Origin of the sequence: Curtobacterium sp. 1544 (assembly GCF_040544915.1) — a bacterium.
Taxonomy (GTDB): domain Bacteria; phylum Actinomycetota; class Actinomycetes; order Actinomycetales; family Microbacteriaceae; genus Curtobacterium; species Curtobacterium pusillum_C.
The window spans coordinates 1-57,671 of the sequence record NZ_JBEPKX010000025.1; the positions used below are offsets into that span (position 1 = coordinate 1).

At 72.6% G+C, this 57,671-nt stretch carries 50 protein-coding genes; 25 read left to right on the plus strand and 25 right to left on the minus strand.

Annotation, left to right across the window (positions count from 1 at the left end; all coding sequences use genetic code 11):
- Positions 1–207: 207 nt before the first annotated feature.
- From ABIC61_RS13715 to ABIC61_RS13725, 3 genes are all read right to left on the minus strand, one after another.
- Positions 208–831, minus strand: coding sequence for a dihydrofolate reductase family protein (locus ABIC61_RS13715; RefSeq protein WP_354030347.1), 624 nt, complete (start codon positions 829–831; stop codon positions 208–210).
- Positions 832–947: 116 nt separating this feature from the next.
- Complete coding sequence (locus tag ABIC61_RS13720; RefSeq protein ID WP_354030386.1) at positions 948–2,057, minus strand: alkaline phosphatase family protein; 1,110 nt, start codon at positions 2,055–2,057, stop codon at positions 948–950.
- The gene (locus tag ABIC61_RS13725; protein WP_354030390.1) at positions 2,054–2,290 is read right to left on the minus strand and encodes a hypothetical protein; all 237 of its coding nucleotides are present in this window, start codon (positions 2,288–2,290) and stop codon (positions 2,054–2,056) included. Before ABIC61_RS13725 ends, ABIC61_RS13720 begins: the two co-directional genes overlap by 4 nt.
- A 308-nt stretch (positions 2,291–2,598) precedes the next feature.
- Between ABIC61_RS13725 and ABIC61_RS13730 the strand changes: the two genes are divergently transcribed.
- Complete coding sequence (locus ABIC61_RS13730) at positions 2,599–3,498, plus strand: EamA family transporter (RefSeq protein WP_354030348.1); 900 nt, start codon at positions 2,599–2,601, stop codon at positions 3,496–3,498.
- Positions 3,499–3,847: 349 nt separating this feature from the next.
- Here the strand turns inward: ABIC61_RS13730 and ABIC61_RS13735 are convergent, their stop codons facing one another.
- The gene (locus ABIC61_RS13735; RefSeq protein WP_354030349.1) at positions 3,848–4,342 is read right to left on the minus strand and encodes a tetratricopeptide repeat protein; all 495 of its coding nucleotides are present in this window, start codon (positions 4,340–4,342) and stop codon (positions 3,848–3,850) included.
- A gap of 233 nt (positions 4,343–4,575) precedes the next feature.
- On the opposite strand from ABIC61_RS13735, the gene ABIC61_RS13740 reads away from it, so the two are divergent.
- From ABIC61_RS13740 to ABIC61_RS13750, 3 genes are all read left to right on the plus strand, one after another.
- A complete protein-coding gene (locus ABIC61_RS13740; RefSeq protein ID WP_354030350.1) occupies positions 4,576–5,502 on the plus strand; it encodes a carbohydrate ABC transporter permease in 927 nt (308 codons plus the stop codon).
- Entirely contained in the window at positions 5,495–6,427 is a 933-nt protein-coding gene (locus ABIC61_RS13745; protein ID WP_502908812.1) for a carbohydrate ABC transporter permease, read from the plus strand. The genes ABIC61_RS13740 and ABIC61_RS13745 overlap by 8 nt, the downstream gene beginning before the upstream one ends.
- A 64-nt stretch (positions 6,428–6,491) precedes the next feature.
- The gene (locus ABIC61_RS13750; protein WP_354030351.1) at positions 6,492–7,820 is read left to right on the plus strand and encodes an ABC transporter substrate-binding protein; all 1,329 of its coding nucleotides are present in this window, start codon (positions 6,492–6,494) and stop codon (positions 7,818–7,820) included.
- 56 nt (positions 7,821–7,876) lie between these two features.
- Here the strand turns inward: ABIC61_RS13750 and ABIC61_RS13755 are convergent, their stop codons facing one another.
- Positions 7,877–9,775 carry a DUF6807 family protein gene (locus tag ABIC61_RS13755; protein ID WP_354030352.1) on the minus strand — a complete coding sequence of 633 codons (1,899 nt, stop codon included), beginning with the start codon at positions 9,773–9,775 and terminating at the stop codon, positions 7,877–7,879.
- 59 nt (positions 9,776–9,834) lie between these two features.
- On the opposite strand from ABIC61_RS13755, the gene ABIC61_RS13760 reads away from it, so the two are divergent.
- The 4 genes from ABIC61_RS13760 to ABIC61_RS13775 all read left to right on the plus strand — a co-directional run bounded on the left by ABIC61_RS13760 (position 9,835) and on the right by ABIC61_RS13775 (position 14,672).
- A complete protein-coding gene (locus ABIC61_RS13760; protein ID WP_354030353.1) occupies positions 9,835–11,037 on the plus strand; it encodes a LacI family DNA-binding transcriptional regulator in 1,203 nt (400 codons plus the stop codon).
- 271 nt (positions 11,038–11,308) lie between these two features.
- Positions 11,309–12,556 (plus strand): Gfo/Idh/MocA family protein, encoded by a 1,248-nt coding sequence (locus tag ABIC61_RS13765; RefSeq protein ID WP_354030388.1) that lies wholly within the window; start codon positions 11,309–11,311, stop codon positions 12,554–12,556.
- A complete protein-coding gene (locus ABIC61_RS13770; protein ID WP_354030354.1) occupies positions 12,553–13,764 on the plus strand; it encodes a DUF993 family protein in 1,212 nt (403 codons plus the stop codon). Before ABIC61_RS13765 ends, ABIC61_RS13770 begins: the two co-directional genes overlap by 4 nt.
- Positions 13,761–14,672 carry a sugar phosphate isomerase/epimerase family protein gene (locus ABIC61_RS13775; RefSeq protein ID WP_502908813.1) on the plus strand — a complete coding sequence of 304 codons (912 nt, stop codon included), beginning with the start codon at positions 13,761–13,763 and terminating at the stop codon, positions 14,670–14,672. Before ABIC61_RS13770 ends, ABIC61_RS13775 begins: the two co-directional genes overlap by 4 nt.
- A 141-nt stretch (positions 14,673–14,813) precedes the next feature.
- Here ABIC61_RS13775 and ABIC61_RS13780 read toward each other — a convergent pair whose 3' ends face one another.
- A complete protein-coding gene (locus ABIC61_RS13780) occupies positions 14,814–15,458 on the minus strand; it encodes a class I SAM-dependent methyltransferase (RefSeq protein WP_354030355.1) in 645 nt (214 codons plus the stop codon).
- Between the two features lie 330 nt (positions 15,459–15,788).
- On the opposite strand from ABIC61_RS13780, the gene ABIC61_RS13785 reads away from it, so the two are divergent.
- Entirely contained in the window at positions 15,789–19,583 is a 3,795-nt protein-coding gene (locus ABIC61_RS13785; protein ID WP_354030356.1) for an SGNH hydrolase domain-containing protein, read from the plus strand.
- Positions 19,584–19,741: 158 nt separating this feature from the next.
- Here the strand turns inward: ABIC61_RS13785 and ABIC61_RS13790 are convergent, their stop codons facing one another.
- Complete coding sequence (locus tag ABIC61_RS13790) at positions 19,742–20,482, minus strand: FadR/GntR family transcriptional regulator (protein ID WP_079238696.1); 741 nt, start codon at positions 20,480–20,482, stop codon at positions 19,742–19,744.
- 165 nt (positions 20,483–20,647) lie between these two features.
- On the opposite strand from ABIC61_RS13790, the gene ABIC61_RS13795 reads away from it, so the two are divergent.
- From ABIC61_RS13795 to ABIC61_RS13820, 6 genes are read left to right on the plus strand one after another with little or no spacing between them, the layout of a single operon-like run.
- Complete coding sequence (locus ABIC61_RS13795) at positions 20,648–22,021, plus strand: MFS transporter (protein WP_354030357.1); 1,374 nt, start codon at positions 20,648–20,650, stop codon at positions 22,019–22,021.
- On the plus strand, positions 22,018–23,736 hold the full coding sequence (locus ABIC61_RS13800) for a dihydroxyacetone kinase family protein (RefSeq protein ID WP_354030358.1): 1,719 nt from the start codon (positions 22,018–22,020) through the stop codon (positions 23,734–23,736). The genes ABIC61_RS13795 and ABIC61_RS13800 overlap by 4 nt, the downstream gene beginning before the upstream one ends.
- A gap of 10 nt (positions 23,737–23,746) precedes the next feature.
- Positions 23,747–24,235: a ribose-5-phosphate isomerase gene (locus ABIC61_RS13805; RefSeq protein WP_354030359.1), complete on the plus strand. Its 489-nt coding sequence runs from the start codon at positions 23,747–23,749 to the stop codon at positions 24,233–24,235.
- On the plus strand, positions 24,232–25,023 hold the full coding sequence (locus ABIC61_RS13810) for a triose-phosphate isomerase family protein (protein WP_354030360.1): 792 nt from the start codon (positions 24,232–24,234) through the stop codon (positions 25,021–25,023). Before ABIC61_RS13805 ends, ABIC61_RS13810 begins: the two co-directional genes overlap by 4 nt.
- A complete protein-coding gene (locus ABIC61_RS13815) occupies positions 25,020–25,853 on the plus strand; it encodes a sugar phosphate isomerase/epimerase family protein (RefSeq protein WP_354030361.1) in 834 nt (277 codons plus the stop codon). The genes ABIC61_RS13810 and ABIC61_RS13815 overlap by 4 nt, the downstream gene beginning before the upstream one ends.
- A complete protein-coding gene (locus tag ABIC61_RS13820) occupies positions 25,850–26,767 on the plus strand; it encodes a phosphogluconate dehydrogenase C-terminal domain-containing protein (RefSeq protein ID WP_354030362.1) in 918 nt (305 codons plus the stop codon). Before ABIC61_RS13815 ends, ABIC61_RS13820 begins: the two co-directional genes overlap by 4 nt.
- Here the strand turns inward: ABIC61_RS13820 and ABIC61_RS13825 are convergent.
- Positions 26,757–28,355, minus strand: coding sequence for a D-apionate lactonase family protein (locus ABIC61_RS13825; RefSeq protein ID WP_354030363.1), 1,599 nt, complete (start codon positions 28,353–28,355; stop codon positions 26,757–26,759). The two genes, ABIC61_RS13820 and ABIC61_RS13825, sit on opposite strands and share 11 nt — an antisense overlap.
- An 82-nt stretch (positions 28,356–28,437) precedes the next feature.
- Here ABIC61_RS13825 and ABIC61_RS13830 point away from each other — a divergent pair, with 82 nt between their 5' ends.
- Complete coding sequence (locus ABIC61_RS13830) at positions 28,438–29,196, plus strand: SDR family NAD(P)-dependent oxidoreductase (protein ID WP_354030364.1); 759 nt, start codon at positions 28,438–28,440, stop codon at positions 29,194–29,196.
- Between the two features lie 318 nt (positions 29,197–29,514).
- Here the strand turns inward: ABIC61_RS13830 and ABIC61_RS13835 are convergent, their stop codons facing one another.
- Entirely contained in the window at positions 29,515–30,471 is a 957-nt protein-coding gene (locus ABIC61_RS13835; RefSeq protein ID WP_354030365.1) for a DUF1648 domain-containing protein, read from the minus strand.
- The gene (locus tag ABIC61_RS13840; protein ID WP_144754420.1) at positions 30,468–30,818 is read right to left on the minus strand and encodes a GntR family transcriptional regulator; all 351 of its coding nucleotides are present in this window, start codon (positions 30,816–30,818) and stop codon (positions 30,468–30,470) included. Before ABIC61_RS13840 ends, ABIC61_RS13835 begins: the two co-directional genes overlap by 4 nt.
- A 225-nt stretch (positions 30,819–31,043) precedes the next feature.
- Here ABIC61_RS13840 and ABIC61_RS13845 point away from each other — a divergent pair, with 225 nt between their 5' ends.
- From ABIC61_RS13845 to ABIC61_RS13855, 3 genes are all read left to right on the plus strand, one after another.
- Entirely contained in the window at positions 31,044–31,232 is a 189-nt protein-coding gene (locus ABIC61_RS13845) for a hypothetical protein (RefSeq protein ID WP_144754417.1), read from the plus strand.
- On the plus strand, positions 31,229–32,356 hold the full coding sequence (locus ABIC61_RS13850) for an AraC family transcriptional regulator (RefSeq protein ID WP_354030366.1): 1,128 nt from the start codon (positions 31,229–31,231) through the stop codon (positions 32,354–32,356). Before ABIC61_RS13845 ends, ABIC61_RS13850 begins: the two co-directional genes overlap by 4 nt.
- Positions 32,357–32,456: 100 nt before the next feature.
- Positions 32,457–33,332 carry an alpha/beta fold hydrolase gene (locus tag ABIC61_RS13855; protein WP_354030367.1) on the plus strand — a complete coding sequence of 292 codons (876 nt, stop codon included), beginning with the start codon at positions 32,457–32,459 and terminating at the stop codon, positions 33,330–33,332.
- Positions 33,333–33,337: 5 nt separating this feature from the next.
- Here ABIC61_RS13855 and ABIC61_RS13860 read toward each other — a convergent pair whose 3' ends face one another.
- Positions 33,338–34,336, minus strand: a complete 999-nt coding sequence (locus ABIC61_RS13860) for a LacI family DNA-binding transcriptional regulator (RefSeq protein WP_354030368.1) — start codon at positions 34,334–34,336, stop codon at positions 33,338–33,340.
- A gap of 156 nt (positions 34,337–34,492) precedes the next feature.
- Between ABIC61_RS13860 and ABIC61_RS13865 the strand changes: the two genes are divergently transcribed.
- From ABIC61_RS13865 to ABIC61_RS13875, 3 genes are read left to right on the plus strand one after another with little or no spacing between them, the layout of a single operon-like run.
- Positions 34,493–35,242, plus strand: a complete 750-nt coding sequence (locus ABIC61_RS13865) for a glutamine amidotransferase (protein ID WP_354030369.1) — start codon at positions 34,493–34,495, stop codon at positions 35,240–35,242.
- Entirely contained in the window at positions 35,224–35,901 is a 678-nt protein-coding gene (locus tag ABIC61_RS13870; protein WP_354030370.1) for a TenA family protein, read from the plus strand. The genes ABIC61_RS13865 and ABIC61_RS13870 overlap by 19 nt, the downstream gene beginning before the upstream one ends.
- Positions 35,901–37,091 carry a M28 family metallopeptidase gene (locus ABIC61_RS13875; RefSeq protein ID WP_354030371.1) on the plus strand — a complete coding sequence of 397 codons (1,191 nt, stop codon included), beginning with the start codon at positions 35,901–35,903 and terminating at the stop codon, positions 37,089–37,091. The genes ABIC61_RS13870 and ABIC61_RS13875 overlap by 1 nt, the downstream gene beginning before the upstream one ends.
- A gap of 59 nt (positions 37,092–37,150) precedes the next feature.
- Here the strand turns inward: ABIC61_RS13875 and ABIC61_RS13880 are convergent, their stop codons facing one another.
- From ABIC61_RS13880 to pdxR, 14 genes are all read right to left on the minus strand, one after another.
- Complete coding sequence (locus ABIC61_RS13880) at positions 37,151–38,005, minus strand: Fic family protein (protein ID WP_354030372.1); 855 nt, start codon at positions 38,003–38,005, stop codon at positions 37,151–37,153.
- Positions 38,002–38,751 (minus strand): helix-turn-helix domain-containing protein, encoded by a 750-nt coding sequence (locus ABIC61_RS13885; protein WP_354030373.1) that lies wholly within the window; start codon positions 38,749–38,751, stop codon positions 38,002–38,004. The genes ABIC61_RS13880 and ABIC61_RS13885 overlap by 4 nt, the downstream gene beginning before the upstream one ends.
- A gap of 41 nt (positions 38,752–38,792) precedes the next feature.
- On the minus strand, positions 38,793–40,535 hold the full coding sequence (gene atzF, locus ABIC61_RS13890) for an allophanate hydrolase (protein WP_354030374.1): 1,743 nt from the start codon (positions 40,533–40,535) through the stop codon (positions 38,793–38,795).
- The gene (locus ABIC61_RS13895) at positions 40,532–41,584 is read right to left on the minus strand and encodes a M20 family metallopeptidase (protein WP_354030375.1); all 1,053 of its coding nucleotides are present in this window, start codon (positions 41,582–41,584) and stop codon (positions 40,532–40,534) included. The genes atzF and ABIC61_RS13895 overlap by 4 nt, the downstream gene beginning before the upstream one ends.
- Positions 41,574–42,368: a DeoR/GlpR family DNA-binding transcription regulator gene (locus tag ABIC61_RS13900; RefSeq protein WP_144754387.1), complete on the minus strand. Its 795-nt coding sequence runs from the start codon at positions 42,366–42,368 to the stop codon at positions 41,574–41,576. The genes ABIC61_RS13895 and ABIC61_RS13900 overlap by 11 nt, the downstream gene beginning before the upstream one ends.
- 42 nt (positions 42,369–42,410) lie before the next feature.
- A complete protein-coding gene (locus ABIC61_RS13905; RefSeq protein ID WP_354030376.1) occupies positions 42,411–43,856 on the minus strand; it encodes an amidase in 1,446 nt (481 codons plus the stop codon).
- Positions 43,853–45,796 carry an amidase family protein gene (locus ABIC61_RS13910; RefSeq protein ID WP_354030377.1) on the minus strand — a complete coding sequence of 648 codons (1,944 nt, stop codon included), beginning with the start codon at positions 45,794–45,796 and terminating at the stop codon, positions 43,853–43,855. Before ABIC61_RS13910 ends, ABIC61_RS13905 begins: the two co-directional genes overlap by 4 nt.
- Positions 45,797–46,010: 214 nt before the next feature.
- Positions 46,011–47,027 (minus strand): substrate-binding domain-containing protein, encoded by a 1,017-nt coding sequence (locus ABIC61_RS13915; RefSeq protein ID WP_354030378.1) that lies wholly within the window; start codon positions 47,025–47,027, stop codon positions 46,011–46,013.
- 144 nt (positions 47,028–47,171) lie between these two features.
- Entirely contained in the window at positions 47,172–48,203 is a 1,032-nt protein-coding gene (locus ABIC61_RS13920) for an ABC transporter permease (protein ID WP_354030379.1), read from the minus strand.
- Entirely contained in the window at positions 48,200–48,952 is a 753-nt protein-coding gene (locus ABIC61_RS13925; RefSeq protein ID WP_354030380.1) for an ATP-binding cassette domain-containing protein, read from the minus strand. Before ABIC61_RS13925 ends, ABIC61_RS13920 begins: the two co-directional genes overlap by 4 nt.
- Positions 48,949–50,355 carry an aspartate aminotransferase family protein gene (locus ABIC61_RS13930; protein WP_354030381.1) on the minus strand — a complete coding sequence of 469 codons (1,407 nt, stop codon included), beginning with the start codon at positions 50,353–50,355 and terminating at the stop codon, positions 48,949–48,951. The genes ABIC61_RS13925 and ABIC61_RS13930 overlap by 4 nt, the downstream gene beginning before the upstream one ends.
- A 4-nt stretch (positions 50,356–50,359) precedes the next feature.
- The gene (locus tag ABIC61_RS13935; protein WP_354030382.1) at positions 50,360–51,310 is read right to left on the minus strand and encodes a phosphotransferase; all 951 of its coding nucleotides are present in this window, start codon (positions 51,308–51,310) and stop codon (positions 50,360–50,362) included.
- Entirely contained in the window at positions 51,303–52,688 is a 1,386-nt protein-coding gene (locus ABIC61_RS13940) for an ArgE/DapE family deacylase (RefSeq protein ID WP_354030383.1), read from the minus strand. The genes ABIC61_RS13935 and ABIC61_RS13940 overlap by 8 nt, the downstream gene beginning before the upstream one ends.
- 141 nt (positions 52,689–52,829) lie before the next feature.
- Positions 52,830–54,257, minus strand: coding sequence for a MocR-like pyridoxine biosynthesis transcription factor PdxR (gene pdxR, locus ABIC61_RS13945; RefSeq protein WP_354030384.1), 1,428 nt, complete (start codon positions 54,255–54,257; stop codon positions 52,830–52,832).
- A 22-nt stretch (positions 54,258–54,279) separates the two neighbouring features.
- On the opposite strand from pdxR, the gene ABIC61_RS13950 reads away from it, so the two are divergent.
- The 3 genes from ABIC61_RS13950 to rlmN all read left to right on the plus strand — a co-directional run bounded on the left by ABIC61_RS13950 (position 54,280) and on the right by rlmN (position 57,446).
- A complete protein-coding gene (locus tag ABIC61_RS13950; RefSeq protein WP_354030385.1) occupies positions 54,280–55,026 on the plus strand; it encodes a pyridoxamine 5'-phosphate oxidase family protein in 747 nt (248 codons plus the stop codon).
- Between the two features lie 204 nt (positions 55,027–55,230).
- Positions 55,231–56,172 carry a C40 family peptidase gene (locus ABIC61_RS13955; protein ID WP_144754356.1) on the plus strand — a complete coding sequence of 314 codons (942 nt, stop codon included), beginning with the start codon at positions 55,231–55,233 and terminating at the stop codon, positions 56,170–56,172.
- 41 nt (positions 56,173–56,213) lie between these two features.
- Complete coding sequence (rlmN, locus tag ABIC61_RS13960) at positions 56,214–57,446, plus strand: dual-specificity RNA methyltransferase RlmN (protein WP_144754353.1); 1,233 nt, start codon at positions 56,214–56,216, stop codon at positions 57,444–57,446.
- Positions 57,447–57,671: the final 225 nt, after the last annotated feature.

The following is a 57,671-nucleotide window of genomic DNA, read 5'->3' on the forward strand; positions in this document are numbered from 1 at the left end:
GGGGGGGGGTCCGCCGCCGGCCGGGCGTGGGTGGGGGGGGGGGGCCCCCCCCCCCCGGGGGGGCCCCCCCCGGGCCCTCCCCCCCCCCCGTGGGACGGGGGGGGGGGGGGGGCCCGGCGGCCCCCCCGCCTCCAGTCCGTCACGGGTCGCGCGTTGTCGACGGAGCAGCAATCGTCGGGTCGCGCGTCGGCACCCGACGATCGCTGCTCACTCGAGGTCAGCGCGCCGCCCCGCGTTCCGCAGGATCTCGTAGCGGTGCATCGTCACGCCGTTGTCGAAGCGGCGCTGCTCCAGCAGCTCGAGCTGCAGCGGCTCCCGGATCGCGTCGGCGGGGGAGTCGAACAGCGGCCGGCCGGCGCCGAGGACGGCCGGGTGCGTGAAGAGCAGGAGCTCGTCGAGGAGCCCGGCGGCGAGCAGCTGCGTGGCGACGTCCGCGCCGCCGACGCCGATGTCGCCCTCGGACTCCTGGCGCAGCTCGGCGAGCCGGGCGATCGCGTCGTCGCCGTAGATCGTCGTGTTGTGGTCGGCGGCCGTCCGGGAGCGTGAGACGAGGATCTTCGGCTGCTCGGTCCAGATCTCGCCGTACTCGCGGAGGTAGTCGGGCAGCGACTCGTCGGTCCGGGCGTCGGGCCAGAACGGGTCCATCATGTCGTGGATCACGCGACCCTCGACGCCCATCGTCATCGCCCTCGCCCGCTCGTTGAAGAAGCGGTGGAGCTGCTCGTCGATGCGGATCCAGTCCGGGCCGCCGAGGTCGTGGTGGTCCCCGGCCCGGGCTTCGATGAAGCCGTCGAGCGAGATGTTCATCCAGTACACGAACCGTGCGGGCATCGCTGACTCCTTCGTCGGGCCGGTCCGGCAGGTCGGGCCGGCCGGGCCGGTCGGGCAGGCCGGGCAGGTCGGGCCGGTCGGTGGCGTCGAGGGTACGCCACCGGCCGGCCGACGGGTCAGCGCACCTGCGGGTCGTCGATCGCCCAGTACCAGGCGTTGTCCGCGTCCGTCAGGGCCCACTGCACCCGGACCTGCTTCGCGCCGGCGGGGACGGTCACCGGCACCGAGGCGGTCTGCGCGATCTGGTCCGACCCGTACGAGGCGACCTGCCGGAAGGCACCGCCGTCGAACGAGACGAGCACGGTGGCTCGCTGCGTGCCGTCCTGCCGGTAGTGGTTGCCGAACGACACCGTCGCCGAGGTCTTGCCGGCCACCGAGTACGGCTGCGACGTGATGCGCGAGTCGAACGTCCCCGTGTGGGGCTTGTCCGCCCACTCGTCCGAGTCCGCGACGGCGAAGACCCCACGTTCGCGGACGTTGGTCTCGCGGGACTGGTCGCGCTGGGACTGCGTCCAGAACTCGTCGGTGGTCAGGCTCCAGCCCGCCCACTCCGTCACGCCGCCCGTGCCCATGCCGGTGTTGTCGACGCTCCACCCGGACGGCATGCTGTGCGTCCACCCGAGGGTCCCGGCGGGGATGCCGGTCTCGTCGACGCGTGGCCGCAGCACACCGACCATGGTGTCGAACGGGTCGGTCGAGACCGTCGCCAGCGGACGCCCGTCGAGGTCCGCCGGTCGTGCGACCCCGAACGTCGCGAGGACGTCGGCCGCGATGTCCACGTTCTTCGGCCGGATCGCCGGGGTCTGCTTCGCTATGCCGGGGCCGGTCTTCAGGATGAACGCCGACCGCTCCGCCGGGGTGCTGCCGCCGTGACCGCCTGCGTCGGTGTGCCCGTGGTCGGCGGTCACGATGAACGACCAGCGTTCGGACGAGTACGTGGGACGGGACTGCACGGCGGCGCGGAGCTGCCCGACGTAGCCGTCGACCTCGGCGATCGCGTCGAGGTACTGCTGCGACGCGGCGCCGTACGAGTGGCCGGCGTGGTCGACGTCGTCGAAGTGCACGAAGGACGCGTTGGGACCGGTGGTCCGCAGGGTCGAGACGGCCTTCGCCGCGGCGTCGGCGTCGCTCGACGCGGCGTACCGCTGGTCGACGGTCTGGACGAGCGGCGTGCCGACGGAGCCGTCGACGATGGGGTTCCAGCTGGCGTCCGCGTAGGTCGTCAGGGTACTGTTCGCCCGCTCGAGCCGGGTGAGGAAGTCGGGGCGTCGGCCGCGGCGATCCGGTCGAGCAGCGCGCCGTCGATGCCGATCACGACGACGTGCTCGGCGCTGGTGGCCGCGGCGGCGGTCGGCGTGGCCGGAGCGGGTGCCGCGGCGACGGCGGTGCCGCCGACGAGAGCGGTCGCGGCGACGGTGACCGCCGCGACGGCGAGGGGGATGGTCGTTCTGGTGCGCAAGGTCGAGGCCTTTCTCGAGGTCGGACGAGCCGCCAGACCATCGGGGCCGCGTGACGGCGGGCGTTCGGCCCGGCACCCCTCCGACGAACGCCCGGTGAACCGGCACCCGCACCTGTCCGGACAGGTTGGCGCTCGCCGCCCGACCGGTGTTACCGTGCCCTCGACAGCGCCTAGGGTTCCGGGACACACCGTCCGTCTGGTCCGAGCGGCGCCACGGCCCGCCGCCGAGTGCGGACCGTCATCTGAACGGACAAAAGCCTGGAGGACCTGGTCCCGACGCGCCGCGCGCCGGGCGGAAGGTCCTGCCCGTGTCGTCGTTCGCCGTCCTCCTCGTCCTCGCCGCCGCCGTGGCGCACGCCGCCTGGAACGTCATCGCCCACGGGGTGAGCCGGATCGGGATGCCGTTCCTGTGGCTCGGCGCCGTCTCGAGCGTCGTCGTGTGGATCGGGGTCGTGCCGTTCACCGGGGGCCTCGGCACCGGGACCGTGCCTGCGTTCCTGCTCGGCATCGTCGTCTCGGCGCTCCTGCACGTGGCGTACATGCTCGTGCTCCAGCGCGGGTACCGGGTCGGCCGGCTGTCCACGGTGTACGCGACGGCGCGGGGGACCGGGCCGACGATCAGCGTGGTGCTCGCGGTGACGCTGCTCGGGGAGCGGCCCTCGTGGCTGTCGCTCGTCGGCGGGCTGCTCGTCCTCGTCGGCGTCGTGGCCGTGGGCCTCGCCGACGCCGGGGCGGATCCCGGAGCCGTTGCCTCCGGTTCTGTTCCCGTGGTGGCCCGTCCACGCCGTCGCATCGACCCCGGCATCGTCGCCGGACTGCTCACCGGTGTGGCGATCGCGGCGTACACGATCTGGGACGCGCACTTCGTCCGCGGCGGAGCGGCACCGGTGGCGTTCATGGTCGGGTGCACCGCGGTGGAGGCGGTTCTGTTCGGCGCGCTCCTCGGCCGCCGACGTCGCGAACTCCTGCCCGTCCTCCGCGCGCACTGGGGCCGGGTGCTCGCGTTCGGGGTGCTCTCGCCGCTGTCCTACATCCTCGTGCTCGCCGCCATCACGATCGCGCCGGTCGCCCTCGTCGCGCCCATGCGTGAGGTCAGCGTCGTCCTCGTGAGCGTGTTCGGCGCGCTCGTGCTCCGGGAGGGTCGCGCGACGACGCGCATCGCGGCGTCGGTCGTGGTGCTCGCGGGGATCGCGCTGCTCGCGATCTGACGCGCGGTGCGCGTGCCGCGCCGCGCGCGGCGGGCGGCTCCGGCTCGCAGTGTGCGGGGTTCCGTGCGCGGTGCGAGCCGTGCGCGATGCCACGGTGCGCGGAACCTCGCACAGTGCGCCGTGCGTGCCCTGGTGGTGCGTGTGGTCGGTCTGGAGGCGCGTGGCGGCGCCGCGCCGTGCCTCCAGTCCGTAGTGTGCGAGGTTCCGTGCGCGGTGCGAGCCGTGCGCGGTCGTCGGCTCCCGACGCGCGGTTCCGCTGGGTGGGTGACCGGGTGACGGCCTGGAGGCGCGGGGCGGGGCCGCCACGTGCCTCCAGGCCGGTGGGTCGGTGCGTGCGTGCGTTCCGGCGCTACGCGCCGTCGGGCTCGGTGAGCGCGGCGGCGTAGGCGCGGACCGAGCGGTTGTAGCGGGGGAGGGTGGGCTCGACGGCCTCGATCGCGATGCGGAGCGCCTCGTCGTGTCGGCCGGCGCTGTGCAGGGCGAGTGCGAGGAACACCCGCGGGGCGGCGCCCGTCGACGGGTGGGCGGGTGCGTCCCGGAGCATCGCGATCGCCTCGTCGACGCGGTCCAGGTTCCGGAGCGTCGACGCGTGCTGCACCACGAGCCGCGCGGCGCGGTCGGGGTCGACCTGCGCGAGGCCTGCGGCGGTGGCAGCGGTGTAGTGGACGTCGGCCTCGGCCTCGTGGCCGGCGGAGTCGAGCGACCCGCCGAGTTCGAACGCACCGAGGGCGGGGTGCGGGGCGGCCTCGGCGAGCTCGCGCATGCGGTCGATGCGCGTGGTGTCGTCGATCGTGTCGTCCGCCCAGAGTGCTGCGACCCGGGCTTCCCAGTCGGTGGCGGTCATCCGGACACCGTAGCGGGGCGGCCCGCGTCTCGTCCCGGTCGCGGCGCGTGAGCCTCCCGCGGGAGCACCGGGACGGAAAGCGCTTCTTCCCAGTCGCCGCAGTGTGGAAAGCGCTTGCGGCAAAGTCTTGTACAACGTCGTAATCGCGGTTACGGTGGGCGGCGTTGGCCAGCAGGACCGTCAAGGGAGATGGATACCGTGAAGGACACGACGACATCGTCGCGGGGGATCGCATGAGCGCGATCGGGGAGCTCCGCGCGCTCCGCGGCTCAGGTGACCGCAGAGCGCAGAACAAGGACAACGTCGCAGCCGCGATCTTCCTCGCACCGTGGTTGATCGGGCTCGTCGCGATCACGCTCGGGCCGGTGCTCGCGTCGCTCTACCTGGCGTTCACCAACTACAACCTGCTGCAGACGCCGTCGTTCACCGGCACGGCGAACATCGAACGGATGCTGCAGGACTCCAACCTCGGGAGCTCGCTCACCGTCACGCTGGTGTACACCGTCATCTCGGTACCGCTGCAGTTGGCCGTCGCACTGGCGATCGCCGTGCTGCTCGATCGTGGGTTGCGGGGGCTGTCCTTCTACCGCTCCGTCCTCTACCTGCCCTCGCTCCTCGGCAGCAGCGTGGCGATCGCGGTGCTCTGGCGTCTGGTGTTCGGCGGCGACGGCCTGCTCAACGCGTTCCTCGCGATGTTCGGGATCACGGGGCCGTCCTGGATCGGGTCACCGAACACGGCGCTCGGCACGCTCATCCTGCTGCACGTCTGGACCTTCGGGGCGCCGATGGTGATCTTCCTCGCCGGTCTCCGGCAGATCCCGCGCATGTACTACGAGGCAGCCTCGACCGACGGTGCCGGGAGCTGGCGACAGTTTCGGTCGATCACGTTGCCGCTGCTCAGCCCGATCGTGTTCTTCAACCTCGTCCTCGGGATCATCGGCGCCTTCCAGTCCTTCACGCAGGCCTACGTGATCTCCAACGGTTCCGGCGGGCCGACGAACTCGACGCTCTTCATCACGCTCTACCTCTACCAGAAGGCGTTCGGCAGCCTGCAGATGGGCTACGCGTCAGCGATCGCGTGGCTCCTCCTGCTCATCGTCGGCGCCGCCACCGCGCTCAACTTCTGGGCCTCGAAGTACTGGGTCTTCTACGATGACTGATTCCACGACCGCACTCCGTCCGAACGAGTCCGCGACGCCCGCAGAGCCGCCCGTCGCCGGGACACCGCACCCGACGGCGCCGGGAGGCCGCACCGGCCGGCAACGACTGGTGAGCGTGGGCAAGCACACGCTGCTCATCGTGCTGAGCCTCGTCATGCTCTACCCCGTGCTGTGGATGGTGGTCAGCTCCCTCCGCCCCGACGGGCACATCTTCGACAACCCTGGACTCGTCCTCGACACGTTCGCGGCGAAGAACTACACGACCGGATGGAGCGCGTTGCAACGGCCGTTCGGCGTGTACCTGCTGAACTCCGCGGTCATCGTCGTCGGCGCGATCATCGGCAACCTCATCAGCTGCTCACTCGCCGCCTACGCGTTCGCCCGACTGAGCTTCCGGTACAAGCGGATCGCATTCGCAGCGATGCTCGTGACGATGATGCTCCCCATCCAGGTGCTGATCATCCCGCAGTACGTCATCTACTCGCAGCTCGGCTGGATCAACACGTTCCTGCCCCTCATCGTGCCGAAGTTCCTGGCCACCGACGGCTTCTTCGTGTTCCTGATGGTGCAGTTCATCCGCGGGATCCCCCGGGAGCTCGACGAAGCCGCGCGGATCGACGGCGCCGGGCACGCGCGGATCTTCTTCCAGCTCATCCTCCCGTTGATGAAGCCCGCCCTCGCGACCGCCGCGATCTTCACCTTCATCTGGACCTGGAACGACTTCTTCAGCCAGCTCGTGTTCGTCACCGAGCCGGACAAGTACACCGCGTCCGTCGCGTTGCGGCAGTTCATCGACCCGACCGGGCAGTCCGACTTCGGAGCGCTGTTCGCGATGAGCGTCGTGACCCTCGTGCCGGTGTTCCTCGCTTTCCTGTTCGGCCAGCGGTTCCTCCTCCGGGGCATCGCCACCACCGGAGGCAAGTGATCCGGCGTCAGCGACGACGCCGCCCTCGCCTCCACCTCCATCACGCACACACCTAAGGAATCTCATGAAGCACCAGCCAGCAGCACGGTTGCGAGCGAGGATCATCGGCGCCGTCGCGATCGCGGCAGCGTCGGCGCTCGCGGTCAGCGGATGCGCCACCGGCAACGGCGGCGGCGACGCCGAGTTGAGCAAGGACCCCGTCACGATCTCCCTCAACTGGTGGGGCGCCGGCGCGCGGGTCGAGTCCACGGAGGCCGCGGTGAAGCTCTTCGAGAAGGAGCACCCGAACATCACGGTCAAGATGCAGTCCACGGACTGGGGGAGCTACTGGGACAAGCTCGCGACGACGGTCGCCGGGGGCAACCCGCCGGACGTCATGCAGTTCGACCAGGTCTACGTCGCCTCGTACGCCCAGCGTGGAGCGATCGCCGACCTCGGCCAGTACGACAAGTTCCTCTCGACCTCGGACCTCACGAAGAACGTCCGTGCCACCGGCGAGTACCAGGGCAAGCTGTACGCCGTACCGATCGGCCTCAACTCGATCGGGGTCGCGATCAACAAGTCCGTGTTCGAGGAGTACGGCGTGCCGGTGCCCGACGAGTCCTGGACCTGGGACGACCTGAACGCCACGGCGAAGGAACTCACCGAGAAGTCGGACGGCAAGGTCAAGGGACTCGATCCGTTCGGTGGCGACACCCCCTCGCTGACCCTGTGGGCACGACAGCACGGCAACCAGCTGTTCGACAAGAACGGGAAGGTCGTGCTCAAGCAGTCCGTGCTCGCCGACTACTGGAAGTACGCGCTCGCGCAGATCAAGGACGGCGTGACCCCGAGCGCGTCGCAGCTGGCCGAGGGCACGAACGCGGCGCTGGACCAGTCCGACATCGCGACGGGCAAGGTCGGGATGACCTTCATCCCCTCGAACCTCAGCGCGTACCAGGCAGCTGCACCGTCGCAGAAGCTCGACATGCTGCCCTTCCCGGCGGCGAAGGACGCGGAGAAGGGCTGGCAGTACCTGAAGTCGTCGATGTACTGGTCGATCTCCAGCAAGTCGAAGCACCCCGCCGAGGCAGCCGAGCTCATCGACTTCCTGACGACGAACACGAAGGCCGGCACGCTGTTCGGCGCCGAACGCGGTCTGCCCGCCAACCCGGCGTTCCAGAAGGCGATCGCGCCGGACCTCAGCCCCTCCGACACGATCGTCATGGACTACATCAAGAAGGTCACCGCCGAGTCCGGCGAGCCGGCTCCGATCACCCCGGTCGGCGGGCAGGACGCCGACACCCTGCTCGCGCAGATCTGGCAGAACGTGCAGTTCGGCAAGACGACGCCCGAGGACGGTGCCGCGCAGTACATCTCGCAGCTGAAGAAGGCCCTCAGCGACGCAGGCTGACGGTCGGGGCGGGAACGGCAGGGCACACGCGCGTGCGCCCTGCCGTTCTGCGGTCGTCAGCGGCCGTCAGCGATCGTCGCGCGGAACGAGCGGACGAGGGGGATCCCCGGGCGGACGAGTGCCGGCTCGCTCCAGGCCAACGCGGACCCGATCGCCGGGTACTCCGCGGCACGGACGAACCACGGGTCGCGGTGGTCGAGCGCCTCGAGGCGGATCGTCGCGGGTGCGCCGTCGAACGCGGCCGACCACTCGACCCACGGCGCGACCGACCCGTGCACGGCGTCCTCGCCGATGGCGTCCGCCGTCCGCACGGCGATGTCCGCGCAGGCCGGGAAGCGCCAGAAGAACCCGCCGTAGCCGGCTCCGACGCGACCGTTGCTGCCCGGGCCGCCGAGGTGGACGACGGCGTCGCCGGGCGTCCGGAACGACGACGACCACGTCAGCTCCCACCCCTGTTCGACGGCACGCCAGGCGAGCGAACGGTCCTCGTGGAGTGCGACGGCTCGGTCGGGGCCGCGCCAGACGACCTCCTGCTGCAGCGAGTGTCCGTGCAGCTCGGCGTGCGGCACGTCGGCGCTGCCGTGGTCGGCTCGCCAGACGTAGCCCTGTCCGTGCACGTACGTCCGGCCGCCCCAGCAGTTCACCCCGTCGAGGTCCGGGATCGCGAAGCCGACACCGCAGTGCCAGTCGTGGTCCGGCGGGTGGTGGGCGCTCACCGTCGCGCCGCCGAGCGTCCGCACGGGGTGCAGGTACGGGCGCGGGGACGACGACGGGACGGTGCCCGCGCCGTCGAGCACCGTCGCGACCCGGGTGCCGTCGACGACGAGTTCCTGCAGGACTTCGTCACGGGCGGTGTGCGCCCACGGGGCACCGACCTCGGAGAACAGGGCGCGCTGCTCTGCGGCCCGGTCGACGATGGCCTCGACGTCCGCGACGAGGGGCCGGCGCTCGGGGCCGTCGCCCTCCCACGTCACCCAGGGGTGGTCGATCTGCACCGGCTCGGTCGTGCGGACGGCCTCGAGCACCTCGACGAAGGCACCGGTCGACCCCAGCGGCACAAGGAGCTCGACGCCACGCGACCGGTGCGCCAGCAGGTTCTCGAGCAGGTCCGTCCGTCCGAGGTCCCGTGTGAACCCGTCGACGGTGACCTCGTCGGTCGTGTAGCCGAGGACAGCCGTTCCCGTCGTGCCACGGACCCGCACGGAGGGCAGGACCTCGGCCGGCGCACACAGGGTGAGCGCCGCGGTCGCCTCGAGCCCGGCCGTCGTGGTGACCCGGACGGCCGAGGTGTCGTCGCCCTCGATCGCGTTCGCCCGGTACAGCTCGACCTCGACACGGGCGACCTGGTCGGCACTGCGGCAGTCGACCAGCGCCAGTGCGGTGGCCACGGCGTGCGCGAGCGGGTTGGTGACGACGCCGTCCAGGACGTCCACTCCGTCGACCCGTCGACGTCCGGCCCACGCGGAGCGGTCCCAGTACGCCTGGTTCCGGGTCCACGCGCCGACGGCGGCGGCGGAGCGGACGGCTCCGACGAGCTCTCCGGAGCGGAACGCCGGGATCGCGTGCGACCCGAGGCTCTGGAACCCGACCTGGACCACGCGACCGGTCCGGTGCGCGGCGTCGAGCAGGGTCGCGAGCGCGGCGCGCGTGGTCACCGGGGGCTTCTCGAGCAGGACGTCCGCGCCGGCCTCCAGGGCAGCGAGTGCCAGCGGCAGGTGCGCACCGATGGGAGCGGCGATGACCACGACGTCGACCGGGCCGAGATCCACAGCGGCGGCGACGTCGGCGACCACCGGGACACCGCCGTCCGTCTCGGCGCCGAGGGTCGGGTCGACGACCGCGGTGAGCTCGCACGCACCAGCGGCGACGAGTCGGTCGATGTTCGCTCGGTGGTGCTGGCCGAAGCCGCGCGCGCCGACGAGCACGACGGCCGGCACGCGCTTCGTGTGGTCCATGCCGGTCACGCTAGCAAGCGCTTTCCAGATCAGCCATCCCGCAGTGGTGGCTCCACGCTGTGACCGCGACGGGCGGGGCGGAGGCGAGCCGTGCCTCCAGTCCGCTCGGTATCCTCGCCACGGACCGCGTGGTGCGCGGACGGAACGGGAGGCGCGGCATGCCGGAGCGGAACAGCGTCACCTTGGCGGACGTGGCCAAGCGAGCGGGCGTGTCGCTCGCGACCGCCTCGCGCGCGCTCAACGGCAGTGCGCGGACGGTGCGCCAGGACTCGCTCGACCGGGTGCACGCGGCGGCGCTCGAGCTCCGCTACAGCGCCAACCTCCAGGCGCAGGCGGTCGCTCGCGGGACGACGACCACGCTCGCCCTCGTCGTCGGGGACATCGCCGACCCGTACTTCGCGGGGATCGCGGCCGGAGCCATCCGCGCCGCAGGCGAGGCGGGGCTCGTCGTGACGATCACCTCGACCGAGGGCGACCCAGCGCGTGAGGCCTCGGTGCTGGGCGTCGTCTCGGGGTTGCGGCCGCGGGCGGTCGTGCTCGCCCTGAGTCGACGGCTCGGTGCTTCCGACGAGGTCGCGGCTGCCGTGTCCGGGCTCGTCGCCGCGGGCGCGGGGGTCTCGGCGCTCGTGTCCGACCTGGTCGGTGCGGACCCGGTCGGTGCGGACCCGGTCGGTGCCGACCTCGTCGGTGCCGACCCGGACGCCGAGGGCGTGGAGGGTGTCCGAGGCGTGCAGCCCCTCGTGATCCGGAACCGCAGCGGTGCCGCCGCGCTCGCCGGGGCGCTCGTCGAACAGGGCCACGAGTCGTTCGCCCTGCTGGCGGGCGATCCGCAGCTCGTCACCGCTCGCGCCCGGGTGGACGGATTCGTGGCCGGGCTGGCGGCTCACGGCGTCGGGGTTCCGGACGGAGCGATCGTGCCGTCGGAGTTCTCGCGGGACGGCGGGTACCGGGCGATGTCGTCGCTGCTCGACGCTGCCGCCGCCGGTGGTCCTGCGTTGCCGCGGTGCGTGTTCGCCGTCACCGACCTGATGGCGGTCGGCGCGCTCGCGGCGATCCGGGACCGCGGGCTCGTGCCGGGGGCAGACGTCGGCGTGGCCGGGTTCGACGACGTCCGGATGCTGGCCGACGTCGTGCCGGCGCTGAGCACGGTGCGGTTGCCACTCGAGGAGATCGGGGCGCGGGCGGTGCGGCGGGCACTCGGGGTGGAGACCGACGGTGCCGTCGACGGCGAGGTCGTGCTGCGCGCGAGCACGGCGCGGTAGGCCGGGCCGGGTCGGGTCGGGGTGTCCTCGAGAGGACACAAAACGTCGCGCTCGGCGTCCGGCTGCGGCAGTTTGTGCGCTGTCAGTGGAGGTGAGCGGCGTGTTGTGCCCTCTCGGTGCGCGCCCGCGCCGAACGCACACGACCGAACACGCGCGTGCGGTCGGCGACACCCGTGGTGTACCGTGCCGGTAAGCGCTTTCCCGCACGACCGGGGAGCGGGCACAGCGAGCAAGGGAGCACGCGTTGACCACGCGCACCATCGGCATCATCATGAACGGCGTCACCGGGCGCATGGGCTACCGCCAGCACCTCGTCCGGTCGATCCTGGCCATCCGCGACGACGGCGGGCTCCCGCTCCAGGACGGTACGAGGCTGCAGGTCGAACCGATCCTCGTCGGCCGCAACGCCGCGAAGCTCGAGGAGATCGCCAGGCGCCACGGCATCGAGCACTGGACGACCGACCTCGACGCCGCTCTCGCCGACCCCCGCTGGGACGTCTTCGCCGACTTCGCCGTCACGAGCGCCCGTGCCGATGCCCTGCGGAAGGCGATCGCCGCCGGCAAGGCGGTCTACACCGAGAAGCCGACGGCCGAGACCTCCGCCGAGGCCCTCGAACTCGCCGGACTCGCAGCCGCGGCCGGTGTCCCGAACGGCGTCGTGCACGACAAGCTCTACCTGCCCGGCCTCCGCAAGCTCCGGCGCCTGATCGACTCCGGCTTCTTCGGGAAGGTCCTCAGCGTCCGTGGCGAGTTCGGCTACTGGGTGTTCGAGGGGGACTGGCAGACCGCGCAGCGGCCGAGCTGGAACTACCGCAAGCAGGACGGCGGCGGCATCGTCGTCGACATGTTCCCGCACTGGAACTACGTCCTCGAGCAGCTCTTCGGCCGCGTCGAGTCGGTGTACGCCCGCGCGGTCACCCACATCGAGGAGCGCACCGACGAGCAGGGCTCGGCGTACGAGGCCACTGCCGACGACGCGGCCTACGGCGTGTTCGACCTCGCGGGCGGCATCACGGCGCAGATCAACTCGAGCTGGGCGGTGCGCGTCGACCGTGACGAACTCGTCGAGTTCCAGGTCGACGGCACCGACGGCAGCGCGGTCGCCGGGCTGTTCGGCTGCCGGATCCAGCCGCGGACGGCGACACCGAAGCCGGTGTGGAACCCGGACCTCAAGGACGAGCGGGACTACCGCGGGCAGTGGCTCGAGGTCCCCGACAACGAGGAGTTCGGCAACGGCTTCCGGGCGCAGTGGGAGGACTTCCTGCGCGACCTCGTCGCCGGTCGCCCGCACCCGTACGACCTGCTGTCCGGTGCCCGTGGCGTGGCGCTCGCGGAGGCCGGTCTGCGGTCGAGCGCCGAGGGCCGACGCATCGACCTGCCGGAGCTGGCGCTGCCCACCGGGGCCGAGCCGCGCCTCCAGGCCGACAGCGCCGACAGCGCCGACAGCGCCGTCAGCGCCGTCGGCGCGGAACGCACCGACACGGCGGACCGCACCGAGACCGTCGGGGCACGCGCATGAGCACGCTGACCCTCCTCGCACCCGACGGCACGACCAGCCGGGTCGACCTGCGCGAGCCGGCCGTGACGGCTGCGGAGAGGCCGACCGCCCCGCTCACCGAGCGCGTGGTCTACGCCGCAGCCCACGTCGTCCCGCGCGCCGCCGCCGACAACACGCCGGGCGCCCCGGCCGACCTCGACTGGGACGCCACCCTGGCGTTCCGACACCACCTCTGGTCGTGGGGTCTGGGTGTGGCGGACGCGATGGACACCGCGCAGCGGAACATGGGGCTCGACCCGGCCGCCACCCGCGAGCTCATCACGCGCAGCGCTCGCGAGGCGCAGTCCGTCGGCGGCCGGATCGTCGTCGGGGTGAACACCGACGATCTGCCGGACGAGACAGCCGCCGAACCGGAGATCGTCGACGCCTACGTCCGGCAGCTGCACCACGCCGAGGACGCCGGCGCCGGGGTCGTGCTCATGGCGAGCCGGCACCTGGCCCGCCTCGCTGACGGCGATCCCGCCACCTACCGCCGCGTGTACCGCGCGGTCATCGAGCGCGCGGGTGCCCCGGTCGTCCTGCACTGGCTGGGGGAGGCGTTCGACCCCGCCCTCGCCGGCTACTTCGGCGGCCTGCAGGGCCCCGACACCGTGCTCGACATCACGGGCGACGCCGGGTCGAAGGTCGCCGGCATCAAGATGAGCCTGCTCGACGCCCGTGCCGAGGTCTCCCTCCGATCCCAGCTGCCCGCCGGCGTCCGGATGTTCACGGGCGACGACTTCCACTACGTGGACCTCATCGCCGGGACCGACCGGACGCACTCCGATGCCCTGCTCGGGGCGTTCGCCGCGGTCGCGCCGATCGCGTCGGCCGCCGTCCGGGCCCTCCCCGACGAGGCGGCGTACCGCGCCCTCCTCGGGCCGACCGAGGCCCTGTCCCGCCACGTCTTCAGCGCCCCGACCTGGCACTACAAGACCGGCATCGCGTTCCTCGCGTGGCTGAACGGCCACCAGCCAGCCTTCGCCATGGTCGGCGGCCAGCACGCCGGCCGCTCACTGCCGCACCTGTCCGAGACGGTGCGGCTCGCGAACGCCTGCGGCGCGCTCGAGGACCCGTCGCTCGCCGCGTCGCGCTGGCACGACCTGCTCGCGCTGGCAGGGGTGCCGGTGTCTGCCGGGAGGCGCGGCTCGGCACCCGCCGACCGCCCGCTCTCCGGGGCGGTCGCGTGAGTACGCCCACGGTCCGTGCCACGCGGGACGGGGCGGTCCCGGGCACCGGACTTCCGCACCCGCGGCTGTCGATCAACCAGGCGACGATCAAGTACGCCTCGCTGCGGGATGCCCTGCACACCGTCCGCGCCGCCGGTGTCCAGGCGATCGGCACGTGGCGGGAGCCCGTCGCCGAGGTCGGGCTGACCGAGGCCGTGCGGATGGTCGCCGACTCCGGGCTCCGGGTGTCGTCGCACTGCCGCGGCGGCTTCTTCACCCTCCCGCCGGGCGCCGAACGGCTGCGGGCGCTCGACGACAACCGCCGGGCGATCGACGAGACCGCGGCGTTGGCGGGCGCCGGGGCTGATGGTTCCGCCGCCGTGCTCGTGCTCGTCGCCGGGGGACTGCCCGAGGGGTCCCGCGATCTGGTCGGTGCCCGCGGTCGTGTCGCGGACGCCCTCGCCGACCTCGTCCCGCACGCGCTCGACGCCGGCGTGCAGCTCGCCGTCGAACCGCTGCACCCGATGTACGCCGCCGACCGGGCCGTCGTGTCGACCCTCGCGCAGGCGCTCGACCTCGCGGCGCCGTTCCCGGCAGCGGCCGTCGGGGTCGTCGTGGACACGTTCCACGTCTGGTGGGACCCGGCACTCTCGGCCTCGGTGGCCCGCGCGGGCGCTGCGGGTCGGATCGCGAGCTACCAGGTCTGCGACTGGACGACGCCGATCGCCGCCGACCCGCTCCTGTCGCGGGGCGTGATGGGGGACGGGCACATCGACTTCGGGCCGGTGACCGCTGCCGTGACCGCGGCGGGCTACACCGGCGACGTCGAGGTGGAGATCTTCAACCAGGCCGTGTGGGACGCCCCGGCGGCGGAGGTCGTCGCCCGGGTCGTCCGGGCGTTCGCGTCCGAGGTGCCCCTGCCCCGCTGAGGTCCGCCGACCTCGCACCGTGCGAGGTCACGCGCAGTGTGCGAGGTTCCGCTCGTCGTGCGAGGCGCGGGGCATCGCACGGTGCGCGGAACCTCGCACACTGGCGAAGCGCCGGCCGGCCGCGCCTCGCACGGTACGGGGTCAGGTGCGCCGGGCGAGCACCACGCTGTCGAGCACCTCGTGCGGCGCACCCTCGGGCGTGGTCGCCGTGCGCGGGCGGAGCTCGGCGGCGAGGACATCCCACCCGTCGTCGAGGTCGAGGGCTGTCAGGTCCTCCTCCGGCGTCGGGAACCGGTACGTCCGCAGCTCCTCGGGCAGGTCGCCGTGCGGCGGTGCGGCGTGGGCCGTCACGAGCAGGTGCCCGCCCGACCCCACGAACCCGGCGGCCCGGCGCAGGATCGCCGCCCGCGGGATCTGCACCGGCCACGACTGCAGGAACGAGGCCGTCACCAGGTCGAAGCGTGCCGCGGTGTCCCACGAGTCGAGGTCCGCTGCGACGAACGCCGTCCGGTCTTCCACGCCCGCGGCGACGGCCGCTCGGGAGCCGCGCGCGATCGCCGTCACGGACAGGTCCACCCCGGTCGCGTCCCACCCCTGCTGGGCGAGCCACACCACGTCGCCGCCCTCCCCGCACCCGAGGTCGAGCGCGCGCCCCGTCGGCAGCGAGGACGCGACGTCGGCGAGCACCGCGTTCACCCGGCCCGACCAGATGCCGTCGCGCTCGGCGTAACGGGCCTCCCACCAGGCGCGGGCGGTCGTGTCGGTCGACTCCTGGTGCGTGTGCATGGCGTCACTCCACCGCATCCCGCGCGCGCTGGACAAGAACCGTTGCCGATCCGGCAACGCCCGGGCCCGACGGGGTGAACGGCAGGGTGAGCCGGGGGACACGTCCCGATCGCCAGCGCGCTGCCGATCGGCTCCTCGGCCGCACGACATGAGGGGGACGGGTGTCCCCCGTTCGAGGGGCACACTGCCAGGTGCGCGTAACCGGCCGGTCACTCCGCATGCACGAGCAACCGTCAACATCGAACGATCACCGCACGGCACCGCTGCACCGCACCGTACCCGCACCACTGCAACGCCATTCGTCACGCCTGAACCAGGGGAAGGCCCGACATGACGTCCACGGACACGGTGGTCGACGCACGCAACGCGTCGACCACGAACAGCACGGATCAGGAGTCCCGGCCACCGGCGGCCGTGCGGGGGCAGCAGTACCTCCCCGCCCCGCCCACCGACCGCGAGAAGTACTGGTACATGGGTGCTCAGCACCGCTGGATGCTCTTCGCCCAGGCCGCAGCGTTCGCCCTCATCGCGTCGAGCATCTGGCGGTTCTCGACGTCCGCTCCGGGGCTGCTGCTGTTCCTCATCCCGACGACGCTGTACTGCCTGACGCTGTGCATCTCGCTCACCACGAGCTCCCGGCGCAAGCGCTTCGGCAAGCGCGACCACATCGAGCGCGTCCGGAGTTGGCAACCGGGCCGGTACCCGACCGTGGACGTGTTCCTGCCCACGGCGGGGGAACCGATCGCGATCCTCGAGAACACCTACCACTGGGTGGCGCAGCTCCACTGGCCGACGACCCTGACGGTGTACGTGCTCGACGACGGGGACCGGCCCGAGGTCGCCGAGCTCGCCCGCCGCCACGGCTTTCGGTACGAAGTGCGACCGAACCGCGGCCACCTCAAGAAGGCCGGCAACCTCCGGCACGGCTACGAGCAGTCGGACGGGGACCTCATCGCCGTGTTCGACGCCGACTTCGTGCCGCGCGCCGACTACCTGTACGAACTGGTCCCGTACTTCGACGACCAGGAACTCGGCATCGTGCAGTCGCCGCAGTTCTTCGACGCGCAGAAGGGCATGCACTGGCTGCAGCGCACCGCCGGCGCGACGCAGGAGCTCTTCTACCGCTGGATCCAGCCCGCCCGGGACCGCTCGAACGCCGCGATCTGCGTCGGTACGTGCGCGATCTACCGTCGCGCGGCCCTCGAGCGGGCCGGTGGCTTCGCCCAGATCGGGCACTCGGAGGACGTCCACACCGGCGTGAACCTCATGCGTGTCGGGTTCCTGGTGCGCTACGTGCCGATCCTCGTGTCGAAGGGCATGTGCCCCGACGACCTCGCCTCGTTCCTCAACCAGCAGTACCGCTGGTGCACGGGTTCGATGTCACTCCTCGCCGACACGACCTTCCACGAGAACCCGCACATCAGCCTGCGGCAGCGCATGTGCTTCTGGTCGGGGTTCCTCTACTACATCTCCACCGCGGTGAACGTGTTCCTGTCGCCCCTGCCCGGGCTCGTGATGCTGTTCGGGTTGCCGCAGTGGATCATGCCGCAGAACTCGGTGTGGCTCCTCGGCGCGATGGTGATGTGGCTCGTGGTCGTCCCGATCATGTACAAGTCCCGGTGGCGCATCGACGTCCTGCGGATCCAGACGCTGTACTCGTTCGCCCACGCCGTCGCGATCGTGCACGTCCTCACCGGCAAGACGCGCGAATGGGTGCCGACCGGTGCCGCGAAGAAGGTCACCACACCGCTCGGCACGCAGATCGCCCGGGTGATGCGCATCACCGTCACCGCTTCGCTCCTCGTCACGTGGACGGGGCTCGCCTGGGCAACCGTCCGGTACGGGTTCGACGTGCTCTGGGCGATGTGGATCCTCGCCGCGATCCACGCCTACGTGCAGGTCCCGATGCTGTTCCTGTCGGTCCCGACGGCGCCGAAGCGGGTCCCGCGGTCGCCGGTGGTGACCCCGTCGACACCGGTCGGCTCCCTGCCGGAGCCGAGCCGCGCCTCCAGTCCGACACCTCCTGCATACGGTGAGCGGCTGGACCCGGTCGCGCTCGCCGCGACCGCCGCCCCGGTCGAGGAACCGGTGCAGGCCGAGCGTCCGCAGGCCGCTGGGCCGCGCCGTTTCCGGCCGGACATCCAGGGGTTGCGGGCGATCGCCGTGCTGCTCGTGGTCGTCTACCACACGGGTGCGCCCGTCCTGACGGGCGGGTACGTCGGGGTCGACGTCTTCTTCGCGATCTCGGGCTTCCTCATCACCGGGCAGCTCCTGCGCGAGGTCGAGCGGAACGGCCGCATCGACTTCGGGTCCTTCTACGCCGGTCGCATCCGACGGTTGCTGCCCACGGCGCTCCTCGTGATCGCCGTCACGGTGGTCGCGACGCGGGTGTTCGACTCGATCCTCCGGGCGTCGAACGTCGCGTGGGACGGCGTCGCGGCGACGTTCTTCGCACTGAACTACCGGCTCGCCGCACAGGGCGTCGACTACCAGGCGGCGGACGGCCCGGCGTCGCCGCTCGAGCACTTCTGGTCGCTCGGTGTCGAGGAGCAGTTCTACCTGCTCTGGCCGCTCGTCCTCACCCTGGCGATCGTGCTCTGGAAGCGCCACCGTCGCCTGGCGATGACCGCGGTCGTCGCGCTCGTGTTCGGCGGGTCGATGTGGGCGTCCGTCACGATCACGGCGCACGACTCACCGCTGGCCTACTTCTCGATGCAGACCCGCGCGTGGGAGCTCGCCGCCGGGGCGTTCCTGGCGCTCGGTGCCCGGTACCTCGCCCGGATCCCGGGCGTGCTCCAGATCGGTCTGACCTGGCTCGGCCTCGGCGCGATCCTGGCGAGCGCGTTCGTGTACTCCGACGAGACGCCGTTCCCCGGCACCGCCGCACTGCTGCCGGTCCTCGGTGCCTGCGCGGTCATCGCCGGCGGTGGCGCCTACCGTCGCGGCTCCGTCGAGACCGTGCTGCAGCTGAAGCCGTTCCAGGCGATCGGCAAGGTGTCGTACGGCTGGTACCTGTGGCACTGGCCGATGGTCGTCCTCGTCCCGGTGATGGTGAACCGCGACCTCGGCTGGCTCGAGAAGCTCGAGGTGATGGCGGTCGCGCTCTGGGTCGCCACGGTCACGTACCACCTGATCGAGTCGCCGTCGGCGCGTGCCCGGTGGAAGCGGATCCGCTGGGCCGCGATCGGAGCGGGCGCAGCGGCCGCGACGACGGCGACCGCGGTGGTGGTCGTGTTCTCCGTACCGGCGCTCGTCGGCAGCGGCGGCACGGTGCAGGCCGCACAGCTCGACCAGGGCGACTCCGCCGAGATCCAGGCGACGATCCGGTCCGCGCTCCGGACCTCGGACGTGCCGGCGAACCTCACCCCGAGCCTCACCGCCGCGGCCGACGACCAGCCGGACTCCACGGACGACGGCTGCCACGCGGGCTACCTGCAGATCGAGCAGAAGGCGTGCGTGTACGGGGACCCGACCGGCTCCCGCACCGTCGTGCTGTGGGGCGACTCGCACGCGCAGCAGTGGCTGCCCGCGTTCGACGCCGCCGGCAGGTCCGAGGGCTGGAAGGTCGTCGCGTGGACCAAGGCCGCGTGCCCGGTCGCCCAGGACGTCGAGCTGTTCAACTCCTCGCTGAAGCGCACCTACACGGAGTGTCCGGAGTGGCGCGACGCCTCCATGCGGCGGATCGAGGCCCTCGCCCCGGACCTCGTGGTGATGGCCCAGTCGGACAACGTGCCCGGCAAGCAGGTGTCGAACACCACGTGGGCGGACGGCACCGCCGAGACCGCGGCCACGATGCAGGCCGCCGGCCTCAGGACCGTGTACATGCTCGACACCCCGGTACCCGAGGGCGATGCGGTGTCCTGCGTGGCCGAGCACCTCGACACCGTGGGGGAGTGCAACCAGTCCGAGCAGCGGGCCTACGCGGTGTCCGGACGGCACGAGGACGTCGCGGACACGGTGCGGGCGGCCGGGGTCCCGACCGTGGAGCCGCGCGACTGGTTCTGCACCGAGGACGGGTGCCCGGTGGTGGTGCAGGACAAGCTCGTGTACCGCGACCAGACGCACATGTCGACGGCGTACTCGGCGTGGCTCGAGCCGCTCGTGGCGCCGCTGCTGCGCACGTAGGCGGCCGGCCGGGCGCCGGGCGGCCGGCCCCGCGAAAGCGACAGTCTGCCGCGGAGATTCCGCAGCAGGCTGTCGCTCTCGCGGGATCGACGGTCGGGCGCGGTGGCAAGATGTCGCTTTCGCGGGTCGAGGGAGCCGTGCCGGTGGCCCGCCCCGTGTCAGTCGGCCGGGCCCGCGTGTTCGATGCGGGCGCTCGCCGTCGCCATGTGGTCGTCCATCGCCCGCTGCACGGCGAGGACGTCCCCGGCGCGGAGTGCGTCGAGGATCGCCCGGTGCTCCTCGTACGCCGCCTCGGTCGCCTGGCGGGTGCGGACACGACGGCCGACCCACACGCTGAGCATCGAGCGGAGGCTCTGCAGCAGGTCGGCGAGGACGTCGTTCCCGGCCGAGCGCGCGAGCAGGACGTGGAACCGGACGTCGGCGTCGATGAAAGCGTCCGGGTCGTCGAGCGTCTCGTGCTGTCGGTCGATGTAGGTCTGGAGCTCCTCGAGCTGCGCGGGCGTCGCACGCTGGGCGGCGAGGATCGCGGCCGTCCGTTCGAGCGAGGACCGGATCTCGAGCAGCTCCCGCGTGCGGTTCGACGCGAGCATGAGCCCCCACGACAGGGTCGTCGGCAGCAGGTCCGACGTGCCGCCCTGCAGGTACGTGCCGGAACCCGGCCGGATCTGCACGATGCCGAGGATCTCGAGGGCGGCCAACGCCTCGCGCACGGCGGACCGCCCGACGCCGAGCCGTTCGGCCAGGAGCCGCTCGGAGGGCAGCCGCGAACCAGGGGCCAGTTCGCCCGCGGTGAGCAGGGAGACGAGCTGTCGGGCGACCTCGGAGGCGGGCGACCCCGCGGGCACCGACTCGAGTTCGAGTCGGATGTTGAGCGGGTCGTCCGGGCTGAACGCGGGCATGCAGTGAGCGTACCGTTCGGTCAACCGGTTCGGCCTCGATCCGTTTGGTCAACCGGTTGACAACTTCTGGACGACCGCGCACACTGGTCCGTGCGCACCGATGCGCCACCTCCGTGCCCGGCGCAGCAGCCCCGCGGAGCACCACCCCACCGAGCAGGAGTCATCGTGGACATCCCCGCCACGCGAGGCATCCCCACCTCGGTCGTCGAGAAGACGGCCATCCGCAAGATCGCGATCCGCATCGTGCCGTTCGTTGCACTGATGTTCTTCATCAACTTCCTGGACCGCACCGCGATCTCCTTCGCGGCCCCGAACGGCATGGAGGCGGACCTCGGTCTGACCGCCGCCCAGTTCGGCTTCGCGTCCGGCGTGTTCTTCATCGGCTACCTCGTGCTCGAGGTTCCGTCCAACCTGGCGCTCCACAGGTTCGGCGCCCGGGTCTGGCTCGCCCGCATCATGATCACGTGGGGCATCGTCTCGCTGCTGTTCACGTGGGTGCAGAACTACCCGCAGCTCGTCGGCCTGCGCTTCCTGCTCGGCATCGCCGAGGCCGGGTTCTTCCCCGGCGCGATCCTGTTCCTGTCCACCTGGGTCCCGGCACGCCACCGCGGCAAGATGCTCGCGCTCTTCTACCTGGCGCAGCCCCTCACCAGCGTCATCGGATCGCCGCTCGCCGGCTGGTTGATGACCCACGAGGGCATGCTCGGCGGCCTGGCCGGCTGGCGCTTCATGTTCCTCTGCGTCTCGATCCCGGCGATCATCGTCGGCATCCTGTGCCTCTTCGTGCTCAAGGACAAGCCGTCCCAGGCGAAGTGGCTCGACGAGGACGAGAAGCTGTGGCTCGAGGGCGCCCTCGCGAAGGAGAACAGCCAGAAGGAGGGGAACGCACACGGCAAGGGGGGCCTGCGCGCCGCCTTCGGTTCCGGTCGTGTCTGGATGCTCGCCGCCGTGTACTTCGGCTTCATCTACGGCCTGTACGCGCTGAGCTTCTTCCTGCCGACCATCATCGACGGCTTCCAGGAGCAGTTCGGCACGACGTTCGACCTGTTCCAGAAGGGCCTCATCACGGCGATCCCGTACGTGCCCGCCGCCGTGGTGCTCTACTTCTGGTCGCGTGACGCCTTCCGCCGCGGCGTGCGGGTGTGGCACATCGCGGTCCCGGCGCTCGTCGGCGGTCTGAGCATCCCGGTCGCGCTCTACATGAACAGCCCGGCCGCCACGGTCGCCGTCATCGCGATCACCGCGTGCTCGATCTTCGCCGCGCTGCCGAACTTCTGGACCGTGCCGACGCAGTTCCTCACCGGTGCCGCAGCGGCCGCGGGTGTCGCGCTCATCAACACCGTCGGCAACCTCGGCGGCTTCGCGGCCCCGTACATCACGGGTGCCGTCAGCGAGTGGACCGGCGGCTACCAGGTCCCGATGTTCATCGTCGGCTTCTTCATGGTCCTGTCGAGCGTCCTGATGTTCACGCTCGCCCGGAACACCAAGCAGCACGAAGCGGCCGAACCGCAGCAGACCGTCCAGGAGACCACCGCATGACCCGCCTGTTCAACGACCCCGCCGACTTCGCCGACGAGATGGTGGACGGCTTCGTCGCCGCGAACCAGTCCCGGGTGCGGAAGGTGCACGGCGGTGTGGCCCGCGCCACGACCAGCCCCGAGGGCACCGTCGCACTCGTCGTCGGCGGCGGCTCCGGCCACTACCCGGCGTTCGGCGGCCTCGTCGGGCACGGGCTCGCGGCCGGTGCGGCGATGGGCAACCTGTTCGCCAGCCCGAGCGCGCAGCAGGTCACCGCGGTCGCGAAGGCATCAGAGCACGGCGGCGGGGTCCTGCTGAGCTACGGCAACTACGCCGGCGACGTGCTCAACTTCGACGCCGCGGCACACGCCCTGACCGCAGCGGGCATCGAGGTCCGCACGGTCCGCGTGACCGACGACGTCGCGAGCGCCCCGAGCGCCGAGGCCCACAAGCGCCGCGGCATCGCGGGTGACCTCTGCGTCTTCAAGGTCGCCGGTGCCGCCGCCGAGCAGGGCCGCAGCCTCGATGACGTCACAGCCGTCGCCACCCGCGCGAACGACCGGACGCGCAGCTTCGGCGTCGCCTTCTCCGGGTGCTCGCTCCCCGGTGCGGACGAACCCCTCTTCACCGTCCCCGAGGGCCGCATGGCGATCGGGATGGGCATCCACGGCGAACGCGGCATCGACGAAGCCGACGTCCCCACCGCGTCCGGACTGGCCGACCTGCTCGTCGACGAGCTGCTCACCGAGCTGCCGTCCGGTGTCGCCGTCGACGGGGCGCGCGTCGTCCCGATCCTCAACGGCCTGGGCAGCGTCAAGTACGAGGAGCTCTTCGTCGTCTTCGGTGCCGTCCAACGCCGGCTCCGGGAAGCGGGCGTCGAGATCGTCGAGCCCGAGGTCGGCGAGCTCGTCACGAGCTTCGACATGGCCGGGGTCTCCCTCACCCTCTTCTGGCTCGACGACGAACTCGAGCAGCTCTGGGCCGCGCCCGCCGACAGCCCCGCCTACCGCAAGGGCGGTGCCGTCCCGCAGGAGCGCGTCGCAGCCGAGACCCTCGCAGCCGACGAGCAGGCACCGATCACGCCGGGCTCCGAGGAGTCGCAGGCGTCGGCCGCCCGCGTCGCGGCGGCGATCACCGCCGTCCGCGCCACCATCGATGCCCACGCCGACGAGCTCGGCCGGATCGACGCGGTGGCGGGCGACGGCGACCACGGCATCGGCATGCAGCGGGGGTCCACCGCCGCCGACGCGGCCGCGCAGGACGCCGCCGCGCGCGGCGCCGGCGCGGGTTCCGTCCTCACCGTCGCCGGCGATGCGTGGTCCGACAAGGCCGGCGGCACGTCCGGTGCCATCTGGGGAGCCGCCCTGGAGGCACTGGGTCGCGTCCTCGGGGACGACCAGCGTCCGTCGGGTGCCACCGTCGCGCAGGCCGTGCACGCTGCCGCCGAGGCCGTCCTGGCCTTCGGGGCCGTCCCCGGTGACAAGACCATGGTCGACGCACTCGTCCCGTTCGACGAGGTGCTCACCGCCCGCACCGCGGCCGGCGACGACCTGGTCACCGCCTGGTCCGCCGCCTCCGCCGCCGCCACAGCGGCGGCGGACGCCACCGCCGACCTGCTGCCGCGGATGGGCCGCGCCCGCACCCACGGTGAGGACGCGGTCGGCACCCCCGACGCCGGCGCGATCTCGTTCGCCCTCATCACCGCCGCGGTCCTCGCGACACTGGCCGAGAAGTAAGGAAGTCCCCATGACCGAGCAGCAGTTCCGCATCGTCGTCGGCTCGGACGACGCCGGCTTCGACTACAAGGAGATCATCAAGGCCGACCTGGCGAAGGACCCGCGGGTGGTCAGCGTCACCGACGTCGGTGTCGACGCGGACGGGCACACCGCGTACCCGCACGTGGCGGTCGACGCAGCACGGCTCGTCGCGAACGGCGAGGCGGATCGCGCGATCCTCATCTGCGGCACCGGCCTCGGCGTCGCGATCGCGGCGAACAAGGTCCCCGGCATCCGTGCCGTCACCGCGCACGACTCGTTCAGCGTCGAGCGCTCGATCCTCAGCAACGACGCCCAGGTGCTCTGCATGGGCCAGCGCGTCGTCGGCGTCGAGGTCGCCCGGCGCATGGCGAAGGAGTGGCTCGGCTACACCTTCGACCCGACGAGCGCCAGCGCCGAGAAGGTCAACGCCATCTGCACCTACGACGGCTCCGCCCCGGTCGGGACCGACGCCCGGTGAGCGCCACCACGGCAGCCGCCCCGATCACGATCGGGGTGTCGCTGAAGATGTACTTCTCCCACGCCCGGACGCTCGAGTGGGCGGCCGCCGTGGCCGACATCGCCCGGACGCACCCCGCGGTGCGGTCCGGCGCGGTGGAGCTCTTCGTCATCCCGACGTTCCCCGCGCTCGTCCCGGTGCGCGAGGTGATCGGAGACGCCCCCGTGACGCTCGGCGCGCAGGACCTGGCGTGGGCGGACAGCGGCGCGTACACCGGCGAGGTGTCCGGCGCCGAACTCCGTGCGATCGGCGTCGACCTCGTCGAGATCGCCCACGCCGAACGGCGGTCCCTGTTCCACGAGACGGACGACGAGATCGCGGGGAAGGTGCACGCCGCCTTCCGCAACCACCTGCGTCCCCTGATCTGCGTCGGCGAGGCGAGTCGTGCCTCCGGTCAGACCGCCGTCGACGAGGTGACCGCGCAGCTCGACCGGTTCCTGGCGACCGCGACCGCGGACGGCCTCGCCGGCCCGGTCATCGCCGCCTACGAGCCCGTCTGGGCCATCGGCGCTCCGGCACCCGCGCCCGACGACCACATCGTCGAGGTGTTGGCCGGCATCGAGCAGTACCTCGCCAAGCGCCCCGAACTGCAGGGCAGCACCGCGATCTACGGCGGCAGCGCCGGACCCGGCCTGCTCACCCGCGGGCAGGGGCGCATCGGCGGGCTGTTCCTCGGCCGCTTCGCGCACGACCCCGAGGCGATCCGCACCATCCTCGACGAAGCCGCACAGCTGGAGGCGACCGCATGACCTCTCTGCTCGGCCTGTCCACCTACGCCTACTTCTGGCGGATGTCCGACCGTGTGCCGTCGCCGATGTCCCTCGACGACGCGCTCCGCGACGCGGCAGCGCACGACGGCGTCGACCTCTTCCAGATCTGCGACCACCTGCCGCTCGACACCGCGTCGGACGACCGCCTGGCCGCGATCCGGGCCCTGGCCGACGAGCTCGGGCTCACGCTCGAGGTCGGCACCCGTGGCACGGACCCGGCGCACCTCGCGCGGTACCTGCACATCGCGCAGGTGCTCAGCGCGACCCTCGTCCGGTCGATGTGGACGAGCGGCGACGACCAGCCCGACGCCGCCGAGACCGAGCGACGCCTGCGTCAGGCACTGCCCGCCTACGAGGCCGCCGGCGTCACACTCGCGCTGGAGACCTACGAGGTGGTGGCGACCGCTGACCTCGTGGCCGTGGTCCGGGCGATCGGGTCCGACCGCCTCGGCGTCTGCCTGGACCCGGCGAACACCGTCGCGCGGCTCGAGCAGCCCGCCGACGTCGTCGCGATGACGGCTCCGTACGTCGTCAACTGGCACGTCAAGGACTCCGGCTTCACCCGCTCGCCGGGCTGGGTCGGGTTCCAGTACACCGGCGTCCGCACCGGCACGGGGGTCCTGGACCACGACGCCGTCCGCGCCGCCATCGACCCGGACGCCCGGGGGATCAACCGGGTCATCGAGTTCTGGCTGCCCTGGCAGGACACGTCCGTCGGCAACACCGACGACCCCGCACAGACCACCACCCGCATCGAGGCGGAGTGGACCGAACACACCATCGAGTACATCAGGAGCAAGGAATCATGACCGACACCGTCACCACCACCCACACCGTCGCTGCCGGATCCGGTACGGCCGACGTCACCGTCGCCGTGATCGGTGCCGGCGGCAAGATGGGCACCCGCGTCTCGAACAACTTCGCGAAGAGCGAGTACACGACGCTGTACAGCGAGGCCTCGCCCGCCGGTCAGGAGCGCATCGAGGCCCTCGGCCGGTCGCTCACCGACAGTGTCGAGGCCGCCAAGGTCGCCGACGTCGTGATCCTCGCCGTCCCCGACGTCCTGCTCGGCAGCATCTCCGAGCAGCTCGTCCCCGCCATGAAGGCCGGCGCCACGATCCTGACGCTCGACCCGGCCGCCGCCTACGCGGGCCTGCTCGCCAAGCGCGAGGACATCCACTACGCCGTGGCGCACCCGTGCCACCCGTCGGTGTTCCTCGAGCGCACGACCAAGGAGGAGTGGGACGACACCTTCGGTGGCATCGCCGCCCCGCAGGAGGTCATCGCGGCCTTCGACGCGTCCGAGTCGCTCGGTGATGCCGACGACAGCGCCAAGGCGATCGCCGAGGCCGTCATCACGACCATGTACGCACCGGTCATCCAGGTGCACTGGGTCACGGTGAAGCAGCTGGCCGTGCTCGAGCCGACCCTCGTCGAGACCATCGCCTGCATGATCGGCGACTTCCTCAACGACGCCCTCGAGGAGACCGTCACCGGTGTCGGCGTCCCGCGCGAGGCCGCCCGAGCCATGCTCTACGGCCACACCTGGATCGCGCTGACGAACGGCTTGCGCGGATCGAACCCGTTCTCGGACGCGTGCCACATCGCGATGGGCTACGGCCGCGAGAAGCTCATCAAGGAGGACTGGAAGCAGGTCTTCGACGACAGCGAGCTCGACTCGGTCATCGCCAAGATGCTGAAGATCGACGCCGTCAAGCGCTGATCGGCCCCACTGACCGGAACGCCCCGCCGACCCCCTTCCGGCGGGGCGTTCCTCGTGGTCCCCACGCCTCGGCGAGCGTGATCGAGGCGACGCCGGGCACCGTGAGCGCCGCCACCGCGGCGGCGAACCACGCCGCGGCCGCCGCCGAGTGCTGCTCAGGATCCGTCGCGTCCGGCACGAACTGCGGCCCGTAGCCTGACGCGACGGACGCGTCCGTCACGATCCGACGTGGTGACGTCGCGACCGCGTTGAACCGTGGCCGGAGCGTCACCGGTCCGACGTGGAGCGGCCTGCCGGCGGCCAGCCTGGAGGCACTGCTCACCACCCAGCGCTGCATCCGCACCGACTCGGTCACCTGGGCACGGGACCGGTCGTGCATCTGCGGCGTCACACTGAAGGTCAGCGGGCCGTCCCAGTCGCTGTGGAGGTCGATCGTGCGGTTCAGCTCGGTGAAGTGCGCGCGCGTGCCGGCCACCACGCCGAGGCCGTCGCCGTGCGCCGCGACCGCCGCACGGAGTGCCCGCTGGAGCGCCGGCGTCGTCACGTGGGTCGACGGATCGAACGCACCCACCCGGACCACCGGCCCGGACTCGAGCACGTCGTCGATCGCCGCGCGCAGCAGGGCCGGGTCGTCGGTCACGAACCGGACGTCGAGCGGGGCGTCACCGGCGTCGTGTCGCGCCGAGGCGAGGACCGCGGCGACGTTCGGGTCGCCGAGGACGGGTTCGACGAGGATCGGCACGCCGCGCGCGAGCGCGAGGTCGTCCGGACGCGCAGCGGCCGGGGCCGACGCGGCGAGCAGCTGGATCGTCGGCGGGGTGCCCACGGGGGTGGAGGCCGCGCCGTCGAGCAGCGCGAGGTCCGTGGTGGGGGAGGCCGTGCCTCCAGGCCGTGGCCTGCCCGACGGACCGCAGGCGAGCGTCACGGACTGGTGGATCGCGGTGCCGGCGTCGAGCGCGACGGGGAACGGCTCGGACAGCGGCGTCGAGTACGTCTTGAACGAGGCGTCGGTCCAGTTGCGCTGGTCCTCCATTTCGAAGCCGTCGCCCGCGAGGGACACGTCGACGTCGATGCCGTCGACGATCCACTCGTACCCGACGACGTCCGTGGCCGGCTGGTGCGGTGCGATCCAGACCGGGAACGTGCTCGCGGTCGGTGGCGCGGTCGGGTGCCGGCTGGTGCACGGCGTCCCCGCGAGGGTCGGCGGGTGCAGGACGACCACGCCGATGCGGTTGCGGCGGAACGCGGTGGTCGTGGTGCCGACGGCGTCGACGTGCACCGTGCCGCCGTCGAGGGCGACGTCGAGGCGGTACTCGAGCACGGGCACGTCGTCGTACCTGCTCGTCGCGTCGATGCGGACGTGGGCGCTCGGGACGTCGTCGTCCGTCTCCACCGTGCGGCGGAGGACGGTGTCGTCAGCGGTGCGCCAGTCGTGGTCTCGGGTGACGAACCGGATCGCCCGGAGGACGGTGACCCCGTCGTGGGTCACGTCGGCGATCTCGGCGCCCCGCAGGACGAACCGCCAGGGTCCGGCGACGACGACCTCGTCAGTCGGGTCGGCTGTGTCGCCCCAGGCATCGTCGCTCATGGTCCCTTGCTAGCAGTCGGTCAACCGGTTGCGCAATGATGGGCTTCGTGGAGCAAGGGTGCTCCGAGGACGGAGCGCACGCATGACCGCACGACTGACCGGCCGGACCGCGCTGGTGACCGGTGCCGGAGCGGGGATCGGCCGCGCGATCGCGGACCGCTTCGTCGCCGAGGGGGCACGGGTCGTCTACGCCGACCGGGACGCGTCCGCAGCGGCCGGCGCGGCGGAGGCTGCGGGGGACGGGGCGATCGCCCTCACCGTGGACATCGCCGACGAGGCCAGCGTCGCAGCCGGGTTCGCCGACCTCGCTGCCCGCGGAGCCGCCCCCGACGTCGTCGTCGCGAACGCCGGCGTCCAGCTCTTCGGTCACGACGCCAAGGTCGCGGACGTCTCCCTCGAGACCTGGAACCGCACCGTGTCGGTCAACCTCACCGGCACCTTCCTGACCATCAAGCACGCCGTGCGGGCGATGCTCGCTGCTGGTGGCGGGTCGATCATCGCGACGGGGTCCCCGACCGGGCTGAACGGCGAGGGAGCGGACTTCGCGGCCTACTCGTCGACGAAGGGCGGCATCCACGCGCTCGTCCGGGCGACGGCGATGGCGTACGCGCGGGACGGCATCCGGGTGAACACCGTGGTGCCCGGCTACACCGAGACGTCGCTCGTGTCGACGATCTCCGGCGACCCCTCGGCGCGCGCGGCGATCGTGTCGCGGACGCCGCTCGGTCGCCCCGGGACGCCCGACGACGTCACCGGGATCATGGTCTACCTGGCGAGCGACGAGTCTGCGTACGCGACGGGTGCGGTGTTCCGCGTCGACGGGGGCATGACGAGCCTGTAGCGCCGGCTGCGCTGGGTCGGGCCGGGCCTGGCCGGACCGGGCCGGGTCTGGCCGGGTCCGGCCTGGCGGGCCGGCCGGTTCCGCCGAAGCGACAGATTCCCGCGGGGGTTCCGCGGCAGTCTGTCGCCCTCGCGACGGTGACCGCGCGGCTTCCGAGCAACGTGTCGCTTCCGCGGGACGGACTGAACACCGGACTGGAGGCACGGGGCGGGCCCGCCACGCGCCTCCAGGCCGCAGACGGTGAGCAGAAATCGTCGGGTCCAGATCGCGGACCCGACGATTTCTGCTCACTGAACGGGCCGCGCGCCGCGTCCCGCGCTACGCGGACTCGCGCGCCGCGAGCAGCGCCCCGAGCGCCGCCGCGCCGCGCTCGGCGTCGGGCACCGTCACCATCCGGGCGCCCCCGCCACGCAGCCGCGCGACGAGCCCGGGTCCGGACCGCGCCACGTACGCGACACCGCGCCCCGAGATCCGGTAGCCCCACCCGCCCCACTGTCCGGGTGAGACGTCCTCGAAGCCGCACGACTCGATGCGGTCGAGCGGCACGCGCATGAGCGGGATCCGCGTCCAGGTCGAGGTGAGCCGCATCCCGCGCCGGTCGACGGTGACCTCGACGCGGGCGAGGACGAACGCGGAGAGCCCCGCGAGCACCATCAGGGCGCCCGTGAACACCGCGATGCCGAGGTCCTCCGTCGCCGTGAGCCACGTCGCGAGCGCTCCGACGAGCACCACCGCGGCGCCGATCCCGGCGAACAACCGGCTGCCGATCCGTGCCCGCCAGGCGACCCGGGCGTCCGGAGCCACGTCGAGCGGCCGGACGTCGTGCGCGGGCACCGGGGGAGCGGCCCGGACGAGCACGAGCGCCGGCGGCAGGGCTGCGGCGACCGCCACCACGAGTGCGACCACGGTCCACCACCACGGCATCGTCGGGTCGCCGGCTGTGTTCGTCAGCGCGATCACGATCCAGACGGTGACGAGGACGCCGGCGAGCAGGTGCGCGACGAGCGTCAGCATCGCGGCGGTGCGCCGGTCGCGGAACCGCAGTGCGGCGACCGCGAGGACGACCGCACCGACCGCGACCGCCGCGGTGATCCAGAAGAACACCCACGGGGACCCCCACCCGTTCGGCGTGCCGCTGCCGTCGAAGTGCGTCGCGACCCGGCCCGGCAGTCCCGGCCCGACCGTCACGGCCACCCCGACGAGCGCTGCCGCCACCACGACGGACGGTGCCACCACCGCCACCCGTGCCCCGGTCCCCATCGATCGTGTCGTCATCGTGCCCCCTTGATCATCGTGAACAGGTCGTCGAGCGGGACCCCGAGGGTCTCCGCCTGGTCACGGAGCTCCACGACGAGCGTGCGGAGCCGGTCGAACGACGCGTTGCCGGACCGGAGCACGGTCGCACCCCGGCCGCGGCGGAGCTCGATGAGCCCGTCGTCCTGCAGCTGGGCGTAGGCGCGGAGCACCGTGTGCATGTTGACGTCGACGGCGGCGGCGAGGTCGCGCGCGGACGGCAGGCGTTCGCCGCTCCGGAGCTCACCGCGGGCGATGGCGTACCGGACCTGGGCGGCGACCTGCTCGGCGAGCGATGCCTTCGCAGCCGGGTCGACGGTGATCAACATGTTCGCATTGTATGCGAACAATGCGCTGGCGTCCGGATAGCGCGGACTGGGTGCCCGGTCCGCATCGCTGTCCGGGGTGCGCGTAGCGTCACGCACAACGACGATCTCACTCTGCGTCCCAGAGGCGCTCCCGTGACACCTCCGTGACCCCGAGGACCGTCCTGGACGTCCGGCCAACCCGAAGAAGCCGACGCGGAACCAGGGGTCTCGAACAGGGAGCACGGCATGACCACGTACGAATCGAACGACGACGTCCAGCCGGTCCGGGTGACCACCTACCGGCACCTCCGGAAGGCGACACGGCGTGGATGGGCCGTGCCGGTCGAGTCGGAGCCCTCGCTCGCCGACCTCATGAGCAACGGCGGACGCCCTCGTGCCCGCACCCGTCGGCTCGACGGAGCGGAGCGCACGTGACCACCGCGACCGCCGGACCGGCGTCGGACGGCACGGAGTCTGCCCGCGCCGAGCCGGTCGGCCCGGAGTCCGCTCGCGCCGAGCCGGTCGGCCCGCTCACCGGGGTGCCGACCGAGGAACTCCGCCAGACCGCGGTCCGCGAGACCGTCCGCAGCGGCACCGACCCCGACGAGGCGGTCGCGTTCTACCGCGGCGTCTACGACAGCCCCGACTTCGCCGTCGCCCTCGACGGCACCGGCTTCGGCTTCCGGTACCGGGCCACGGGCGACGGTCGCGTGAGCCTCCGTACCTCGTCGGTCTCCGCACGCCGGGCCGGCCTCCTCGCCCCGCAGCGGCAGTACCTGCTCGCGTGGTCGGTGGAGGGGAACGTCACGATCGACGGCGACCGCGACGAACCCGTCGGCCTGCACGCCGGGGTCCCCGTCATGCTCCCGGCGGGTCGCTCCTTCCGGGTGGCCGCAGACCCGGGGACCGTCCACTTCGTGCACTTCGACGCCGACTTCCTGGAGGCCGTCGCGGTCGTCGGCACCGAGTCCGCGCCGATGCCCCTCGGCTTCCCGGTGGCGGTGTCCCCGGAGCGCCTCGCCCCGCTGCAGTCCGTCCTCCGCGAGATCGCGCGCCCGATGCTCGACGTCGACGTGGTCGACGGCGACCGGGCGGTGCTCGACCTGCGACTGGCCGAGGCTGCCCTCGACGCGTTCCGGCCGGCCCCGGACGAGCTCGACCTCGGGGTCCCCGTCGGCACCCTGGCCCGCGCGAAGGCCTTCATGTACGCGCACTTCGACCGGTCGCTCGCGGCGACGGACATCGCCGCCGCCGCCGAGGTCAGCGTCCGCACCCTGCAGGAGGCCTTCCAGCGGCGTGAGGGCAGCACCCCGATGGGGTACCTGCGCGACCTCCGGCTCGAGAAGGCGCGGCTCGGTCTGCAGCTCGCGGATGCGCGGGAGACGTCGGTCGCCGCGGTCGCGCAGTCCTGCGGGTTCCGGCACATGGGCCGGTTCTCCGGCGCCTACTACGCGACGTACGGCGAGTACCCGGGCGACACGCTCCGCGGCCGCCGTCGGCTCATCGCCGTCTCGGAGCGGACCGACGGCACCGACCGGCGGGCATCCCTGCTCGGTTGACCACCGGTCCTGAGTCGACCATCAGGACGGACTGGAGGCACGGGGTGCGTTCCGTGGTCCCGCCCAGCCCGTCCCGTGGTCGCGCGGATATCGTCGGGTGATGCAGCCCGAGACGTGTCCGGCCGCGACCGCGGCCGGTGCCGAGATCGCCACCCGCGGCGTCGGCGCACCGGTTCTCGTCGTGCACGGGACGCCCGGTGGCATCGACGTCGCGGAGATCATGGCGCGGTTCCTGCCGTCGACCGACTTCCGCGTCGTCACGCTCTCCCGGCCCGGGTACCTCCGGACACCGCTCCCGACCGACGCCCCGTCGCTCGACGACGAGGCCGACCTGTACGCGGCCGTGCTCGACGACCTCGGCATCGACCGGGTCGGCGTGCTCGCCTGGTCGGGCGGCGGCCCGGCTGCCTACCGGTTCGCCGTCCGTCACCCCGATCGTGTCCGGTCCCTCGTGGTGGCCGCCGGACTGACCGGACCCTGGGCACCGCCGGAGGTCTCCGCGCCGGAACGGCTCGTCGGGGGCACCGCGTTCGGGGCGTCGCTCGCGCGGGCGGCCGCGCGACTGCTCCCGAGGACGGTCGTCCGGCTGGCGGTGGGCGGCGAGAGCTCGCTGCGCGGGTCGGCGCTGCGGGACCACGTCGCCGGCGTGCTGCACGACCCCGTCCGTCGGGCGTTCGTGCTCGACCTCGCCCGGACGGGCAACACCTCCGGGCCGCACCGTGACGGCTGGGACACCGACGTCCGGAACCTCGGGGCGATCGACGACCTCGGCCTGGCGGCGGTCCGTGCCCCGACGCTGCTCGTGCACGGCGACGCGGACACCGACGTGCTCCCGTCGCACAGCGCCCGTGCGGCGGCCGAGGTGCCCGGCGCCGAACTCGCCGTCCTCCCCGGCGGCACGCACTTCGCGCTCTGGGACCACCCCGACGCCGAGGCCGTGCAGGCCCGCGTGCGCGAGCACCTCCGTCAGGCCTGAACGCCTCACGCCGACGCGCGGACGACCAACGTCGGCGGGAGCGCGATCCGGGTGCCGGGCGTCCGCGTCGCACCGGGCGGACGGTCGAGCAGCCGCAGGACCTCCTCGGCCATCCGGTCGGTCGGCTGGCGGACGGTCGTGAGCGGCGGGGACACGTACGGGGCGAACTCGAGGTCGTCGAGGCCCGTGACCGCGACGTCGGCGGGGATGTCGAGCCCGGCGCCCCGGAGCGCGTGCGACACCCCGATGGCGAGCAGGTCGTCCGCGCAGACGACGGCATCGGGGCGCCCGGCACCGAGCTCGACGAACCGCTGCCCGGCCGCGATGCCGTCCGCGATCGTGAACGCTCCGGTCACCGTCCACGCCGGGTCGGTGCGGATGCCGACACGGGCACAGGCGTCGGCGAAGCCCGCCGCGCGCTCGCGGGTGGACGAGTTCGCCACCGCGGCCGTGACGAACCCCGCGGCGCGGACCCCACGCGCTGCGAGCCGGTCGACCACCAGGTCCATCGCCGCGCGGTCGTCGAGCCCGACCCAGTCCGCCACCGGTTCGGGCACGTGTCGGTCGAGCTGCACGAGCGGGACGCGTGCCGCCGCCTCGACCACGGCGGCGGTGCTCCGGCCGTCGGCGCAGGGGCTGACGACGATCCCGTCCACGCCGCGCGCGACGAGTGACCGCAGGTGCTGTGCCTCCACCGTGACGTCGTCGCGGGCGTCGCACAGGTACAGCACCCGGCCGGTGGTCTGCAGGGTCCGTTCGACCGCGTCGACGAGCGCCGTGAAGAACGGGTTCCGGATGCTCGGGACCACCATGCCGACGGCGTCGGTGCGCTGTCGTCGGAGCGCGCGGGCGACCCCGTTGCCGGCGTAGCCGAGCTCCGACGACGCCCGTTCGACGGCGGCCTGGACGCCGGGGGAGACCGCGCGTGAGCGCGCCAGGACACGCGACGCCGTCGTGGTCGAGACGCCCGCGCGGGCGGCGACGTCGGCGAGGGTGACGGCCATGCGGTCTCCGGAGGGTTTCTGGGGAACGTTTGCCGAGCCTCCAGGCCCGGTGTAACGCAACCGTAACCCATGCGCACGCCGCTCCGGATAGCGTTTCAGGGCAATCGATTGCCAACGCGATCGTCCCGACCCCGAACGAGAACCACAGGACACCCCATGGCCCGCATCCTCATCGCCGGCGAGAGCTGGATCACGACCACGACCCACGCGAAGGGCGTCGACGAGTTCACCGTCCACTCCTACGCCGAGGGCGTCACGCAGCTCCGGACCGCCCTCACCGCCACCGGCCACGAGGTCGTGCACCTGCCCGGCCACCTCGTGCCGACCGACTTCCCGGAGACCCCGGAGGCACTTGCCGAGTACGACGTGGTCGTCCTCTCCGACATCGGCGCGAACTCGCTGCAGCTCGCGCCCGGCGTGTTCGAGCGCTCGGTCGCCGGGGCCGACCGCATCGCGACCCTCGCCGACTGGGTCACCGCCGGTGGCGCACTCCTCATGATCGGCGGCTACCTGTCGTTCTCCGGCTGGCAGGCGCGCGGGGCGTACGCCGGCACCCGGATCGCCGACGTGCTCCCGGTGGACATCGCCCCGTACGACGACCGCGTCGAGCGACCCGCCGGTTCGGTCGCCGTCGTGCACGATGCCGCCCACCCCGTGCTGTCGGGCGTCGACGGCGCCTGGCCGGCGCTCCTCGGGTACAACCGCCTCACCGCCAAGGCCGACGCCGAGGTCCCCGTGACGATCGACGGCGACCCGCTCGTGGCGGTCCGCACCGAGGGCGCCGGGCGCACCGCCGTCTTCACGAGCGACTGCTCGCCGCACTGGGCGCCGCCGGCGTTCTGCGAGACGTGGGCCGGGTACCCGGCGCTGTTCGACGGGCTCGTCCGGTGGCTGACGGCTCGGTGACCCTCGTGCCGGACGGACGCAGCGAGCGGGTGGTCGCCGCGTGCGCCGGTGCGCTCGCCCGCTCCGCCGAGGTGCGCTTCGTCCGCGAAGCCACCGACGGCACCGTCGACGACGACGCCTTCGCCGCCTACCTGGCGATCGAGGAGCGCTTCGTCCGGACCGCCACCCGCGTCACGGGCTACCTCACGTGGGCGGCTCCCGACTGGTCGGAGTCCGCCGCCCACGCCCGGACCGTCGGTGCGCTGGTCGGCGAACAGCTGGGCTGGTTCCGCGCGACGCGCGTCCGCTGGCCGGGAGGCGCGGATCACCTCGCCGACGCCGTCGCGCGGTCCGAGGTGCTCGCCTCCCACGTCCTCCGTCTCACCACCGAGCACGGTGCACCCGCAGCCGTCACCGCGATGTTCGCCGCCGAGACGCTGTACGCCGGCTGGTGCGGCCGCGCGGCGGCCGTGCCCGTCGAGCGGTTCACCGACCTCGAGGCCTGGATCGCCCTGCACGCCGCGCCCCCGTTCGCCGCCGGGGTCCGAGCCCTCGCCGCCGCGGTCGACGCCATCCCCGAGGCGATCGACGACGACACCGTGATCGGCTGGTTCCGGGACACGCTCCGCGCCGAGGACGCCTTCCACGATTCCGTCTACGCCGACCCGACGAGGACCTGATGACCACCGAAGCCCACGCCCTGTCCCAGCTCGAGGCCCTGGTCGCCCACGGACCGCGGTTCCACGGCACCGAGACGATGCGGGCCGCCAGCGCCTGGGTGGAGTCCGAACTCGTCGTTATGGGCCACGCCGTCCGCCGTGAGCCCGTCTCGCTGCCCGGCTGGCACCCCGGCACCGTACGGCGTGTGCTCGTCACCGCGCCCGTCGAGCGGGAACTCCCGGCGTGGCCCATGCTCTGGAGCGCGGGCACCGACGGGGTCGTCCGCGGTCACCTCGAGGTGCTCGGCCCCGAGGGGATCTGGGGCGACTCGATCGTGTGGCAGCGGTTCGGTGTGCGGGACACCCGTGGCCGGATCGCCGCGGTCGTGCACGCACGGGACGACGGGCCCGCGGCACCCCAGCCCCTGCCCGCCGGCTCCGACGACGGTGTCGCGCACCTGGCGATCGGGCGGCTCGACGGCCTGCAGCTCGCCGAGTGGATCGCCGACCACGAGCGGGTGACGGTCGAGGTGTCGCTCGACTCCGGGCCGCGGGACCGCTCGGTGTCCGACAACCTGATCGTCGAGATCGCGGCGTCCGAGCCCGGCTCGTCCGACCCCGCGGTGTCCGGCACGGTCGTGGTCTGCGGCCACCTGGACTCCTTCTACAACACCGTCGGGGCCTACGACAACGGCAGCGGATCGATCGCGCTCCTCGAACTCGCACGGCTCTGGGCTGTCTCACCGCCACCACGCCCCGTGCGCATCGTGTGGTTCACCGCCGAGGAGTGGCACCTGCTCGGCTCCCGCCACCACGTCGAGCAGCTCGACCCGGCCGCGCGCGACGCGATCGACTTCGTGCTGAACATCGACGGTCTCGGCCGCGGGGACCACCTCGAGACGTTCGTCGGTCCGGAGCGGTTCGGGTTCGCCGTGCGGGACGCGATCCGCGCGTACGCCCGCGCCACCGCACGGACCCTCACCACGGTGGACCGCTTCCCGCCGACCCGCGGCACCGACGACGCCTCGTTCCACGCCGCCGGGATCCCGTCGGTGTTCTGCACGTTCAACGACCTGCACCGGCTGCACCAGCCGGAGGACGTCCCGGACCCGGCCATCGCGCGGAACATCGCGTGGACCGTGCCGCTCGCGCGGTCGCTCGCCGAGACGATGCCCCGGCCCGAGCGCACGCCGGCGCCCGGTCTGCTCTGAGGTCGATCACGGCTGTGTTCGTTCGGGACAGTGCTCGTTCGGGTCAGTGCTCGTTCGGGTCAGTCCGCCGCCTCGGGCGCCGGGGTGGTCGCGCAGTCCGCGATGAACGCCATCAGTGGCGTCGCGTCATCGTCGGTGAACAACTCGTCGAGCGCCTGGTTGAACTCGTACTTGCGCGCGAACGGTACGTTCACCACCTCGTACCCCGCCGCCATGAGGACGCCCGACATCATCAACCGAGCGGTGCGCTTGTTGCCGTCGAAGTAGAACTGCGACCGGGTCGCCGCTGCGAAGTAGCCGAGTGCCCGTTCGCGTGGATCACGAAGCGTGTCCAGGTAGTCCAGCATCCCCTCCAAGCGCTCCTGCAGCTGTTCCTGTGGCACGCCCTCGACGGAACCGCCGTTCGCGAGCTGCACCGCCCCGCCGCCACCCGTGACGCCCTCACCCCGGAACGCTCCTGACTCGATCGCCTCGTGGCGTGCGACCCGGCCGTGCAGGTCGTCAGAGGTCTCCTTGGTCAGCGTGAACGCACCGCGCCCCACCAGATCGTCCAGACGGCCGTACCCATCGACGAGGGCGAGCACCTGCTCTGCTTCCTCGATGCGTTTGCCGCCGATCGTGACGCCGTCCAGGAGCGTGCGCACCTCGGGGAGGGTGAACGTGTTCCCCTCGAGCGCGGCTGCGTTCCAGACCAGGTCCGGCATCGAGCGCTCGAACCGGAACCGCGACCGCGCCGTCGAGGTCTGACGGATGCGGCCGAAGTCGATCCGTGTCGCATCCCACCGCACGCCCGTCGCTGCGCGGGTGTCGTCCGGCGTCGAGACGGTGGACACCGATGCGTCGACGTGTGCGGGGCGTTCGGGACGTCTGACGTACTGCTCCGAGCCGACGGCCCACCGAGGCGTGTCGCTCATCGGACTCGCTCCAGGTGTGCCAGCACCTGGTCCCGTGCATCCCCGCCGAGTCCCGCCGTGTCGATGAACGCCTGCAGTGGGGCGACCAGTTCGACGTCGGAGACCGCGGTGGTCCCGGCGAACACGGACGGGTGCGCCGGGACGACGATGAGGTCGGCGTCGTCCGACCTGGTCGATCGGAAGCTGTCGTGCAGGAGCTGTCCCACCGCGTGCGCGTCCTCCACCCACATGATCGTCGGGGCGTGCGCATCGATGCCGAGCCCGTCGAGGGCTGCCCACCCGGACAGCGCCCAGCGTCTCCCGGAGGCCCGGCCCGCCGAGACGAGGCGGTCGATGCTCCAGTCGTCCCCCCGCAGGCGGTGCGCACCGGGGCGTCTCGCCGGAGCGGTGGCGCGACCGGCCTCGTCGACGAGCGCGATGTCCCGGTCGCTGTTCGGCCGAGCGGCGACGAACCGTCGGAGTCGCTCCTGCCATGGTTCGGATTCAGCCGCCCACGGCAGGGACGCCTCGTCGCCCAGCAGGACGCGGACGGCGACCGCGGCCAGCGGGTCGGAGAGCGGACGGAGGCTGATGTCGAGATCCCAGCCCGTCGCGAGTGCGAGTTCTTCGAGGTCGTCCGCGCGCGGAACGGCACCGGAGAGCAGTCGGTACATCGTGGGTCGGCTGATGCCCGCCCGGGCGGCGAGCTCCTGGACGCTGGCCGCCCCAGCATCCCGGAAGGACTCGAGCGCATCGCGGTACCGCATGCGACCAGTGTCTCACGATTGAGAATCGGACGCCAAGTGTCTCACGAATGAGAATCGATGACCGGAGTGGGTGGCACGGCGAGCCAGTCGCCGTGCCCGGTGACGTCCTCGGCGCCGTCGAGTGCCCGAGGCTCGCACAGGAACCCGAGCACACTCGACCCGTCCGCCAGCTCGACGACGCCGATCGCCATCGGCGCCGCCAGCCCCGAAACGAAGTCCGCGAACCCGGCGCGCGGGAACGCCCAGCGCTCGCCGACGATCGATGCGCCGTCGGCGTCGGAGCGCCACACGCCCGGCTTCGGTGGCGTCGTCGCGAGTCGCGCCATCCGGTACACCGGGGCGGTCGACACCGTGCCGAGCAGCCGCGCACCCGTCCGGGCGACCTCGTGGTGCAGGGGCTGCCCGGTGCGGTGCGCCCCGAACACGACGAGGTCGACGTGCCCGGCGCCCCAGAACGCCTCGGTGGGTCCGGTGTCGTCGGCGAGTCCCGTGCGCACCGCCAGGTCGGCCAACGCGAGGTCGGCGAAGGCCGGACCGATCAGGCTCACCCCGACGGGCGCGTCCCGGGTCGACCCGACGGCGGGCACCGCCAGGGCGCTGAGGTCGAGCAGGTTCACGAAGTTCGTGTACGTCCCGACCCAGGCGTTGACGCCGACCGGGTCGGCCGCTAGCTCCGCGAGGGTGGGGTGTCCCGGAGCGGTCGGGAGCAGCAGCGCGTCGACGGAGTCCCACAGCGCCTCGGAGCTCGCCCGGACCGCGACGAGCGCCTGCTGGTCACGGACGAGGTCGACCGCGGCGAACTCCCGCGCCGGCAGGACGATCCGGGCAACGGTGGGGTCCGCACGGTCGCCGAGGTCGGCGAGCCGGTCCCCGAACGCCTGGGCGCGCTCGGCCAGCAGCGCGCCGCCGTAGAGGAGGACCGCGACGTCGACGAGCGGGGAGACGTCGAGCTCCACGACCTCGGCACCGCTCGCCCGGACGGCCGCGACGGTGTCGTCGTACGCCGCCCGCCAAGCCGGGGACATCGGCGTGAGGTCCTGTGGACGGGCGACGCCGACGCGCGGCGCGGCACCGGTCACGCGGGCGGCGAGCGGTGCATCGGCGGGCCACGGCCGCGGCGAGCCGGCAGCGGCGATGACGTCGGCCGCGACGACGGCCGTGGCGAGGTCGGCGGCGAACACCGAGACGGTGTCGTAGCTCGGCGACGCCGGGACGACGCCGTCGACGGGGAACACGCCGAGCGTGGGCTTGATCCCGACGACGTGGTTGAACGCCGCCGGCACCCGGCCGGATCCCGCGGTGTCGGTGCCGAGTGCCACGTCGACGATGCCGTGTGCGACCGCCAGCCCGGACCCGGCGCTCGACCCGCCGGAGACCCGGGTGGCATCGCCGGCGGCGTGTGGCACCCCGTACGGCGAGCGGGCGCCGACGAGTCCGGTGGCGAACTGGTCGAGGTTCGTCTTGCCGACCACCACCGCTCCGGCTGCTTCGAGTCGGGCGACGGTCGGTGCGCTGACGTCCGGCGTGTGCAGCACCTCCGGCGACGCCGCGGTCGTGGGCAGCCCCGCCACGTCGATGTTGTCCTTCACGGCGACGGTCCACCCGGCGAGCGGGAGGTCCTCGCCCGCCGCGCGGCGTCCGTCGATCCCGGCGGCGAGTTCGCGCAGCTCGACCTCGGTGCGGAGCGTGATCCAGATCTCCGGCTGGTCGACCTCGGCGAGGCGGGTCAGCGCGTGCTCGACCGCGGCGGTCGCGGCACCGGTGGTGGGTGTGGTGGTCGTCATCGGTGGTCCCATCGGGTGATCAGGTCGGTGTAGTCGGCGACGGCGCGGTGCAGGGCGTCGACCGCGACGGACTCGTCGCGGCGGTGTGCCAGGTCGGTCTGACCCGGGCCGAGCAGCACCACGCGGTCGCAGCCGAGCGCGCCGGTCAGCACGGCGGCGTCGGTGAAGTACCCGACGACGCGGTCGTCGGGTTCGATCCCGAGTCGGACGACCTCGGGGTCGTCCGGGTCGAGCAGCACGGCGGGCAGGGCGAGTTCGGGCTCGACCGCGGCGAGGTCCGGTTGTTCCCGCCACCACGCCGCGGGGTCGGCGAGCGGGTCGGTCGTCCGGAGGTCGACCCGGGCCCACGCGAGGTCGGGCACGACGTTGACGGCCGTCCCGCCGCCGATCGTCCCGACGTTGAGCGTGTCCCACCCGGTGCCCTCGGCTGCGGCGCGGTCGAGCACCCGGGTGAGCCCCGAGATCGCGTTCCGACCGAGGTGCGGGGCACTGCCGTGCGCTGCCACACCGTCGGTGACGACCCGCAGCCACGTGACGCCACGGTGGCCGCGGACCACGCGTCCGTCGGTCGGTTCCGCGACGACCAGGAGGCCCGTGTCGAGTCCGTCGAGCAGGGTCGCAGCGTCGGCGGCGCCGCGACTGCCGGTCTCCTCCTCGACGGTGAACAGTGCGGCCACGGCGCTGCCGGCCGGCGCGGCGTCGAGCGACGCGACGATCGCGGCGACGCCGCCCTTCATGTCGGTGGTGCCCCGGCCCCAGACGCGTCCGTCCGTCAGGTCGCCGGAGAACGGCGGCCGCGCCCAGGCGTCGGGATCGCCCGTCGGGACGACGTCGACGTGGCCGGTGAACACCATCAGCGGGCCGGTCGGGACCGCCGGCACGACGGCGACCGCCCGCAGTCCACCGTCCGGCCCCCGCAGCGTCCGGACCCGGTACCGGTCGTCGAACGTCCCGAGCAGCAGCTCGAGCACGTCGGACTCGCCGGGTGAACCGGAGACCGAGGGGATGCGGACGAGGCGGCGGGTGAGGTCGACGACGTCAGTCGACACGGTGCGTCTCCAGCGCACGGATGACCTGGATGCCCCGCTGCTCGAGCGCGTCGGCGGTGTCGTTCGGGCCGACGGCGTCGGTGACGACGGTGGTGACACCGTCGAGCGTGGCGACCGGGGCGAAGGAGACCTGGCCGAGGTGCCGGCCCTCGCAGAGCACGATGACGTGGTCCGCGCTGCCGATCATGGTGGCCTTCAGTCGCGCGTCGGTCTCGTCGAAGTCGGTCACCGAGTCGCTCTCGGCGCTGATGCCGGCGACGCTCACGACCGCGACGTCCCAGCGGTGCGCGCGGAAGAACTGCTCGGTGGCGGAACCGTGCAGGCTCAGCTCGCCGGCCTTCAGCTCGCCGCCGGGGACGAGCAGGTGGATGTCCTCCTCCTGTCCGAGGACCTCCATCACCTGCACGCTCGTCGGTGCGACGAGGGCCTGCAGGTGGCGGCCGCGCATCTCCATCGCGACGTGGTACGCCTTGGTGCCGAAGTCCATCGCCACGTTCGCCTTGCGCGGGATCAGGTCGACGACCGCGCGGGCCATGGCCTGCTTCTCGGCGACGTTCGTGCGCACCCGCAGGCTGAAGGGCGGTTCGAAGCTCCGCCCGGCGGCGAGCACCGCACCGCCGTACACCCGGCGTGCGATGCCCTGGGTGTCGAGGTGGTCGATGTCGCGGCGGATCGTGAGCTCGGTGACGCCGAGCTCGTGGCTCAGCGTGGCGGTCTCGACCTTCCCGCCCTCCTCGAGCATCTCGACGATGCGCAGCAGCCGCTGGTCGCGCTTGTCACCCACGTCGTGCCGCCCCTCCGTCGCCGATCACTGTACCGGCCGCCATCAGCCGAGCTCGGGGTGCACGTCGGACACGCCGAGGATGCGTTCGAGGCGATCACCCAGCGCGAGAAGCTCGTCGTCGGCGCCGTAGCGGCCGACGACCTGGATGCCGACGGGCAGGCCGGTCTCCGGGCCGAACCCGGCGGCCATCGCGAGCACCGGGTGCGCGGACGGGACGAGCCGGCAGGCCAGGCGCTGCCAGAGGAAGTACCGGTCGAACTCGGTGCCGTCGACCTCGGTGACCCACTTGTCGCCCGCGTCCGGAGCGACCACCGGTGCGCCGGGGACGACGAAGGCGTCGAAGCCCTCGAGCAACGTCGCCATCTCGGTGTACGCGCGGTACCGGCGGTCGAGTGCGGCGATGATCTGCCCGGACGGGTAGCCCGCCGCCTCGGTGACGTTCCGGACGAAGTCGTCGCGGTACGCCTCGGGGTGCTCGATCGGGTCGGTGCCGAGCAGGGCGAACCAGCCGAACAGCTCGATGGTCTGCCAGGTCTCGTCGAGTCCCTCGGTGTCGATCGCGACGTCGACGACCTCGACCCCGGCGGCTTCGAGCGTGGCACGGGTGGCGGCGTGGGCGGCCCGGACCTCGGCGGAGATCGGCAGCCCGCCGAGGTCGTCGCTCCAGGCGATCCGGATCGGGGTGGTCGTGACGCCGCCGAGCTCGGTCGCCACTGCGCGGCCGGCGGAGAGTGGTGCGAGCTGGTCCGTGCCGGACATCCCGGTGAGCAGCAGTGCGACGTCGCGGCAGTTCCGGGCCACCGGGCCGTTCACCGAGTGCGGCTCCCACGAGGTCGCTCCCTGCGCGGCGGGCACGAGGCCCGGCGTGGTGCGGAGCCCGACGGCGTTGCAGAACGACGCCGGGTAGCGGAGGCTGCCGCCGGAGTCGGACCCGTCGGCGAACGGGAGCATGCCCGCCGCGACGGCAGCGACGCCGCCGGTCGAACCGCCGGCGTGCCGGGACAGGTCGAACGGGTTGCGGGTGATGCCGAAGACGTCGTTCCAGGTGACGGTGCCGACGCCGAACTCCGGTGAGTTGGTCTTGCCGATGACGAGGGCACCGGCGGCGCGGAGCTTCGCGACGTGCGGGGCGTCGGTCGGCATCGGACCGCGGTCGGCGAACGCGCGGGACCCGCGCGAGGTCGGCATCCCGGCGACGTCGACCAGGTCCTTGATCGCGATCGGCAGGCCGTGCAGCGACCCGAGCGCCGCACCCGAGGCACGGTGCGCATCGGCCTCGGCGGCCAGGGCGAGTGCCTCGTCGCGCGGCAGCCGGTAGACGATCACGTTCACGGCGTCGTTCGTCGCCTCGATGCGGTCGTAGAACGCCGTCATCACCTCGACCGCGGTCAGCGAGCCGTCGGCGATCTGGTCGCGGAGGTCCGTCGCGGTCCGCCAGTGCAGCGGGGTGGCGGTGGCGGTCGGGTCGGTGGCGGGGATGGTCGTCACGGAGTGCTCCTGATCGGTTCGGTGGGACGGAGTCCGGGGGCCGGGCGGTGGAAGGGGAGGTCGAGGACGTCGGCGGCGGCGACGAGGCCGTCCTGTCCGACGACGGTGAGCAGGGCGAGGACACGGGTGCTCCGGTGCACGCGTCGGGTGTCGGGGCCGAGGTGGAAGCGCACGGCGGTGGTGCCGGAGGTCGGGACGGTCACCGACTGGGAACCGACCTCCACCCAGGCGGTCGCCGCGGCATCCTCGTCGGTGATCGTGGCGTGCAGTTCGACGAGCACGCCCCCGTCGTCGGCGATCGTCGCGACCCCGTCGAGGACGGCGCTGCCGTGCGTGCGGTCGCCGGGCCGGCGGCCGGTGGACGGGGCCGCACCGGGGGAGCGCACCGCGCCGAGGGCGACCACCTGTGGGAGCGGCGGGCGCGTGCGCGGGGCGAGCCGTGCCTCCAGGGCGTCCGCCACGTCGACCAGGTGCGTGTCCGACCAGGCCGGGCCGCAGACGGTCGCGCCGACCGGCATGCCGGTGTCTGCCATCGTGCCCATCGGGATCGTGACGCTCGGGATGCCGACGCGGCGGAGTACGTGGTTCGTCGTCGAGAAGACGGCACCGTCCGCCCAGGCCGCGCGGGCGGCCGCGGGGTCGACGTCGGCGTCGTACGGGCCGACGTCGGAGTTCGCGGGGAAGGCGAGGACGTCGATGCCCTCCTGTCGGAGCCACCCCTCGAAGAGCTCGCGGCGGGCGCGGTCGAGTCCGGCGACCGCGGGCCCGACGACCGCGCGGACCGCGTCGTCGGGCAGGGGTGCGTCGCGGGTGATCGCCGAGAAGTCGAAGACGTCGCGACCGGGGTGGAGCCGGCCGTTCTCGACCGCGTCGACGGCGTACGGCGGGTCCGGTCGGATGGCTCCGGGGGCGAGGGCGGAGAGCGTGACGGGTTCGACGGCGTGGTCGTCGAGGAACCGCTGCCAGGACCACGTCACGAGTTCGCGCAGTTCGAACGCGGTCCAGCCGGCATCGAGGTGCCCGCTGTCCTCGAGCGAGGGGGCGGTGCCACGACCCTCGTACGCCTCGACGAGCGGGAACCGGACGCGGACGACCCGGGCTCCGGCAGCGGTGAGTTCGCGCTCCAGGGCCTCCCAGCGTGCGCGGATGCTCGGCCGGAGCGGGATCGGGGACGGGGCGTCATCGGTGGCCCTGACCCCGGGTGCCGGGACGTACAGCGTCGGGACGCCGACGACCAGTCCGTCGAGGGGTGTCGGATCGGCGCCGGCCGTGCGGGTGCGGAACCGTGCGGCGACGGTGTCGGCCGCCGACACGTCCACCGTGTCCTGCTGCCGCCAGACGTCCCGGTCGTCGGGCCCCGCGATCACCGCGAGCACCTCGCGCAGGTCGGCGACGGTGCGGGTGTGCGGCACGACCACGTCGCGGTACGGGTGCAGCGGCCAGTTGCCGGCACTCGGCACCACGCCCCACGACGGCGTGTACGCCACCAGTGCGTTGTTCGACGCGGGGGACCGCCCGGAGGACACTGTCTCCTCGCCGAGGCCGAACGCGCAGAACCCCGCGGCGACGGCGACACCGCTGCCGATCGACGACCCGGAGTGCCACGCGGCCGCGAGCCACTCGGGGGAGTACGGGCTGCGGGTGCGGCCGTAGAGTCCGGCCTGGCCGCCGCCGATCGCCATCGGTGGCATGTTCGTCTTGCCGACGAGCAGCGCGCCGGCGGCGAGCAGGCGCTCGACGACGACGGCGTCGGTGCGGGCGACGGTGTTCGCGAACGCGGGGGACCCGGCGGCGGCGGTCACTCCGGCGACGGCGAAGCTGTCCTTCACGGTGAAGGGGATCCCGTGCAGCGGCCCGAGCGGCGCCGAGGCCCCGGCCGCGGCTGTCGCCCGTTCCGCGTCACTCGCCGCCGCGCGCTCGAGCAGCCGCGGATCGAGCACCGGGACCGCGCCGAGGCGGGGCCGTCACGGTCCAGCCGGGCCACCCGTCGGAGCGCGTGCTGCGCGAGGGCGAGCGCCGTGGTGTCGCCACGCTCGAGCCGTTCGCGCAGGGTGGCGATGTCGCTGTCCAGCATCGCGGGCCTCCAGGTGCCGTGGGGGAAGAAGGGGAGGGTGCGGAGCGGGCGGACCCGCTCCGCACCCGGGGTGGGACGGGTCAGCCGAGCTTCGAGCAGTCCGAGGTGTAGAGGTACTTCGCCACGTCGGCGTCGTCGACGTTGTCCTTCGTGACGAGCTTCCACGGCGAGTACACCGTCTGCTCCTTCACGTCGGAGGCCTTCGTGTCGCCCTTGACGAGCTTCGCCATGAGCTCGGTGGCGTCGTAGCCCTCGGTGTACGGGTCCTGCGCGACGAGGGCGTCGTACTCGCCCTTCTTGAGCGAGGCGACCTGGTTCGACGCGGTGTCGTAGCCGACGTGCACGATGTCGTCGTCGCCCGAGGCCGAGATGGCGTTCGCCGCACCGGTGCCGGCGCCGATGTTCGTCGAGAAGACGAGCTTGACGTCGGAGTTCGCCGACAGCTGCGACGAGACGGTCTGCGAGGCCTTCGCCGAGTCGCCGCCGACGTACTGGATGTCGAGCGCGGTGAGCTTGCTCTCCTTCTCGATGGCGTCCTTGAAGCCCTTGGCGCGGTCGGACTGCACCTGGTTGCCGGGGGAGTCGGTGACGATGACGACCTTGCCGGTGGTCAGCTTGAAGTCCTTGATCGCCTGGACCGCGGCATCGTATGACGACTGGTAGTTGTCGGTGCGGATCGACTGCACGTAGTCCTTGTTGGACAGGAACGAGTCGGGCATCACGAGCGGCTTGCCGGAGTCGGTGTACGACTTCAGGGTCGAGTTGAACGCGGTGTTGTCCCACACGGTCAGCAGCAGGCCGTCGGGGTTCGTCGCGAGCACCGACTGCAGGACCTGCATCTCGGCGTCGGTGGTGGTCTCGGGGGTGCCCTGGATCTTGAGGGTCACGCCCTCCTTCTCGGCGGCGGCCTTCGCACCGCAGTACATGGTGCCGTAGAACTCGCCGGTGGACTCCGGGGTGACCATCGCGATGGTCTTCCCGGCCGAGGACGAGTCGCCGGAGGCGGCGCTCGAGCCGGTGGAGCAGCCGGCGAGGACGACGGCGATGCCGAGCGCCGACGCGGCGGCGAGGACGGAGGTGGTCTTGGAACGGAACACGGGGGTCTCCTAGCAGGGAGGGGGTGGACAGGAGGTGGTGCCGTGGAGCGGGTTGGGGTGGGGCGGGGGTGGAACGGTGGGTTCCTGGACCCGGGCGGCTCGACGCAGGGTGCGCCGCGCCTCCCGGCCGGATCGGAGCGACCGCTAGGTCGTGCGCCGGTTGCGGCTGCTGCGGTCCAAGCTGACGGCGACCAGGAGCATGGCTCCGATCGCGATGGTCTGGTAGAAGGGCGACAGGTTGATGATCACGAGCCCGGACTGCAGGATGATCGCCAGGAACGCGCCGACGATCACGCCGAGGAAGTTGATCCGACCGCCGGTCAGTGCCGTCCCGCCGATCAGGGCGGCGGCGATCGCGGCCATCGAGTCGTTCGTGTGCCCGGAGATGTTCGTGGTCGAGTAGCGCGCCAGGTCGATGAACCCGGCGAGTCCGGCGAGCCCGGCCGACAGGACGAAGATGCCGATCGTGTTGACCAGGGTCTTGATGCCGACACGACGGGCGGCCAGGAAGTTCGAGCCCATCGCCAGCGTGTGGGTGCCCCAGGCGGTGTACCGGTAGAGCGCCCAGATGACGGCGAGGATCACGAGCCCGACGATGGTCGGGACCGGGAAGGCGCCGATCGTGGCCGATCCGAACCCGGCGGCCAGCTCCGCGGGGATCCCGACCAGGTTCACGCCCTTCGTGGCGACCTGCGCGATGCCGGTGGCGAGCGACAGCATGCCGAGGGTGGTGACGAGCGAGTTGATCCCGACGACCCCGACGAACAGGGCGTTCACCGCGCCGAGCACCGCGCCGGTGCCGATCGCGACGACCAGTCCGACGAGGATCACGACGCCGACGGGCGAGGACGTGCCCATCGCGATCATCACCTGCCCGGACACGACCGACGACAGGATCAGCACGGCACCCTGCGAGATGTCGATCTGTCCGGCGGACATCAGCACCGCCTGGCCTGCGGCGAGCAGGAGCACCTGCGACGCCGTCAGCAGGATGCCGCGGAGGTTCGCCTCGCTGAGGAACGCGCCGCTGGGGGAGAGCGTCTGGAACACCGCGATGAGGACGACCTCGACGGCGATGATCTGCACGGCACGGTTCCCGAACACACGGGCGACGCCGTGCTTCAGGGCGGGCGCCGACCCCATCGAGGTGCTGGCGTTGGGTGCTGCTGCGGTCATGCTGCTTCCTCGTCTCCGACCATCACGGTCATCACGTCGGCCACGGAGAGTCCGGCTGGGCGCATGTCCGCGATGATCGTGCCGTGGCGGAGGATCACGATGCGGTCGGCCAGCTTCAGGACGTTGGGGATGTCGTGCGACACGAGGATCACGCCGAGGCCGTGGTCGGCGGCGATGCGGATCGAGTCGAGCACGATGCCGACCTGCTTCGGGCCGAGGGCGGCCGTCGGCTCGTCGAGCAGGATCAGGTCCGACGCCCACTTCATGGCGCGGGCGACGGCGAGCACCTGACGCTGGCCGCCGGACAGCGACCCGACCGGCAGCCGGACGTCGCGGAGCGTCGAGATGCCGAGCTTCTCGATCGCGGCGCGGGCCTCGGCGTGCATCCGCTTCCGGTCGAGCCAGGGGCCGCGACGGAGCTCGTTGCCGAGGAACAGGTTCTCGGTCAGGGACAGGTGCGGTGCCAGTGCCAGGTCCTGGTAGACGACGCCGACGCCGAGGCGCTTCGCGTCGGCGAGGCCTGACATCGGCTGCCCGCTGACGTGGATCTCGCCCTCGTCGGGGGTGTTCGAGCCGCAGATGATGTTCATCAGGGTCGACTTGCCGGCACCGTTGTCGCCGAGCAGGGCGACGATCTCGCCGGCCTGCACGCTGAGGTCGATGTCGCGGAGGGCACGGACGGCGCCGAAGTTCTTGCCGACGCCGGAGATGCCGAGCACCTCGCGGGGTGCGGTGGGTGCGTCGCTCATGAGAGGGGTCCTTCCTGCTGGAGCGTGGTGAGCACGGAGTCGTAGGCGTCGAGGAACGCGTCGGCGTCCTCGTGGGTGAAGACGAGCGGTGGGCGGACCTTCAGGACACGGCCGTCCGATCCGACCGCCGAGATGAGCACGTTCCGGGCGCGCAGCCCGTTGACGACGCGGCTCGCGAGCGCGCCGGCCGCGGGGCCGGCCATCTCGACGCCGATGAACAGCCCGGCGCCGCGGACGTCCGCCACGAGTCCGGAACCGGCGGACCGCTCTGCGATGCCCTGCAGCAGCGATGCGCCGAGGTCGCGGGCGTGCTCGACGAGCCCGCGCTCCTGCACCTCGTCGAGCACCGCGGTGGCCGCGGCGATCGACGCCGGGTTCCCGCCGAACGTGTTGAAGTAGCGGTGGCCCTCGGCGTACCCGTCGCTGAGTGCCGACCCGAGCACGAGCGTGCCGATCGGGAGTCCGCCGGCGAGCGGCTTGCCGCAGGTCACCATGTCGACGTGGCCGTCGGCCTGGAGGCGCGGGTCGGCTCCCACGGGTCGCGGCGGCTCGGTCGCGGTGTGGCGTTGGAACCCCCACATCGCGTCGCCGGTCCGGCCGACGCCCGGCTGTACCTCGTCCGCGATGACGAGTCCGCCGGCGGCGTGCGTCGCGCGGTACGCCGGCACGAGCATCCCCGGCGCACCGGGGAAGATGCCGTCCGTCGACATGATCGAATCGAGCAGCAGGGCGGCGAGTCCGAAGCCGTGCCGGTCCAGGTCCGCGGCCGCGGCGGTGATCGCGGCGGCGAACAGCTCGCCGGCGCGGTCGCCGTCCCGGTGCGTGTCCGGCGCCGGGACCGTCCGCACCCAGGGGTGCAGCGGCATCGTCGGGCCGTTCTCCGGTGAGAGGCCCGCCAGCAGCCGGGTCGTGCCGTGGTAGGCGTTCTCGGTCACGATGACGCCCTGGTTGCCGGTCCGCCACTGGGCGATGGTGATCGCGAGGTCGTTCGCCTCGGACCCAGAGTTCGAGAAGATCACGCGGTCGAGGTGCTCCGGGTGGGTCTGCAGGAACCGTTCCGCGAAGGCGACGATGCCGTCCTGCAGGTACCGGGTGTGCGTGTTCATCCGCGTGAGCTGCTCGTGCACCGCGGTGGCGATGCGCGGGTTCGCGTGGCCGACCGCCGGCACGTTGTTGTACGCGTCGAGGTACTCGGTGCCGTCGGCGTCCCAGAGCCGCGCGCCGGCACCGCGGACCACGTGGATCGGTCGGGCGTAGAAGAGCGGGTAGATGTCGCCGAGGACCTCGCGGCGCCGGGCGAGGAGCGCCTGGTCCGCCGCCGGCAGGAGCCCCGCGTCGGCCGGGTCGAAGCGGTTCACCATGGCGGTCGCGGCCGGCACCGCGGGGACGTCGATCTGCTGCACGTGGTCACGCGCCTTTCGAGGTGAGGTGGACGGGGGCCGTGGGCAGTGCCCCGGTGCGGTCGAGGAGTTCGACGGCGGCGCGGTCGTACCGGAGGACGTAGTCGGCGCGGGCGGGTTCCCGGCGGGCGGTGTCGCGGGCGAGCACCACGGCCTGCACGAGTCGGCAGGACGCGAGGGGCAGGACGAGCGCCTGTTCCGCCGCCGACAGGTCGAGGGCGGTGGCGATGCGGTCCGTGTACCGGGTGACGAGCGGGTGCGCGAAGTCGCCGAGCGCGATGGCGAGGTAGCAGGCGGTGACCGCGACGTCGAGCACCCGGGGTGCCTCGACGGCGTCGCCGAAGTCGATGACGCCGCTCACCCTGCCGTCGGCGACGAGGACGTTCGACAGGTTCGCGTCGGCGTGCAGCACCTGCCGGGGCATGGTGGCGAGCGCGGGGCCGAGGTCGGTGCGGTAGGTCGCGACCGCGGCGTGCATGGCGGCGCGGTGCCGGTCGTCCGCGACGGTGTCCACGAGTCGTTCGTGCCGCTCGACCGTCTCGATCGACCAGTCGTTCTCGGTGGGCACGTGGGCCGCGGCGGCGTCGGTGTCGCGCAGGGCCGTGACGAGCGCGGCCTGCACGTCGGCGAGGTCGTCGACGAGTGACGGCCAGAGGTCGACGTCCTCGAGCGGGACACCGTCGAGTGCGGTCATCACGAACAGGTCGCCGGCGTCGGTCGGGGTGACGGCGGTGCCGTCGGCGTCGTGCAGCACGCGGGGGACGGGCAGCGTGGGGTCGTTCGCGGCGACGTCCTCGAGCAGTGCCGCCTGCATCCGGGAGGTCGACGACAGCTTCAGCACGACGGGGCCGCTCGCCGCCGCGACGAGCACGGTGCGGTCGGTCTCGGAGCCGGTGTCGCGCAGGCCGCTGACGCCGGTGACGCCGCGGGCGGTCAGGTGCGGGAGGAGGTCAGACACGGGCGTGCGCCTCGGTCGCTCGCGCGGCGGAGGCGGCGACAGCTGCCCCGTCCACACCGCAGAGGTCCAGGATCATCAGCGCCATCGCCTCGATGCACGTGCGGTACTCGGCGAGGTCGAGGTACTCGTCCGGCTGGTGCGCCACGCTGAGCTGGCCCGGTCCGAACGTGATCGTCGGGACGCCCGCCTTGATCGGCAGGCCCATGTCGGTGTGGCACGTGACGCCCTGCACGACCGGGGCGATGCCGAGAGCGTCGAGGGCGGTCTGCGGCGCGACGACGAGCGGGTGCGTGTCGTCGGTCTCGCCGCAGTCGGCGTCGACGAGCCAGTTCACGACCGGCGGGTGCTCGGCGAGCCAGGCGTCGTCGCCGGCGAACTCGCGGACCATCTCCTCGATCTGGGCGCGGACCAGCCCGCCGCCACCGTGCTCGTCGAGTTCGGCCGGCAGGTACTGCACGTCGAAGCGGATCGTGAACGAGCCCGCCCACGACGACGGGTAGGTGCCGGCGTCGATCTCGGCGACGTTGAGCTGGCAGGGCAGCGGCACGTGGCGGTGGTTCTTCTCCGGCAGCTCCCGCCACCGGGCGTTCAGCGCGTCGACGGCGTCGAGGAGCCGGCGGCCGTACGCGATCGCGTCCACCGCGCCGCCGTCCCGCCAGTCGGGCTGCTCGATCTCGATGTGCCCGCTCTTGCCTGGGATCGTGATCTCGCCCCAGACGATGCCGCGGCACAGCGGCGCGACCTGCAGGCTCGTCGGTTCCGGGATGACGATGCCGAGCTCCGGGCGGTACCCGCGGTGCACCAGGGCGAGGGTGCCCATGCCGCCGGTCTCCTCCTCCGTGACGGAGGCGAAGGCGACGTCGCCGGCGAGCTGCACGCCGCTCGACCGCACGGCGCGGATCGCCGCGAGGGCCGCAGCCATGCCGCCCTTCATGTCGCAGGCGCCGCGGCCGGTGACCCGACCGTCGCGCACCGAGCTCGTGAACGGGCCGTCGGTCCAGCCGGGGCCGCCGGGCACGACGTCGCAGTGGCCGAGGAACATCAGCGCGGGGGAGTCCGACCCGTCCGCGGCGGAGCGGAACCGTCCGACGAGGTTCGGGCGACCGGTGAAGTCGCGGTCGGCGAAGTACCCGGGCCCGTCGGCGTGCACGGCGAGTTCTGCGGCCGAGGGCTCCCACTGGTCGATGCCGGCGCCGAGTCCCTCGAGGTGGCCGCGGAGGAAGGCCTGGACGGCGCCTTCGCCGCTCACTGCTGCCTCGTCGCCGAACCACGGTCCGACGCTCGGGATGTCGATGAGGTCACGGACGAGTTGCACGGCGTCGTCGAACTGGGCGCCGACGAGGTCGAGCACCTCGCGTTGTTCGGGGGTGTGGGTCACCGTGTCTCCTGTCGCTGCGTCGAACGTTCACGAATCATGTTCGAGAAGTGACAAACAGCGCCAGCAGAATGATCGTGACGTTACTTTTCTTCACGATCGCGAAACACCAAGGAAACCGACCAAGGCGCGGTTTTGCAGCCGTCAGACGCGGTGGAGAGCCCCGAGCAACGCGTCGAGCGCCCGGTCGAGTTCCGGCAGGGTGAGCCCGCCGTACCCGAGCACGACGCCGTCCGGGGCGCTGCCCGGAACCACCTCGTACTCCGCGAGTGCACTGACGAGGACCCCGGCCCGTGCCGTCCTGGCCACGACGGCACGCGCGGTCGCCGGACCCGACCACGTCACCACCGCGTGCAGTCCACCGTTCAGGGCACGTGCCTCCAGGCCGGGGACCCCGTCGAGACGCGACGCGATCAGCTCACGTCGGTGCGTGTAGTCCCGCCGGACCCGGCCGAGGTGTCGGCGCAGCGCGCCGGTCCGGAGCAGGTGCGCGAGCGCGACCTGCACGGTCTCGGCGACGACCGGGCCGCGCGCCACCCGCGCGGCCGCGACGGCGTCCGGCACGGCGCCGGGCGGCAGGACCACGTAGCTGCAGCGCAGCCGCGGGTCGAGCGTCTTCGAGAACCCGCCGACGTGCAGCACGACGCCGGCGGTGTCGAGCGCCGCCAGGGCGGGGACGGGGGAGCCGCGGTGCCGGAACTCCGAGTCGTAGTCGTCCTCGACGACGATCGTCGCCGTGTCGGCGGCCCAGGAGAGCAGCCGCTGCCGCCGGGCGACCGGCATGACGGAGCCGAGCGGGTACTGGTGCGTGGGGGTGACGACGACGGCGTCCACCGGCGGGAGTGCGCGCAGGGCGTCGACGTCGAGCCCACCGTCGTCCACGGGGACCCCGACGAGCTCGGCCCCGGCGCTCGTCGAGGCACGGCGTCCGGACCGGTAGCCGGGGTCCTCGACGGCGATCCGTGGGGTGCGGCCGAGGTGGTTCCGCAGCGCCTCGACCACGAGCGACAGCGCCTCGGAGGTCCCGCCCGTGACGAGCACGCGGGAGACGTCGGGCGCGAAGCCGCGGCTCAGGCCGAGCTGCGCGACGATCTGCGCGCGGAGCTCGAGCAGGCCGGCGGGGTCGGACAGCGCGTTCCGGAGGGGGGCATCGGCGGCGGCACGCCAGGCCGCGCGCCAGTCCCGGGTGGCGATCGCGGTCACGGCCGGGATCCCGGGCCGGGCGTCGAGCACGGGGGCTGCCGAGGCGGTGTCGCGAGCCGGGGAGGGTGTCGCGCGAGGTGCGGATGCCCCGAGGGTCGCGGTCCGCGGGACCCCCGGAGCCACCCTCGCCGCAGCTCCCTGCCGCGTCCGGATCCACCCCTCGCCGTCGAGTTGCTCGTACGCCGCGACCACCGTGCCGCGCGCCACCCCGAGCTCCGCCGCGAGCACCCGGGTCGACGGCAGCGCGTCCCCGGCACGGAGCGTGCCGTCCTGCACCATCGCGCGCACCCGCGCCACGACACCCGCCGTCTTGCCCGCACCCGACTGGTCCACCGGAGTACCGCCCATCTGGTCCACCAACTGGACCACTCGCGAACCTAGCGTGGCACGCATGCGCACCACGAGCCTCCCGTCCGACGCCCCCGCCAGCCCCTCGCTCACCGTCCGCCGCCTGCGCGACCGCCAGTCCCACGACCCCGCCGACCTGCGAGCGGTCCTCGACGAGGCGATCGTCGCCCACGTCGGCTTCGTCCGCGGCGGCCACCCGCTCGTCCTCCCGTTCCTCTGCGGCGTCGGCGACCTGGGCGACGGTCCCGTGCTGCTGCTGCACGGCTCCACCGGCGGCGGCCTCTTCCTCGACGCCGGCGCGGCGGGCGTCCCCGTCGCCGCGACGGTCACCCACGTCGACGGGCTCGTCTTCGCCCGGTCGACCTTCGACAGCTCGGCGAACTACCGCAGCGCGATGATCGTCGGGAACGCCACGGTCGTACCCGACGACCTCCGCGCCGAGGCGCTCTGGCAGGTCGCCGACCACCTCATGCCCGGCCGTCGCGACGAGGTGCGCGAGATGACCGCCAAGGAGGTCCGCGCCACCCAGGTCCTGCAGCTCCCGCTCGACCGCGCGAGCGTGAAGATCCGCGCGGCCGGTGTCGGCGAGGCCGTCGACGACGGCGAGGACCACGCGGTCTGGGCTGGCGTGCTGCCGCTCGCCGTCCGCGCCGGGACGCCGCTGGCGGGGGACATCTCGGGGGACAGCCCGGTCGACGGGGCGGTGCGTGCGTCGGCGGCTCGCCTCGACGCGCTGGCGGCCGGCCGGGAGGCACGGATCGCCGCCGTCATGCGGCCCACGCCCGCCTGACGGCTGGCCTGGCGAGCCGCGCGGGGTGGCCGACCGGCGCTTGCTGGTGGATCTGAGCAGGCTGCGAGGAAGGGGTGAGGCTGTGACGACCCGCAGGAACGCGCCGGGACTGCCCAGCCGGGTTCAGGTTCGTGACCAATACGTTATCCAACCGAGTCGCCTCGTCTCCTGCTCGGGTCGGCTCGTGAAGACCCGGAAGGAACCATGGGACGCCACGCACTCCCCGCAGCACCCGACGCCGCCGTCAGCCCTGCCGTTGCTGATCGCCCGTCCGTCGTCGACACCGGTGCACCGCGTCGTCCCCGTGGTCGCCGCTCCGCGTTCGGCCCGGCCGTCGCCCGCTCGACGTTCGTGGAGCACACCAAGCCGGCCCGCTCCGTGTCGCTGTCGCAGCACCGCCCGCTCGCGTCGACCGCCGGGGCCGGGACCGCCGTGCTGAGCCGTTCCGCCGCGCTCCGCGCCGAGCGTGCGGTGGACCCGCGACACATCCGCCGGGCCGCGAACGCCAAGCGCGCCGCGATCCTCCTCGCACCGGCACTCGCCGTGACCTCGAGCCTGACGTTGTCCGTGCCGGCGAACGCGGCCACCCCGTCGACCGACGCACACCACGGCACCACGACCTCGCAGCAGGCGCAGGAGTACACCGTCGCCCGCGACGTCCAGGTCCCGGTCGTGTCGACCGACGGCATGACGACCACCACGACGGTGGTGTCCTACCCGACGATCGTGACGAAGTTCGGCGTCAGCACACAGCAGGCCGAGGACGCCATCTCGAAGGTGCTCTCCGCCGGTGGTGACCGCGCGACGATCGTGTCGACGGCGCTGCAGTACATGGGCGACCCGTACGTCGAGGGCGGTGCGAGCCACCAGGGCATCGACTGCTCGGGCCTGACGATGGTGGCGTACGCGGCCGTCGGCATCCCGCTGGTGCACTACGTCCCGACGCAGGACGCCGCCGCGACGACGATCCCGGAGTCCGAGGCGAAGGCCGGTGACCTCGTCGTGTACGACAACGAGGACCACGTGGGCATCTTCCTCGGCGACGGCCTCGTGCTGCAGGCCCCGCACCCCGGCGACCCGGTGGACATCGTCCCGATGTACTCGGCCGCCCACCACTTCGCACGGGTCCTGCCGGCCGGCAGCTGAGCCGGCTCGTGGCCCGGCGTTCCCTCCCGTAAGCTGGAGTGATGGCCCCCGACACCCGCACCCCCTTCGAAGAGCAGCGCTCTGCTCGTCCGCAGGTGCGTCCGCGCACCGAGGGCTGGACCCAGGCGACCGACACCGCCGGCCGACCGCTCCTGCAGTTCGCGTCCCCGAAGAAGGGGAAGCCGCCGGTGCACCTCGCCGACATGACCGTGTCGGAACGCGAGGAAGCCGTCGTGGCGCTCGGGCTCCCGAAGTTCCGTGCGAAGCAGCTGTCGACGCACTACTTCACGCACTACTCGTCCGATCCGGACACGATGACGGACCTGCCGGCCGCCCAGCGCGAGGAACTCGTCGCGGGCATGCTCCCGCCGCTCCTCACCGAGACCCGTCGGCTCGCGACGGACAAGGGCGACACGATCAAGTTCCTCTGGAAGCTGCACGACGGCGCCCTGGTCGAGTCGGTGCTCATGCGCTACCCGGGCCGGATCACCCTCTGCGTTTCGTCGCAGGCGGGCTGTGGCATGAACTGCCCGTTCTGCGCCACGGGGCAGGCCGGGCTCACCCGGAACATGTCCACGGCCGAGATCATCGAGCAGATCGTCCGGGCCAACGCCGCCATCGCCGCGGGGGAGCTCGGCGGTGACCCGCGCAAGGGCGGGAAGGACCGCGTCGACGCCGAGCGGGTCACGAACATCGTCTTCATGGGCATGGGGGAGCCGCTCGCGAACTACAAGCGGGTGATGGACGCCGTCCGGACCATGGTGGCGCCGCAGCCGCACGGACTCGGCATGAGCGCCCGCGGCATCACGGTGTCCACGGTCGGCCTGGTGCCGGCGATCAAGAAGCTCGCCGACGAGAACATCCCGATCACGTTCGCCCTGTCCCTGCACGCGCCGGACGACGAGCTCCGTGACGAGCTCATCCCGGTGAACTCTCGGTGGAAGGCCGACGAGGCGATCGACGCCGCGTACGAGTACTACGCGAAGACCGGTCGCCGTGTCTCGATCGAGTACGCGCTCATCAAGGACATGAACGACCACGCGTGGCGAGCGGACCTGCTCGCCGAGAAGCTCAACAAGCGTGGCAAGGGGTGGGTGCACGTCAACCCGATCCCGCTCAACCCGACGCCCGGCTCGGTGTGGACCTCGTCCGAGGTGCACGTGCAGGACGAGTTCGTCCGCCGACTCAACGCCGCGGGCATCCCGACGACCCTGCGCGACACCCGCGGCAAGGAGATCGACGGGGCGTGCGGCCAGTTGGCCGCGGCCGAGTAGGTCGGTTCGGTCCGCGTTCGGATCGTTGGTTCGTCCGGGAGGCACGGTGCGGGTTCGCACCGTGCCTTCCGTCGTTCCCGGGGTCACGCCGGCGCGGGCGTAGGGTGCGAGGTCCCGCGCACGGTGGGACCCCTACCGGGTCGCACACTCGTCGGGACCTCGCACGATCCGCGTGTTTCCGGGCCTCGGGCAGCCGACACGCCCGGGATGTGGCCCGGGTTGGTG

Coding starts and splice junctions, on each gene's coding strand:
- ABIC61_RS13715 (WP_354030347.1), bottom strand. CDS start 831: ATGCCCGCACGGTTCGTGTACTGGATGAACATCTCGCTCGACGGCTTC.
- ABIC61_RS13735 (WP_354030349.1), bottom strand. CDS start 4,342: ATGACCGCCACCGACTGGGAAGCCCGGGTCGCAGCACTCTGGGCGGAC.
- ABIC61_RS13740 (WP_354030350.1), top strand. CDS start 4,576: ATGAGCGCGATCGGGGAGCTCCGCGCGCTCCGCGGCTCAGGTGACCGC.
- ABIC61_RS13745 (WP_502908812.1), top strand. CDS start 5,495: ATGACTGATTCCACGACCGCACTCCGTCCGAACGAGTCCGCGACGCCC.
- ABIC61_RS13750 (WP_354030351.1), top strand. CDS start 6,492: ATGAAGCACCAGCCAGCAGCACGGTTGCGAGCGAGGATCATCGGCGCC.
- ABIC61_RS13755 (WP_354030352.1), bottom strand. CDS start 9,775: ATGGACCACACGAAGCGCGTGCCGGCCGTCGTGCTCGTCGGCGCGCGC.
- ABIC61_RS13765 (WP_354030388.1), top strand. CDS start 11,309: ATGAACGGCGTCACCGGGCGCATGGGCTACCGCCAGCACCTCGTCCGG.
- ABIC61_RS13770 (WP_354030354.1), top strand. CDS start 12,553: ATGAGCACGCTGACCCTCCTCGCACCCGACGGCACGACCAGCCGGGTC.
- ABIC61_RS13780 (WP_354030355.1), bottom strand. CDS start 15,458: ATGCACACGCACCAGGAGTCGACCGACACGACCGCCCGCGCCTGGTGG.
- ABIC61_RS13785 (WP_354030356.1), top strand. CDS start 15,789: ATGACGTCCACGGACACGGTGGTCGACGCACGCAACGCGTCGACCACG.
- ABIC61_RS13790 (WP_079238696.1), bottom strand. CDS start 20,482: ATGCCCGCGTTCAGCCCGGACGACCCGCTCAACATCCGACTCGAACTC.
- ABIC61_RS13800 (WP_354030358.1), top strand. CDS start 22,018: ATGACCCGCCTGTTCAACGACCCCGCCGACTTCGCCGACGAGATGGTG.
- ABIC61_RS13805 (WP_354030359.1), top strand. CDS start 23,747: ATGACCGAGCAGCAGTTCCGCATCGTCGTCGGCTCGGACGACGCCGGC.
- ABIC61_RS13815 (WP_354030361.1), top strand. CDS start 25,020: ATGACCTCTCTGCTCGGCCTGTCCACCTACGCCTACTTCTGGCGGATG.
- ABIC61_RS13820 (WP_354030362.1), top strand. CDS start 25,850: ATGACCGACACCGTCACCACCACCCACACCGTCGCTGCCGGATCCGGT.
- ABIC61_RS13825 (WP_354030363.1), bottom strand. CDS start 28,355: ATGAGCGACGATGCCTGGGGCGACACAGCCGACCCGACTGACGAGGTC.
- ABIC61_RS13830 (WP_354030364.1), top strand. CDS start 28,438: ATGACCGCACGACTGACCGGCCGGACCGCGCTGGTGACCGGTGCCGGA.
- ABIC61_RS13835 (WP_354030365.1), bottom strand. CDS start 30,471: ATGACGACACGATCGATGGGGACCGGGGCACGGGTGGCGGTGGTGGCA.
- ABIC61_RS13840 (WP_144754420.1), bottom strand. CDS start 30,818: ATGTTGATCACCGTCGACCCGGCTGCGAAGGCATCGCTCGCCGAGCAG.
- ABIC61_RS13845 (WP_144754417.1), top strand. CDS start 31,044: ATGACCACGTACGAATCGAACGACGACGTCCAGCCGGTCCGGGTGACC.
- ABIC61_RS13855 (WP_354030367.1), top strand. CDS start 32,457: ATGCAGCCCGAGACGTGTCCGGCCGCGACCGCGGCCGGTGCCGAGATC.
- ABIC61_RS13860 (WP_354030368.1), bottom strand. CDS start 34,336: ATGGCCGTCACCCTCGCCGACGTCGCCGCCCGCGCGGGCGTCTCGACC.
- ABIC61_RS13865 (WP_354030369.1), top strand. CDS start 34,493: ATGGCCCGCATCCTCATCGCCGGCGAGAGCTGGATCACGACCACGACC.
- ABIC61_RS13875 (WP_354030371.1), top strand. CDS start 35,901: ATGACCACCGAAGCCCACGCCCTGTCCCAGCTCGAGGCCCTGGTCGCC.
- ABIC61_RS13880 (WP_354030372.1), bottom strand. CDS start 38,005: ATGAGCGACACGCCTCGGTGGGCCGTCGGCTCGGAGCAGTACGTCAGA.
- ABIC61_RS13885 (WP_354030373.1), bottom strand. CDS start 38,751: ATGCGGTACCGCGATGCGCTCGAGTCCTTCCGGGATGCTGGGGCGGCC.
- atzF (WP_354030374.1), bottom strand. CDS start 40,535: ATGACGACCACCACACCCACCACCGGTGCCGCGACCGCCGCGGTCGAG.
- ABIC61_RS13920 (WP_354030379.1), bottom strand. CDS start 48,203: ATGACCGCAGCAGCACCCAACGCCAGCACCTCGATGGGGTCGGCGCCC.
- ABIC61_RS13925 (WP_354030380.1), bottom strand. CDS start 48,952: ATGAGCGACGCACCCACCGCACCCCGCGAGGTGCTCGGCATCTCCGGC.
- ABIC61_RS13950 (WP_354030385.1), top strand. CDS start 54,280: ATGCGCACCACGAGCCTCCCGTCCGACGCCCCCGCCAGCCCCTCGCTC.
- ABIC61_RS13955 (WP_144754356.1), top strand. CDS start 55,231: ATGGGACGCCACGCACTCCCCGCAGCACCCGACGCCGCCGTCAGCCCT.
- rlmN (WP_144754353.1), top strand. CDS start 56,214: ATGGCCCCCGACACCCGCACCCCCTTCGAAGAGCAGCGCTCTGCTCGT.